Below are 57671 nucleotides of genomic sequence, written 5' to 3' on the forward strand. Positions count from 1 at the left end.
TGCGTAAAAAAATAGATGAATTAAACCTAAAGCATGGTATGCCATCCAATGGGAGTACAAGCAGGGTTCTCCCTACAGTCGGGGCTTACCCGCTGTTCGCAGCTTACTAATAAACGCCGTTTCCTCGAAATAAGTTGATCCCGGACAACGACGAAAGCGACCAAACGTTTAACCAATATACTATCGATACAACCATGAAAAAATCCCTGCTTTTCGCAGCACTCGCGCTACTCCCTGCTCTGACATTTGCCCAGGGCGGTTTCCAGATCGGTATCAAGGGGGGCGTCAACCTCTCCCGCCTTTCACTAGGCTCCTTCGTTTCAACCAGTACCAATGCCAATGGATCACCATCGCTTAGCGTCGACGGCCAGACCTTCCGCAACAACCTGAGCGAGAGTTTCGCCAGCAGAACCGGTACGTCTTTCGGTATCTACACCCGCCTTGGTGGGAATCTGTTCATCCAGCCAGAACTGCTCTACTCGACCCGGGCAGGTTCGTTCGAAATCCTTCGGAACGGCGTATCGGAAAGCGTGACGATTAAAACTACGAGCTTCGATGTGCCGGTTTTGCTGGGAATAAAAGGGGGCCCGATTCGGGTAATGGCAGGTCCTGTCTTCTCGTTCCGTATCGATGACAATCAACGGCTGGGGCAGGCCTTAAGCCAGTATACGAACGGGTCGCTGAACGATGCCTGGTCGAAAGCGTATTATGGCTATCAGGTTGGCGGTGGCCTTGACCTGGGCTCACTTGGACTGGACGTACGTTATGAAGGTAACCTGAGCGATATCGCCAATGTCAATAATGACGGAGGTCAGTTTGGGCAGCGCTTCAAATCGTGGCAGATTACGCTGGCTTATAAACTGTTCTAATCTGGCCAGGATTAGCCGCTGATTAAATCAAACGACGTCAAAAAAGGCAAATCGATTCAGGATAACCCTGAATCGATTTGCCTTTTTTGGCATAAAACAAGCCGTTGCTGTCCGCTCCTTTTCAGGAAGTTGCAACAACGGCTGTCCGTCCAAATTAACCCACTAAATGGCAGTATTTAAAATGAAGTATAATCCTGTTTCGCAGCGCTGGAAAAATAGCGGACGAGGGTGGATCAATTGAACACCCGCTGCCAGTACTGAGCCAGTTGCTGCGTAATATCTTTCATCCGACGGCGAGAGATAGCCACTTCACGACCGTCTGCAAGCCGAACCTGACGCTCTTTAGTAAACGCCCCTCGCTGTACATACGCTAGGTTGACAATATAGGATTTATGAATGCGAAGAAAGATGGACCCGTCGAGCGTTTTTTCGAACTCTTTAAGTGTCTTCGACACCAGATACCGTTTCCGATCCCGGGTGTGCAGAAATGTATAATTACCTTCCCCCTGCAAGCACAGTACGTCGTCGGCAGAAATAAAAATGGTGCGGTTTAAATAAGGCAGCGTAATACGATGCACGCCACGCTGATAACTGGCTGGAAATTGGGGAGAGACAGCAAGTGGCTGGATAGGGGAATAGGCAATAGCTTCCATGATTCAGAGGTTTATGTTTTGGTTCGTGATTGATGAAACAAAACTACCCGGCTATGCCTGCTTCAAAAAGAACAGCTTGATCGACAAGGATCAACTATTTAAGTTAACCAGTTGTCAATCAAGCCGTTGTTCAACTATTCATTAAAATCTTCGAGTGAATGTACTCCATTCATTACGTATAACTACGTACTCAAATCAAAAGGTAACGTACGGAGCCATTCCCGTATAGTAGCCGCTATAATAAAGCGAATTAGCTAATAGCAACTGGTTGGAAATCACGGATGCGGTCCATAAACATCTGAGCCCGGCGACGCGAAATTTTAACCTGCTGGCCGTCGGTCAATTCGAGTTCACCTTCTTTCTTAACAAAGAATTTACGAACAAAACCTAGGTTGACGATACACGACTTATGAACACGCACAAATGCCTGGCCATCCAGCAACGTTTCGTACTCTTTCAACGTGCGGGAAACGAGCATCTTTGTTCCGTCCTTCAGAAAAAAGTTAGTGTAATTGCCAGAACCTTCCAAACGAACAATCTCGTCTACAGAAACCGTACGTTTACGATCGTAGAATGGGATTAGCAGTTTCTGAAGACAGGTGGAATCGGCAACTTTTTCCACACTTTTGTGGAAAGGAATGGACATTGGATCGAAGATGGAGTCGTTGGCAAATGCTTTCATAATCGTTTTGGGAGATGTTTAGTAAACAATGATTTAAGGCTGATGGTCAGTTAGTTGATACGTCTGAACGTTTAGGAAAACTGTCCCATCTGGTAGGTCCCGTACTGATAGTGTTACAACAATCAGACCTACTTCTATAGATTATTACTCATCCGTATACTTAGTTCTACAACTCCTTACTTATCAGTATTATTTTACCGTTTAATCAACAATTCAACAAAAAAGCAGTCGACTAACCAGAATAGACCCGGCTCGCTGCCCTGCCTTACCAGCGCCACAAAGAAGCGCGCTGCAAGCAGAATCGGCAGTGCTATCCGCGCTTTTGCGTACCTTTGTGGCTACCCCAAAGACCACCTATTAACGCAGTCTATGCTGGATAAAGTAAAGGCCATCTCTCAGGAAATTGAACAACAAACCGTTGCGTCTAAAGAACAATTAGAACAGTTTCGACTACGGTACATCAGTCGAAAAGGTGTAGTAACGGAATTATTCGAAGGGCTGAAAACAGTACCGTCCGTTGAGCGCCGGGCTGTTGGACAAGCGCTGAATGGATTAAAAAACCTGGCTCAGGAACGGTTCGATTCGTTCAGCCAGTCGATCGAAGCCCAGCAGGATGCAGTTGGCAGCGCCCCCCCTACCGATCTTACCTTACCAACGGTGCCCAACCTGAGCGGAACGCAACATCCGCTTAGCCTGGTGCGGCAGCGGATCATTCAGATATTCGAACGAATCGGTTTCGATGTTGCCGACGGGCCTGAGATCGAATCGGACTGGTATAACTTTGGGGCGCTCAATTTCCCCGACAATCACCCGGCCCGTGATATGCAGGACACATTTTTTGTGGAGAAAGCAACAGCAGGCAGCGAAGGCTCGGGCGACATGCTACTCCGTACCCATACCTCGAACGTTCAAATCCGGCTCATGGAGCGCCAACGGGCCGCGACAGCATCCGGCGAAACGACCTTCCGGCCCATCCGGTCGATCATGCCCGGCCGGGTTTACCGGAACGAAACCATTTCGGCACGGGCACACTGCATGTTCCATCAGGTAGAAGGCATCTATATCGACCGTAACGTTGGGTTCAAAGACCTGAAAGACACACTCTATCATTTTGTAAAAGAGATGTTTGAGCCAGGTACGCAAATCCGTTTCCGTCCCTCCTACTTTCCCTTTACCGAACCCAGCGCCGAGATCGATATTTCGTGTCAGATCTGTGGCGGCAAGGGATGCAACATATGCAAACATAGTGGCTGGGTCGAAATTGCCGGGTCGGGTATGATCGATCCGCAGGTGATTGCCAACTGCGGCATCGACCCTGAAGAATATACGGGATTTGCTTTCGGAATGGGTATCGAACGCATCACCCAGTTGAAATTTGTTGTCAATGACTTACGGCTGTACACAGAAAACGACGTACGGTTCCTGCGCCAGTTTGAAGGAGTGTGAAATAAAGGAGGAGGGGGAGTAATGGAGGAGGGAGAAAAGGACCGGATGAAACGAACAATCGTCAATTCCCTTCCCTTCCTCCTCCATTACTCTCCCTCCTCCCTTTCCTCCTTCCTCCGTTACTCCCTCTCCTATGAATCCAATCCGCCTTTCCGATCTAGCGTTTACCATCGAAGCTGTCATTGATGAAGCATTCGGACAGCGGGCGCTCTGGGTCGTGGCCGAAACAAGTGATATCAAAAATTACCCCGACCGGGGATACTGCTTCCTGACACTGATAGAACGGGAAGCTGGCCGGGAGACACTGGCTAAACTCGACGCCTGCATCTGGCGGAAACATCATCACACGATCCGCGATTTCGAGAGCGAGACGGGTGTGGCTTTTGCCCGTAACATTCAGTTATTGCTACTGGTCTCCGTAGGGTTTAGCCCCGTATACGGTCTACGGGTTGAGATCCTGAAGATCGACCCCTCCTATACCCTCGGCAACCTGGAACGAGAGCGCCAGGCGGTTCTCGATAAGCTCGTTCAGGACCATCCCGACCGCGTATGGCTGGAAGCAGGCCAGTACATAACGGCCAATCAACTCCTGCCCCGTCCGACGGTCATCCAGCGGCTGGCCCTGATTTCGGCACCCGGCTCCGATGGCTGGCGCGACTTCCGGCACGAGCTGACTCAAAATGCATACGGCTACGCGTTTCAGGTCGACGAATACCTGACCCAAGTGCAGGGAACCGGAGCCGAACGCGCCATTTGCGGCCAGCTGGAGCGAATTCAGCAGAGTGAGATACCCTACGATGCCGTGGTCATTGTTCGGGGGGGCGGCTCTCAACTGGACTTTGGCTCATTCGATACGTTCCTGATGGGGTATACCGTTGCTGGTTTTACTATTCCCATTCTCGCTGGTATCGGTCACGAGCGTAATGTCAGTCTGACCGATATGTTGTGCCATGAAAGTGTAAAAACCCCCACGAAAGCCGCTGCATTCCTGATCGACCATAACCGGCAGTTCGAGGAGAGTTGCCTGCAACTGCGTGACCGAATCGGCATGGCCACCCGGGATGCGATGCAAACGGCCCGGGAAAAACTGGACAGCGAAACCGAGCGCCTGCGCTTTGTTATGCATAACTATTTTCGGGACCGCCACACCGACCTGACCGAAAAAGCGGTGACGCTGCGCCACCTCGATCCGGCTAACGTGCTCCGGCGCGGATATGCGCTATTACTTCAGGAAGGGCGAATTCTGACCAGCGTGGCCGCAGTCAAGCCAGACAAGACACTTCAGGTACAACTGCGCGACGGAACCATTACTGTGATCAGTCAGGGCGTTGGTGAGTCAGTAGCCAGCGCCTGAGCCATTATGCGTTGATCCCGGCGGTGGAGCCGCACCAACCAACAGACTGACGAATTAACCGAACGACAACATGACTTATCAGGACGCTTACGACCAGCTTACGACCCTGGTTGACGAAATAGAAAATGAGCAGGTCCCGCTCGATGAACTCCCCGGCAAGATACAGCTGGCTACAGAACTCATTACCTTCTGTCAGGAGCGGCTTCGGAATGTAGAAACCGATTACCAGAAAGCCATTGAACGACTGCCGAAGCGATAAAAGGGCTAATTAATACCGGTACACTATACGACCTTTGCCAAACCTTGCCTAATTTTATCCCGAAGTGGATTTTTGGAAGTAAAGAACTTCAGGAATTTCAATCCGGGGGTGTTCTCTTCAGAAGTGTCCACTCAACAAGTCTAATCATAGGGGCCTTTGTGTTGATTACCAGTCGTGTAGTGTGTAATAACGGCCCCTTTCTGCGCTGATCGAGCTATTTACTATATGAATTTGTTTACCACATTTAATGACGTTCTCAGCCCGGATGTCCTATCGCGCATTGCTGCGTATGTAGACGAGCCAACGGAGAAAGCCCGCAAAGCCGTTGACGGCCTCGTCTATACCATCATTGGTGGGCTCATGAAGCGTACTACTACCGAAATTGGCGTTAATCAGCTCTTTAATCATATTCAAAAAGGTCGGTACGATGGTAAACTGACAGATAATCTGATTACGGTACTTCGCGATCCGTCCCAGACCAACACGCTGATTGCGCAGGGCAATGACGTGATCAGCCATCTTCTGCCCGCCATGAAAAGCTCGATTGGCAGCATGATTTCGGGTTATGCCGGCATTCGTAACTCATCGGCGATTTCACTGCTCGGATTGACGACTACCGTGGTACTTCATGTACTGGGTAAACGCGTTATCGACCAGAAACTGGATGCCGACGGACTGGCGGCTTCCCTGTTCTCCGAGCGGGAAGCCTTTGTCAATGCGGTACCGGACGAATTTATGCCCCGGCTCATCGAGAAAGTTGGCCTTCAGCATATTGTGGGGGGTATGGCAATGCCTGCCCGCAGAAACACAGTCGACCCCCCCACCCGTCAGTCTGCACCCCAGCCCAGCCCGGCAGCCAGAACGGTATCAACCGCAACACGCCCGGCTATAAGTTATGAGCCAGATGATTCGAGCGACGAAAATAGTTCGCTGGTAAAATGGGGAATGGGAGCCCTGCTGGTATTGGCTTTGGGAGCAGTGGCCTTTTACGTATACCAAAACACCCAGAATCACTCCAACGACCAGTCACTGACCGATGTACTGCCCATTACCAGCGATACCGTCAAATCAGATACCGTTTCCCGATCCCTGGCTGTTCCCAGCGAGGTAGCGCCGAAACCAGTGCCTAAGTCCCCCACCGCATTGACCACAGCCTCACCAGCTACGCCAACCGCTGTAACTGCTACTGCTACTGCTCTTACCCAGCAACTGGCTCCGTATGTAGGCAATGTAGGCTTGCCCAAAGGGCGTATATTTCCGCTGACGGGCATCACGTTTCAGCCGGGTTCACTATCGATGACGCCGGCTTCTGTGCCTGTCATCAACGAACTGGCGACGCTGATGAAAACCTACCCTCGTTTGCAGGTTCAGCTTATTGGCTATGCCAACGACGCACAGGGGCGTGGCTTAACAAACAAGAGCCTGTCGTTTAAGCGCGTAAACCAGATCAAGCAACAGCTAACAGCCGCCGGGATCGATTTCATACGTATAGATGCCATCGGTCGGGGGACGGGCGTAAGTCGGCTCGATACCAGTAGAGTGGCCAGACCCGCCCTGCGTAAGATCGATTTAAAGGTAGTAGTGAAGTAACCCATTCCCCGAACAACTTTGCCGACGTCGCGTTGACTAGTAGTTAACTCTACTATTTTACTCAACTAATATGACAACAGACGTTGGAAAAACGGCCCTCATAACGGGGGCGTCGAGCGGGATTGGCCGGGAGCTGGCAACCCTGTTTGCTAAAGATGGTTATAATCTGGTACTGGTAGCGCGTAGCCAGGATAAATTGCAGGATATGGCCGAGAAGTTCAAACATCAGTTTGGAACAGCATCGGTTACGGTCATTGAAAAGGACCTGTCGAGACCAGAGGCCCCTCAGGAGATCTACGACGAGGTAGCACGGCAACAGATAACCATCAACACGCTGGTCAATAACGCAGGCTTCGGTGAATATGGCAAGTTTGCTACCGAAACCAGTTTGCAGAAAGAACTGGACGTCATTCAGGTCAACTTAACCGCCCTCGTCCACCTGACCAAGTTGTTCCTGAAAGACATGGTACAGCGCAATGAGGGTAAAATCCTGATGTTAGGCTCTATTGCGTCGATTATGCCTAACCCATTGATGGCAGTATACGGAGCGACCAAGTCGTTTATTTATTCTTTTTCCGAAGCCTTGCGGAATGAAGTGAAGGAAACCGACATATCGATTACAGTGCTTATGCCGCCCGCCACAGATACCGACTTCTTCAATAAAGCCGGTGCGATGAATACGGTAGCCCAGGAGCAGGCACGCTCGATGGACCCTGCCGACGTAGCCAAAGAGGGCTATATGGCGCTGATGAAAGGAAAAGACAAAGTCATTGCCGGATTCTCCACTAAAATACAAGCTGCGGCCTTCCGGGTCCTGCCCGACTCCGTTGTTAGCCAGACAGCGCGCGCCCAGATGAAGAGTCAGGCCGAAGCCGACAAGGATAAATCATCCTTTGCACTGGCAGTAGGCATTGGAGTGGCTACTATTGCCCTAGCGGGGCTTGTCGTTGTGGCTACCTATAAAAACAGTAGTGCGTTGAACCGGGCCCGGTACCGTTATAAGGCCGGACGAGCTTATGGTTCTGCCAAACAAGCCGTTAAGTCGGTGGCCGACTCAGTGAAAGCAACGGCCTCTCATGCCGAAGCAGACGTTGAAGACGCTCTTGCCTGATAAGCATGAGCCACACAAAAAAAGCTCTCCCAATCATAGGAGAGCTTTTTTTGTGTGGCTCACATCACTCCTTGTTTACTTATTTAACGTTTTAGCCCAGGATGATCCCGAATTCACGTTATCCTACTTATGGGCCGCACTGCCTCACTTGAGCAACTGGTAACTAAACCTATGCGGTAAACAGCCGTTTTCAATGGCTGATGGCATCGGCTGTTCCGGGCTGCCACCATAAGTTAGTCAACGATAACAAAGGATATTATCATGATGCAAACGTATTTGAAAGCTTTTGGTCTGGGCCTCTCCATCGGGATGCGGACGTTGGTCAGTCCTGCTTTTCTAAGCCGCAAACTGGCCGGCACCCCCCCGGCTCAACAACCCAACACCCCGCTTCACTTTGTGACCCAGCCAACTATGGTCAGGTCGCTGGAGGTGCTGGCGGGTATTGAAGTAATCACTGACAAGTTTCCCGGCATCCCCGACCGTACCGTTCCCTTCCAGTTTGGAGGCCGTATGGTATCGGGAGCCGCCTGCGGAGGTTTTCTGAGCCAGGTTGAAGAGGCTAGCATTCCGATAGGAGCGGCTGCCGGTGTGCTGGGCGCTGTAGCCAGTACGCTTGCTTTTTTTCACCTTCGCCAATGGCTGACCCACAGCCAGGGTGTATCCGATCCGGTCGTGGCGCTGGTTGAAGATGCTCTGTGTATTGGTGGGGCCTGGGCTATTGCTAACACTGTAGACCTCACGCGGCCCACCGACGCTACGCTGTGAAGGCCCTACGGGCCAAATCTAAACCCGAATTCAGGTTATTTACGGTTGCCGGGAAACTTGTCGGACACTTTCGCAACGGCTTCCCCAATCTGGACCGGTGTCACACCGCGCCGGTTCAATACGCTCGATACGGCGACATCCCACAAAAGCGCCGTTCGCTGAGCATCCACGATATGCAGACTAACGGTACCTTCATTGTAGGTACTGACCGGTATCTCCTGGCTTCGCCACGAATACCGTCGTTGCCCGATATACAGGGGTGCTTCGGTAATGTTGGTCTGGCGGGTTTGCGTTTTCTCCCTGACTACTGCGCCCAGATTCACCAGCAGGTCCGGGTTATCGCGGGTTGGCTGGTAGCCCCGCTTCACCAGTTCGGCGGCTACAGCCTGCTTCACCTGCTCTACCGCAACCTGATAGGCATCGCGGGGTGTGGGATCGATTCGGTTGGTATCGACAAAAGCAAACGTACGATAAGCGGACCAGGTTGCGGCTTTATCCGACTCGTTACGAACCAACCGATAAGGGGAACAGCCAGCCAGCAGCGATGCCAATAAACTGACTGTCAATAACAGCGTTTTCATACAAGGTTTCCGTTTTTGTTATAGTAACCAATCAGCACCCATTTTGTCTTAGTTACCTGTAACGACTTAGGCTACGCAAGCGCTGCCTGAACTCGCTTTGTCGAACAACTTCAGCTGGTGGTAGTTCAGTAAGCAGTTAACTATTCATTAATCACTGAACTATTATGAATTCAGGAACAGGAAAAACAGCCTTAATTACCGGCGCATCGAGCGGTATCGGTCAGGAATTAGCCAAGTTATTTGCCCAGGATGGTTATGATCTCGTGCTGGTTGGCCGGAGAGAAGATACCCTCGACCGCCTGGCCGATGTATTTAAGAGCAACTACGGCATTCAGAATATTACTGTCATCAAGAAAGACCTGTCGGAAGAGGACGCGGCACAGGACGTATACAATCAGGTACTGGAAAAAGGCATCACGGTCAATATTCTGGTCAACGATGCGGGTGGTAGTACCTACGGCAACTTTGCTACCGAAACCGATTGGGAGCGGGAGAAAAAGATCGTTCACCTGAACGTGCTGGCGACCACTCAGATGACCAAGTTGTTTTTGAAGGACATGGTCGCCCGCAATGAGGGTCGTATTTTACAACTGGCCTCGCTGGTTGCCATTACTCCCTTCCCGTTAATGGCCGTCTATGCCGCCACGAAAGCCTACATCTGGAACCTGACGCAGTCACTTATCAACGAGATAAAGGACACGAACGTGACCATGACGGCCCTGATGCCTAACGCCACAGCCACGAACTTCTTCCGGGAAGCGGGTGCTCCGAAACTGAACGTCGAGGATATGCTGGACGATCCGGCGATGGTGGCCAAAGACGCTTATAAGGCATTGCTGAAAGGCGAAGCCAAAGTGATACCGGGTGGTGTTGGCAACAAGGCTCAGGAACTGATGGCTTATGTGTCTCCGCAGGAAACGCTGGCTGCTGGCATGCGTAAGATGCTAACCCCCCAAACAGAGAAAGTAAGTAAGAAAGACAGCACTTCGGGAATTGTCTGGGGAATTGGCTTTGGTGTAGCGGTGCTGGCAGGCTTTGCGCTGGTAACAGCTTACAACAGCAGCAGCCCGATCGATAAGGCCCGCTATCGGTACCAGGCTGGCAAATTGAAAGATCAGGCCATGGACCTCTTTGACGATGCCGACGAATCGCTTAGCTCAGCAAAAGATTCAGCGGTGGATAAGTGGGCAGGTATTAAGAAGATAGCCAGTCAGGTCTTGTCCAACACCTTTGCCTGAGAAATCCTTAACGAGTAATTCATTCGTGCCACAGCTTTTCTGAGTTGTGGCACGAATTCGTTTTACGCATTCAGAACGCTTAAACGGACGTACCATGAAAAATTCCTCAATCTGGCGCATTGCTACCGCAGTCTTTGCGGTTGGCAGCATTCTGTACACGACAACGTCGAGCAGTCGCTCCCGAAAACAAAGCCGGGAACGCCAACCCGATTCGTCGGCACCCGAATATGACGTACCCGTCGAATACCAGGAAGTATTCGACAAAAATCTGATCGTACCGGCGGGCTGGTCCTTTGGTGTCGTTTGGTCGACCGTATATACGGGTCTGGGTGCCCTGCTTGTTCATCAGGCGTTGCCCAGCCAATCCATGAATCCGCGCTATCAGAAAGCCTTGCCCTGGTGGCTGGCCAGCTGGACGCTCAACGCCATCTTTGGGCGCTACTTCTCCCAAAACGACCCCCGCAGCGTGGTTATTTCCGACTTGACTACCAAACTCAATTTACCGGCGGCCCTGGCCCTGCACCATAGTCTGGAAATTGGCCGAACCGACGTTCCCGCTCCGGAAAAGTACCTCCGAATTCCAGTGAGCTTATACGCGGGCTGGCTCACGGCTGCTACCGTTGTTGGTACTCCCAATACGCTGTTGACCCTTGGTCTTTGGGAAAACAAGGAAGAGCGCGATGCGCCACTGGCCGCCGGTATTCTGGGCGCAACGGCTCTGGCGGGTTATGGTATTGCCCGGCACCTGAACGACCCCTGGTACATGCTTCCTTTTGTGGCAGGCTTTGGCGGTATTGCCAGCCGCCAATGGATAAAACAGCCCCTTGTTGGGCAGACAGCGGCTACTCTGGCCCTGGCTTATACCGGCTTGTTGGTCTACTGGTTACCCAAAGGTAAATTTTACCCCTACGAGCACACGGCCGATGCTATCGACGCCGAGCTACTAGCCGGACCCATCGAAACGGCGGAGCCGCATCAGGCTGCCATTGCCCGCGAGCGGACAGTAGAACTGGACTAACGCGCCCTGTTTTCCGCGAAAGCCGCCCTCAACACCGAGGGCGGCTTTTTCTTTTTTGCCTACCAGAATCCATTTCTGGCGAGCCGATAAGGCTGGTATACTGAAACGTTCGGCTTTGAAACACTGTTACCACTCTGAACTCGTCCGGCTGAAGCCTCAGTACCTTATCAGCCTGTACGGTCGGGACACACCCCAATTGTTGCTTTCCTGTGAACGAAGAACAAAAAAGCGGTCGAATATTCGACGTAGCTATCCTACGGCGGCTTTACGCGTTTGTGAAGCCGTATCAAATGCGTTTTTATTCCCTGATCGGCATCATTATGCTGGCGGCCTGTCTGGCCCCACTGACGCCCCTGCTCATACGCTACACCATAGATACGGTCATTGCTTCCGGCGATTATCCACAGCTAACCCTGATGCTTATGCTGATGATTGGGGTGCTGGTTGTGCAGGCGGTTGTGCAATTTTCCAATACCTATCTGTCGGGTTGGCTGGGGCAGTACATCATTCGTGATATCAGGGTGCAACTGTATCGTAAAATCATTCAGCTACGGCTCAAATTCTTTGATAACACGCCAATTGGCCGCCTGGTTACCCGCTCTATCTCCGACGTTGAAACCCTGGCCGATGTATTTACAGAAGGTATGGCAGCTATTGCAGGCGATCTGCTGCAACTGGTGCTCATCATTGGCGTAATGTTTTACACCGACTGGCGGCTGGCGGCCATTAGTCTGTCGACAATTCCGCTGATGTTGTTCAGTACGTATGTGTTCAAAGAAAAAATTAAAACCTCCTTCAATGAAGTTCGAACAGCGGTGGCTAATTTGAATTCGTTCGTACAGGAGCACATTACCGGAATGAACATTGTCCAGATTTTTGGTAGTGAGCAGATCGAGTCCGAAAAATTCCGCGTGATCAACGACCAGCACCGGAAAGCCAACATCCGGTCGATCTGGTATTACTCCGTGTATTACCCGGTAGCTGATATCATTGCTGCCGTTGCCGTTGGGCTGGTGGTTTGGTATGGTGCCCGACAGGTGATCAGTTCCGATGTTACGTTCGGTACGATCACGGCGTTTGTTATGTTCATCAACCTGTTCTTCCGCCCCATCCGGATGCTGGCCGATCGTTTCAATACGCTCCAGATGGGGATTGTCAGTACCGACCGGATTCTGAAGTTGCTGGATAGCGAGGAGTTTACGGCCAACGACGGGAAGCACACACCCGCCACCATTCGGGGTGAGGTCACCTTCGACCATGTCTGGTTTGCGTATAACAATGAAGATTACGTTCTGCGCGATATCTCCTTTAAAGTAAGCGAAGGAGAAACGGTGGCGTTCGTAGGCGCTACGGGTGCGGGTAAGTCCTCGATCATCAATCTGTTGAGCCGGTTTTACGACATTAACAAAGGCACCATCGAGGTCGATGGCGTCGATGTTCACGAGTACGAACTGGGCTATCTGCGCCGGAATATTGGCGTCGTTCTACAAGATGTTTTCCTGTTCTCCGATACCATCGAAAATAATATTACACTCGGTGATAAGCGAATAAGCCGCGAAAAAATGGTGGAAGCCGCCAAACTGGTGGGTGTCCACGACTTCATTGAGCGGTTGCCGGGTGGTTACGACTATAACGTAATGGAGCGTGGATCGACGCTTTCGGTTGGTCAGCGGCAGTTGATTTCGTTTGTGCGGGCCATGGTTCAGGACCCTCGAATCATCGTGCTCGATGAAGCCACTTCCTCGGTCGATACCGAAACAGAGGAAATGATCCAGCAGGCTATCAGTAAGCTGATGAAAGGCCGTACGGCCATTGTGATTGCTCACCGTCTGTCAACGATCCAGAAAGCCAATAACATCATCGTTGTAGACAAAGGCCGGATTGTTGAACAGGGTAACCATGAGGAACTGCTGCAACGTGAGGGTGCCTATGCCAACCTGTATCGCATGCAGTATAAAGAAGTCGTGTAATACCAAAGATCAGGGGTTGAACGGGGTTGATTGCAGGACGCAATCAACCCCGTTCAACCCCTGATCTTTGTACCGCTAATTGCGTTTCGTTAATCGCGTAGGGCTGCTTCTTCATCATCGGGCCCTGCGCCCGTTATTCCTTCCGTAATTACTTTATGACCGGAAACATTCGGTTTGTCATTGGTTGGGCCGGGGCCGCTTCCATCCAGCGCGTAGGCAATTGAATCTGCCAGGTCATCCGGGGCAATTTTTGGCCCATTGGCTGGCCGGGGATATTGATCCTGTGATGAGGGATCGCCCGTCGTTTGATCAATAATTTCTTCGTCGGCGTTAGGATCGTTCTCCATGTTCGACGGGACACGGCTGCTGGAGTTTCCGCCGGTCAGGTCACTGGTATCGGGCATGAAATAGCGCATGGTCGTCGTTGTTTTTGGTTTACTACCTAACCCATCAGACGGCCCGGCTGTTCAAACAAGTTCACTCTTCGTCCAGTTTGCTCACCAAAATTTTATCAATCCGGCTTTTGTCCATGTCTACAATTTCGAAGCGATAGGCCTGCCAGATGAATGTCTCACCCGTTTGTGGAATATCTTTCAGAATGTGCAGGGCGAAGCCACCAAGCGTATCGAAACCCGTAAGGTCACGCCGGGTCTGGGCGCTGACCGTGATACTGAAATAGGATAAAAAGTCTTCGAACGGTATCTGAGCATCAATTAGATACGTACCGTCTTCGCGCGCACGGATCTCATAGTCGGAATCGGTATCGTCGTTGATGTCACCTACCAGCACATCCAGAATATCGTTCAGGGTTACCATACCCAACACCCCCCCGTACTCGTCGACGATGATACCGACATACTGCTTCCGTTCCCTGAACCGCTCCAGTACCTGATAAGCGCGGTTGTTCTCCGGCACAAACAGAGCATCCCGTTTCACATCCCGCAGACGCAGCAACTCGGTGTCGAGGTCTTTACCGAGTAAATCCTTGGTGTAGATCAGGCCAACCACGTCATCTACCCCACCATTGCAGAGCGGAAAAACAGAATGTCGGTAGTTCAGGATTTTTTCCCGGTTTTCGGCCGGTTCGTCTTCCAGATCGAGGTACACGATTTCCTGCCGGTTGGTCATCAACGATGTAATTTTACGATCACCCAGCTGAAAAACATTCTGTACGATCTCCTGTTCGATTTCTTCGATGGCTCCACCGGAGGTACCCTCCTGAATCAAACTTTTGATTTCTTCTTCTGTTACGGCACTTTCGTTGGGACGTATCCGAAGTAGTTTAAGGAGCAGATCGCTCGACAGGGTAAGCAACGCAATGAAAGGCGACGTTAGCCGCGAGAGCAGAATCATGGGGGCCGCCACCGCTTTGGCAATGCCTTCGGGATTGGACATGCCAATGCGCTTGGGCACCAGCTCGCCAAACACCAGCGATACATACGTCAAAAATAACAATACCAGCACGACTGCTACCGAATGCGCATAAGGACGCACAATTTCAACCTGAGCAACCAGATTCTGTACGTCGGTCGTGAGTTTATCGCCCGAAAATATACCCAGTAAGATACCAATCAGTGTGATACCAATCTGCACCGTCGACAGAAATCGATTGGGCGAATTAAATAGATCCAGCGCCACCTGTGCCTGTCGGTCGCCATTTTTGGCAGCGGTTTCCAGTTTGGATCGTCGGGAAGAAACGAGCGCAATTTCTGACATGGAAAACACGCCATTCAGAATTGTCAACAATAAAATGAGGAGGATTTCCACAAAGGGAGCGAATTGGACTGGTGCAAAAATAAAGAAATGGAAATCGTTTCCAATCAGTTCAACTAGGACAGAGACCCTGGGTTTTGTTACTTTTACACTTTGAACCGCTTTTGCCCTGATGATTGTTTTCATTCACGACCGCCCTATACGGCTCGTTGGCCCCAAGGCCGCTTCCCAGTTGATTAGTTCGGCCCCTATAGATCCGTCAAATCAGCAAGTCTTTACCGACTATGACCATATTCTCGACGCCCGGCTTGATGCGCTGAAAGGCAACTTTCTGCACGGTCACTTGCTGGTCCTGAATGCAACACCGGCTACGGTAGAAAAGCTGCTGTCGCTTTTTCAGAAGACCGATACCAGCCAGCTCTTATCCGTTACGTTGGGCTGTCTGATCAAAGCTGACTGTGAAGCAGCGATGAAGAAACCGTTCAAGATCATCAAAGCGGCCGGGGGCGTGGTGAGCAAAGGCAACCGATTGCTGCTTATGTTCCGTCGGGGTGTCTGGGATCTGCCCAAAGGGAAGTTAGACGATGGCGAATCGTCGAGGCAGGGCGCTGCGCGGGAGGTAGAAGAAGAAACGGGCGTTAAGGTATCGGTGGGTGATCGCATCTGCACCACCTGGCACACTTATTCGCTGAACGGCAACCCCATTCTGAAACGCACGAAATGGTACCAGATGGAGGTTCTGGACGATACGGGTATGGCCCCTCAGGAAGACGAAGACATCGAGAAACTTGCCTGGCTCAATCGCCGGGAAACGCAGCTGGTTCTTACCAACTCCTTTAGTTCGATCCGATATGTAATCGATGAAATGAGTAAGTCAGTCAACGGGGTAGAAGGCGGAAAGCGATAAGGGGGTGTGAGGGCTCCCGCCTACTCAGCCAGTTTATAAGGAAGGAACTCATCGACACGCTGGCCGTAGCGGTGCAGATCGCGGATAATACTCGAACTGATGGGAGCCAGTAACGGGGACGTAATTAAAAACACGGTTTCTACTTCCTGATATACATAGCGGTTGACCTGCGAAATACCGTTTTCATATTCAAAATCGGTGGTGTTGCGCAGGCCACGCAGCAGAAAACGGGCTCCTTCGTTGCGCGCTACATTGGCGGTTAGGTCGTCATAGCTAATAACGCGTACGGCCGGGTATTGCCGAAAAGCTTCTTCTATGAGCCGTATCATCTGCTCCAGTGGAAAGTAGCGTTCCTTGCGGGCATTCCGTCCGATGCCGATAACGACCTCATCGAACAATTTCAACCCGCGCAGAACGATATCCTCGTGACCTTTGGTAAACGGGTCGAAAGAACCCGGAAAGAGAGCAGTACGTTTCATAATAACATTAGTTGGCCACACAGATCAATCGCTCAACAAAGCAAGCCCATACAAGCTCAGGTAGCGATGTTCGGGTAAGTCATCAAATTCACTGTCAACACTAAGTCCGGGAGGAATCTGGCCAAACGACAAATTGGGAAGAAACTGACTCAAGGACGTATAGGAGTCAGCGAACGGCGTTATCTCTCCGTACAAAACAACAGCAGCTGTTTCAGGCAGCAAATTCTGCTCGTCCAGCGCATAAAGAATATAGTAAGAAAGGTCCTGCGGGTTTTTGTAGCCAAACCGGTTGCAGTAACGTAACTGATTCGACTCCCGGCAGATAACGGTAACAAATTCGTCGTCGAAATACAACCACACCGTATTGGCGGCAAGCGATCGCCGGGCCAGATCGGCGGTCGCCTGAATCAGGGAACCCGCCTGGTGAATAAACCGGAGCGGCTGCAGTGGATAGGCCCCTGAGAAATAATCGTATAGCGGATGCTCCAGATTGAAAACCGACAGAAACCCCTCGGTCTCATGGGCATAGGCATGCGCAAACTCATGAGCAGGCAATGTACTGCCTCGCATCAGGGCCAGGTAGCTGTTTGCGTATTCTTTCCGAAACAATGGCTGTGGTATCAGCGTAAACGAGGGCGAGTTAACACCTACCCGAATTTCCTGCCATGTACCCACCGACAGCACCGGGTGATCGCGAAACACATCGGGCAGGATGTTTGTCAGCGTATGATCTGTCAACAAGGAAGGAAACGTGTAGTCTTCCAGATAGCATCCCCGTCTGCGCTCATCCTGGACCATAATCCGCAGTCGGTCACGTCCAACTTCAATACACAGCACCGACTTATCGGTGCTTATGGAGTCGAACGCAGCGGAACGAATCGTTACAGTAGGTGTGAGGGTTACAACGGTCGACACAAGTTCAGCGTAACTAACGGTTAGGAATAAGTGAGGGGAATAAACATACTCAAAATTCGGCGGCTTGTCTCATTGACCATCAGAAAACAAGCTACCGGCTTAAGGCTGTAAATAACCCCGCAACCGGAAAACATCATCGAGCGAGTCACAGTATTGGAACAAGGCATGTACCTCCTCGGGCGGGTATTGCTTGATTTCGGCAAAGCTCATCAGCTTTACCTCCTGAATGATCTGCTCATCGATACCCATTTCGGGGTCGGTACCCTGATGAAGCGTTCCACCCGTTGCCTGAACCTCGAAGAATAACTCCATAGCGTGCAGCGGAGGCTGCATGAACTCGTTAACGAAGAGCATCGGACCGACATGGACATCTAAACCCGTTTCCTCCGAAAATTCGCGGATCAGCGCGTCGGGCGCTGCCTCGCCAAACTGGGCGCCACCACCGGGCGGGCACCAGAATGTGTCGGTTGGACCAATACCCCGATGGCGAACCATCAACAAACGATCACCGTCACGGTAGAGACCGCATACGCGCAGTCGTAACCGGTTTCCATACAACTTCAGCACTTCTTGCCGGGGAGAATCAACAACGGACTTATCTACTACCTGCGTCACAGTCAACTAGCTACTTTGGGACGCAAAGGTAACAAAGTGTTGGTCACTTTTCGTCGCTATTCCTTAATAGGGGCTTCCGGATATGTAGCTTTCGAGCGAATCGATGCGGGTTTTCTGATCGCGAATGATAGCCGTAACAACGTCGTTGATGGATATGATACCCAACAGCTCACCACTTCTTACTACGGGCAGGTGGCGAATGTGTTTATCCGACATAATGACCATACACGCTTCAATACGCTGATCTGGCTCGATGGTTATAACCTGAGAGGTCATGACCTCACCGATACGGGTATCGCCCGAACTGCGGTCTTTTAAAATAACCTTGCGGGCATAATCGCGCTCAGAAAAGATGCCCGTCAGCTGACCCTCATCGACGACCAGTACCGCCCCAATGTTTTTCTCAGCCATGAGCTTAAGGGCGTCCAGCACGGTTTGGTCTGAGGTAACCGTGTAAAGCGCATTGATAGCTTTTCCCTGGAGGATCTGACTTATTTTCATGATTGATAGGGGTTTAGTGGTCGGTGAAAGTACTAAAAAAAACAGAAATAAGGAAAGCATACCGGGGAAAGACGAAAAAAAAGAAATGGGTTTCATTAGGTAGACATTCTGTCTTTTGCCGCCGGCGATGGCTTTCCTCTTTGCTCGTTTTTTCGTAAATTAGACGCATGAACGAAACTCAAACGGCTGCCCAGTTACTGGCCAAACGTTTCCCTTATAAGCCAACCTCTGGTCAGCTGCAATTCTTCGATCAGATTGGTCACTTCATCGCCCAGGAGGAATTTGAACGCTATCGTGACTGCTTCCTGCTACGGGGGTATGCCGGTACAGGTAAGACCACACTGGTTGGTACTCTTATAAAAGTACTGCCCCGCTTTGGCTATAAATCCATTCTGCTGGCACCTACGGGGCGGGCAGCGAAAGTGATGGCCAACTACGCCAAGAAACCAGCCCAGACCATTCACCGCAAAATATACCGGCAGGTAGCCGACCCTGGCTCCGGAACGCTGGCCTTCGACCGGCAGAAAAATTACCACGAAGACACGCTCTTTATCGTCGATGAGGCCTCGATGATTTCCGATGAGGCCGACTTCGGAGGGAAGGGGCTACTGACAGATTTGATCGATTATGTATTTGAGAACAAAGGCAACAAGCTATTGCTTGTGGGCGACACCGCTCAGTTACCCCCCGTTGGCCGCGAGCTGAGCCCCGCCCTGGACCGGGGTTTTCTGGCCAGTTCGTTCGACATGACTGTCTTCGAGCAGGAGCTTACCGAAGTCATGCGTCAGGACGAAGAGTCCGGCATTCTTTATAATGCTACCGGGCTCCGGATGCTGCTCGACGGCACAGAGACCGCTACGCCCAAAGCCGTCGGGTTCGACGCGCTGCTGAACGATGGTAGTCAGGCTACAGACGCAAGCCTTCCCGATATTCGGCTCAATGTGAAATCCTTCCGGGACATTTTCAAAATGCCGATGACCAAACTGGAAGACGGTATTCAGTATGCCTACAATAAGTACGGGCGGGAGAACACCGTGATTCTGTGCCGCTCCAACAAAACGGCAGTGCAATACAACCAGTTTGTCCGGCGTATGATCGACCAGTGCGAAGAAGAACTCGACGCGGGCGACATGCTGATGATTGCCCGCAACAACTACACGGTGCTGGAAGAAGATTCTCCGGCTGGCTTTCTGGCCAATGGTGAGTTTGCGGAAGTGCTCAAGATCCGACAGAAGGAAGAACTTCACGGCTTCCGGTTCGCCACCGTAACCCTGCGGCTGGTCGACTATGAGGAGCAACCCGATTTCGATGCAAAAATCATGCTCGACACGCTGCATACACCCGTGCCGTCGCTCTCGTCGGAGCAGTACAAAACTCTGTACGAGAACGTAGCGAAAGATTATTTCTACATCAAGAGCAAGAAAGAACGGTCGGAAGCCATCCGGCGCGACCCTTATCTGAATGCGTTACAGGTGAAGTTTGCGTATGCGCTGACGTGTCATAAAGCGCAGGGGGGGCAGTGGAACGCCGTGTTCATCGATCAGGGGTTCCTGCCTGATGGTCAGGTGAACAATGAGTTTGTACGCTGGCTCTACACAGCCATGACGCGGGCAACCGATGAAGCGTTTCTAATGAATTTCAACCCACAGTTTTTTTCGTAAACGACTGGATCCGTTCGTGGACTGACAGCCAGGCAGGATAGAACATTGTGACCGATAATCGTTTATCAACTGAAAGTAATCGGTACTAATTACGAATCGTATGTCTATCGAATGGATTAGCAGCGCCTGTATCGGCCTGGGCCTGGCTGCCTGTTGTGGCTTCCGGGTGTTCATACCGCTGCTCATTGCCAGTGCAGCCACGAAGTTGGGGATTGTTGGCACCATGGACGGGTTTGAGTGGCTCAGCGGATGGCCTGCGCTGGCAGGACTGTCGGTAGCCACAGCCTTTGAACTAGGTGCCTACTATATACCCTGGCTCGACAATGCACTCGACACGCTCGCCACACCGGCGTCCATCATTGCCGGAACGTTGCTTAGTACCTCTTTTCTCCAGATAGACGACCCGATCATTCACTGGGGGCTGGGGCTTATGCTGGGGGGCGGTTCGGCAGGAATTGTACAGGCAGGAACGAGTTTGCTACGGCTTGGCTCTACCGCAACAACGGGTGGTTTGGGGAATCCGGTAGTGGCCACAGGCGAAAATATAGCTTCACTCGTTTTGTCTGTTCTGACCATTTTATTGCCGTTGGTAGCCATAATCATTGTGGCTGTCGTGGTAATATTTGTGATTAACCGACTGATGGCGAAGCGAAAAGTATGGTTTACCAAACGTGTTTGACGAGGCTACTTGTCAAACTGGATTACATACTCAGACAGGTATACACTTTTCTCGGGGAGGATATCTTTGACAAACAAACGGGCTTCCCGCCCTAACTTCAAACAAGTGCGTTTCTGAGCCATATCATCGGGCGTATTGAGCGGCTGTAAGGATGGGTACCACAAAAAATGACCGGGGCGGCTCAGGAGCAGTTGCGGTTTACTCCATTGCTGCGCGTTAGTCCCTTTACTCAGGTCGGCATTGGTGTTAAAGGAAATAAACACGTCACTGCCAGCCCACGATGGGCCTACCACTTTGCCCATCAGCATTACCCAGGCCTGTAGGTAAGTGTTCCAGCTTACAGACGGTCCCCAGTGGAAGCCGCCCGTAGGTGATGAGGCAGGCCCGCCCCCCGTCGGCTTCGGAATCTGTAAGGACATTATAGGCGCTCCGATCCCGTCAGGCAAGGCATTGAAGCCCCGGCCATCCCACCGACGGGCTTTTCCAACCGGATTATCCAGATCGTCCAGTCGAATACGGGCTACACTGATGCATTGCCCGCTGTATTCTTTGTCGGCAGCGTACGTTGTTGGATTGTACGTGCCAGGGTATCCGTACTCGCCATAAAACAGGTACAAATAATCGCCACTGGCTACAGCCGACGGGTCGCCCACACCTCCGGCAAACGTAAGCGATGTATTTTGAGGTTTCAGGATCATACGGGGCTGTTTGTCTTCAATAAAAATTCCCCGATTATCCCAGCTACGCCCGCCATCGGTTGATTTCATGATGCCAATTCGGCACACGGCTGCCGGCGATGTTGGCCCCTTCAGCCCCTGGGGCCAGTCTTTATCAATATATCCCTCACCTGTGCCGGCGTCGTATGGCAGTGTTTCCGGGTAATTTTCGTTGTGATAAACGCCGTATAAAGTACGGCCAGATCGATCGTGGGTGTCCTGATAAACGGTTTCGAACCAGACTGCTCCATGCAACCCAGCCTGGTTCGGTGGTACATTTTTCGGCAGAGCAGGTGTTTTGAAATCATCCGCTCCCCGGCTGAACGCTTCATCGGCGTTGCGCCCATCGGCAAATTTCAGTTCATTGGAATAACCCCATACGGGGTCTTCGCCATGCTTACCGGGAAAAATACGAAAGGTGTCGCCAACCCAGGCTTCGGCCATATTACAATCCACGAATGAGTTGAAATAAAATTTCTTGCCGGGAATCAGTTTGAACTTGGGCGTAGATACCGGCTTTACCGCCTGTTGGGTGCCTCCTGACAGGAAACCCAGGCCAAGTACCACCACTAGCTCGATAGCCAACCAAACAAATCCTTTTTTAGTCATCATACTAAAAAAAGAAAGTTACAGCCCTATTTTACTGTTTATCAGTACACTACAGCAGTAAAAGCCAATTGTGACAGTCACTAAACAGCAAAAGCCGGACGTATGCCCGGCTTTTGATCGACTTAGCGTCTATTTTTACAACGCGTCTACCGTTCTACGAACGAAGGCGGTTAATTCTGCACCGGTCAGCATATTCTGCGAAAGCAGGGCAAGGTCATATACCTGCTTCGTTAACGCAGTCTGTACATCACTGTTGGTTTCTGCCAGTAATTTTCCAATCAAGGGGTGGTTGGCATTCACAACAACATTGTAGCTGACAGGCAGGCTGCCATAGAACGACTGCTCACCCGACAAAGCCGCCATATCTTTCATCCGGCGCATAAACTCCGGCATGGTGATCGTTACGGGTAGCTCATCGATTGGTTGGGCTTCGACACTTACGTTCAGCGATTTGTTGTCCAGTACCTGATCAAACAGATCCTTCAGTTTGGTCCGGTCGTCTTCAGACAGTACGCTCTCGTTGTTAAGCCCTTTGTCAATCAGCTTATCGAGTGTATCGGCGTCAACCCGCTGGAAATGTACTTTTTCCAGTTTCTGCTCAAGAGCGTTGATAAAGTGAGAATCGATGACGTTGTCCAGGAGCAACACATCGTAACCGCGCCGAACAGCCGATGCGATATAAGCATCCTGCTGCTTCCGGTCGGAGGTATACAGCATCACCAGCGTTTCGTTCTTATCGAGTTGGTTCGCCTGGATCTTCTCCCGGTATTCGTCCAGGGTAGCATACTGGCCTTCGGTGTTCTTGAGTAATACGAAGCTTTTTGCTTTTTCCCAGAACTTCTCATCACTCAATATGCCGTACTTGATGAACAGGCCGATATCGTCGAACTTTTCTTCAAAACCTTTACGGTCGGTGTTGAACAGATCGTTGAGTTTATCGGCTACTTTGCGGGTGATATACCCGTTGATTTTCTTGACACTGCTGTCGGCCTGAAGGAAGCTTCTCGACACGTTCAGTGGAATATCCGGCGAGTCGATAACGCCGTGGAGCATCATCAGGAAGTCGGGCACAACATCCTTAACTTCGTCGGTGATAAATACCTGGCGGCTATACAGCTGGATTTTTTCGCGCTGGAACCGTAGTTCGTTTTTGATGCGCGGGAAATACAGAATACCCGTCAGGTTGAATGGATAATCGACGTTGAGGTGAATCCAGAACAAGGGTTCCTCGCCCATTGGATACAGCTCACGGTAAAATGATTTGTAGTCCTCGTCGGTCAGGTCGGCAGGCGACTTGGTCCAGATCGGCGTGGTATTGTTCACGGTCTGGCCATCGAACTCAACCGGGGTAGGCAGGAAACGGGCGTACTTGTCGAGAATAGTCCGCAGCCGGGCCTTGTCCAGAAACTCTTCCGAATCGGGCGCAATGTGCAGGATAATATCCGTACCGCGTTCCGTCTTTTCGGCAGGCGTCAGCTCAAATTCTGTCGAGCCATCACATACCCACCGCGCGCTTTCAGCACCGTCCCGGTACGATTTAGTGATGATTTCAACCTGCTCGGCTACCATAAAGGCAGAGTAGAAGCCAAGTCCGAAATGGCCGATAATGGCCCCTTTGTCGTCTGTCTTGTCCTTATACTTCTCTAAAAAATCCGACGCGCCTGAGAAGGCGATCTGGTTGATATACTTTTTGATCTCTTCAGCGGTCATACCAATACCGTTGTCGCTGACAGTAATCGTTTTGGCTTCTTCATCGAGCGTGACCGTTACCTTCAGGCCGCCCAATTCGCCACCGAATTCGCCAAATGACGACAGCTGGCGTAGTTTCTGGGTAGCGTCGACTGCATTCGAGACCAATTCGCGCAGGAAAATCTCGTGATCGGAATACAGGAATTTTTTAATGATCGGGAAGATATTCTCGGTATGGATCGAGATCTGGCCCCGCGTGGATTCGCCTTTTTCGTTCTGTACGGTTTCCATCGTATATAGTAAAGATGAGGTTACTGGTAACTGGCGGGCGTCAAATCCTGTTCCAATACCGTGGCGGCTGACAGATTGACAGAGTCAGTGCCACTTATCGGCTCTTTTTCAGAAAATACTTACCTTAGTTACGCTCCACAGGACTAACCTCCATTTATGCATACCTACACAGACATTACCCTAACCGAACTTGAAAGCCTGCGCCAACAACCTGATACGCTCATTGTCGATGTTCGGGACGAGTGGGAATTTGACGAATTCAACATCGGTGGCCTGAACATACCCCTCCCCGACCTACGAGCCCGAAAAACCGAGTTACTGCCGTTCACTACGCTGATTGCGGTCTGTACCAATGGCGCGCGCAGCCGGGTGGCCGCTAAAGACTTCCTCCGGCAACCGGAGCTTGAACACAAGACTATTTACCACCTCCATGGCGGCATTACCGAGGCCGTAGATTGATCAGGTAACAATGGTGAAGCCTGGCTTGGCCGCTTCTTTCTCTACATGCGGCAGGTAGATCTGCAAAATATCGTGTGTGTTGACGCGAATCAACTGCGACAGCTGGTTGAGCGGCAGGTCATTGCGTTCCAGGCCGAATGGGTCTTCAATTTCCTCTCCAATCAACTCCAGGCCTACCAGGACATAAGACGTAAGCATAACTGCCGGAATGGTCAGGTACCCATATACTTCAACTACGGTAAAGGGCAGCACCCCCACATAGAGCAGAATAAACAGTTTAATAAAAAGATTATAGGAAAACGGGATGGGGGTGTTTTTAATCCGCTCGCAAATGCCGCAGACATCCATCAGCGAGCTTAGGTAGCGATTCAAGTTGATATGCTGTGAATCGGATATACGTCCCTGCCGATACAGCGATTCCGTTTTCACCCACAGCTGGTTCGATACACCCGACGGAACGTGATCAAAATTACTCAGGTCCCGCCGTTCGCCTTCTTCTGTCTCGTCCAGTTCGTCGAGGCCCGGCGAGTCACGCAGGTGATTCTTGAGGGCGAAAGGGAAATTAGAAATCGTTTTGGCGAAGAAAAGCCGGTCCGACACATTATCCTGATCCAGCACGGCATTGAAAAATATAGCCATATTCCGGCAATTATTGATCAACGTGCCCCAGGCAATCCGACCTTCATAGAAACGGTCGTAGGCGCTGTTGGTCCGAAAAATAAGCAGCAGGCTGAGGAGAATACCCATCGCCTGTAAAAACGAACTAGGCGTATCCTTTATCCGCAAATCGCTGAAATTAAGCTCGGCGACCGTGACAATTGTTACATAAACTCCCACCAGAGCCACGCGTTTGATCAGCGCTTTAGCGGTTGGTCCTGTATGAAAATGCCAGACGGCCGCTATCCATCCTTTTCCTTTATAAATAATCATACGCTGAGTCAGTTACCCTTGTATACAACACGCCAGCGGAACAACAACACTAGCGTGTTATGGTACCTGTAAATACGCGTTGAGCCGGGCCCGTCAAATAGATACTACCGAACTGGCTATCGCTGCCATTCATCGGTTTAAAAGACACCCGCAGGTTGCCGCCAATAGTTTGAATAAAGACGGGATCAGGCATAGCCAGCTGCCGATAAGCAATTAGTGCTACCGCCGTTACGCCTGTCCCACAGGAATACGTTTCATCTTCAACACCCCGTTCATAGGTTCTTACCCGAACCGTATGGTCATCGATTACCTGCCCAAAGTTGACGTTCGTTCCGCCCGAAAACGCAGCATCATTCCGGATAGCGCGTCCCTGTGCTACCACATCGAGCGACGCCAGATCCTCGGTAAACTGCACCACATGGGGCGAGCCCGTATTGAGAAATGTCAGCCCGTTCCGACTCTCGACACCGGACACATCGCCCATTTTCAGCGAGATATCGCTATCGGTCACCACGGCCGTATGTTCACCATCAACGGCCAGAAAACGGGTTTCTTTATCGAACAGGCCCAAATCGTGCGCAAAACGGACGATACACCGCCCGCCGTTACCGCACATACTTCCTTCGGCCCCATCGGCATTGAAGTACACCATACGAAAATCGTAATCAGGATCGGTCTGGAGCAGAATCAGCCCATCGGCACCAATACCGAACCGGCGATCACATAATCGTTCGATCACCGCCTGGTCGGTGCGGGGGAACGTCCCTGCCCGATCGTCGATCATCACAAAATCATTGCCGGTGCCCTGATATTTAAAAAAATCCATGTGTATCCGTAAGCTGCAGTTTCCGGTCACTGCCTGTAAAGTAACTCGCAACAGCCGGAGACTGTTGGGCCTATCAACGAGAAAAGCTGCCCCTGAAGGCAGCTTTTCGAGAAATAACTATCCGTGGCGAATAATTACGCTGCGGCAACGACTTTTGGCTTACGCTCTTTAACACGAGCGGCTTTGCCCTGACGACCACGCAGGTAGAACAACCGGGCCCGGCGAACTTTACCCATGCGGACGATTTCGATCTTGTCGACGTTTGGCGATAGAACTGGAAAAATCCGTTCTACACCAACTCCGTTCGATATTTTGCGGACGGTGAACGTTTCACCACCGCTACTCGGATTACGGCGCTGGATGACCGTACCCGTGAAAATCTGAATGCGTTCTTTGTTTCCTTCGCGGATTTTGACGTGTACATTTACCGTATCGCCCGACCGGAAAGAAGGCAAGTCGGCGCGACGCTGCGCGTTGTCTGCCTCTACTAATTTGATTAACTCGCTCATGACCGTATATAAATCGCCAGATAACTATTTGCGAAATGAACCGCAAAGATAGCAATCTTCTCGGTGCTAGAAAATACTTTTGTAAAATTACCCAGCGTAAGCCATCCAGGACTTTATGAAAATACTGAGTGTTGACCAGATTCATGATCTCGACCAATCAACCATAAAAAGTGAACCTATTGCGCCAATTAACCTCATGGAACGGGCTGCGCTCGCCTTTGTCAACTGGTTCGCCGACCGGTTTCCCGATACAACTCCTACCAAAATTTTTTGTGGATTAGGCAACAACGGGGGCGATGGCCTGGCTATTGCCCGCTTGCTGCTTGAGCGTGAGTACCCCGTTGAGGTACATGTTGTTCGGTATGCACCCCGCGAATCCGACGATTTCATGCATAATCACCGACGGCTCAAACTGGTGATCGAGACGATAAACTACATCGAATCGGAGAAGGATTTACCCGCCATTCGTCATAACGAAGTCGTTATCGATGCCATTCTTGGATCAGGCCTGACGCGGCCAACCGAGGGTATTGTCAAAACCACCGTTGACGCTATCAATCGGGCTCCGGCCACCGTTGTTGCGGTCGATATTGCCAGTGGTCTGTATGCTGATCAGCCCAACGCAACGACCGATGTGATTATCGAACCAGATTATACGGTTTCGTTTCAATTACCAAAACTGGCGTTTATGCTACCCAGGAATGGCCCCTACGTAGGTGACTGGCACCTGGTCGATATCCGTCTGCACAAACGGTTTATCGATCAGGCACCGACAAATTTCTTTTTTACGCAGCCGCATGAAGCCCGGTTACTGCTTCACAAGCGTGACCGTTATGCCAACAAAGGCACCTTTGGCCATGCGCTGCTGCTGGCAGGTAGTTACGGTAAGATTGGGGCAGCCGTTCTGGCTTCCAGAGCCTGCCTGCGTTCTGGAGTGGGGTTGCTCACGGTACAGATACCGCGTTGTGGGTATGCTATCCTTCAGACCGCAGTGCCCGAAGCCATGTGTCGGCCAGACAGCCACCAAAACATCCTGACCGGCTTGCTGGATCACGAAGTCAGTGAACAGGGTAGCCCGGCCCCGGCTGACTATTCTGTCGTGGGTATCGGTCCCGGGCTGGGTAAGGCTCCCGAAACGCTGACTATGCTCCGGCAGCTCTTGCCAACGCTCAGTAAACCAATGGTCATTGACGCTGACGCCCTGAACCTACTGGCCGAAAACCGCGATCTGCTCTCCCTCCTTCCCCCTAACAGCATTCTGACACCCCATCCCAAAGAGTTTGAACGGCTTACGAGCCAGTGGACCCATGACTACCAAAAGTTAACCTTACTGCGTGATTTCGCTCAACAATATCAGGTTGTGGTTGTCCTGAAAGGGGCTCATTCGGCTGTTGCCACGCCCCAGGGTGATGTTCATTTTAACGCAACAGGTAACCCGGGATTGAGCACGGGTGGTACAGGCGACGTGCTGACGGGCGTACTAACGGCTTTGCTGGCGCAGGGATACGATCCAGTTGAAGCCGCTGTACTGGGCGTTTATGCCCATGGGCTGGCGGGCGACACCGTCGCTGAAGAGCGTGGGCCTATCGGTATGATCGCTTCTGACTTAGTAGATGCCCTCCGGTGGCGCTAATCTGTGGAGATTAGGTGACAACGCTGGGTACAGTTTTCTACACTATTAAGAATATAGAATAACTTAAACTATCAAACAGCCTACCGCTTACGAAATATACGGCAACCTGCCTCAGAACGTGTATCGGGTATTATTACGTATGATACGAATCAGGGTTTCTGCGCTGTTACTACTGCTACGACGGACTCAAATTTGCAGAGTGGTTTATAATCATACCTGCACATACCATGAAGCATACAGTACAGCGAGATTGGCGGGTAACTCGCCCCTCGCGCAAGAGCCGGTTCAACTTCGATCAGACGACAGCCCTGGGCGGTTTGACGGTAGCGTTATTTACTTACATCATTTATCATTTCATCTACCCGCTAATTTCGAAAGGCTTACTTTGGTAGTGATTTGATTTCCAATCATAAACAAACACCCCGTCAGACCAGCGCTGACGGGGTGTTTTCATGGCTAGACAGGTTTGCTGATCTACTTCATTAATTGATAGGTAGCAAATGCGCTCACATAAGCCAGTATCATCATATACGCGAGTTGTACGGCGGGCCACTTCCAGCTTTTCGTTTCACGCTGGGTGGCCGCCAGGGTACTCATACACATCATAGCGAACACGTAGAACACCAATAACGACCAGGCCAGAGCAGGCGTGTACATGGGCTGGCCTGTGTCGGGGTTTCGTTCTTCCCGGAGCCGCTGCCGTATGGTTGTGTTTTCCCCGTCGTCGTCCCCGGACCCTATGCTATAGATGGTAGACATCGTTCCAACGAAGACTTCGCGGGCCGCGAACGAACTGAGTAGCGCGATACCAATTTTCCAGTCGTAACCGAGTGGCCGAATAGCGGGCTCAATAAAATGGCCGAAATGACCAGCGTAGGAAGCTTCGAGCCGTTCTGACGCAATGCGGTTCTGGAGGTCATCGTTTGCCAGCGTTGCATTCTCCTTACGGACACGGGTTTCGGCTTGCTCGATGGCATTGCCCGGACCGTAGCTTGCCAGTACCCACAACACAATGGAGATTGCCAGAATAACACGCCCTGCTTCCCATACGAATGACCGAACACTATCATATACTGTCATGCCGACATGGTTCCAGCGGGGTAATTTGAAGGTTGGCAGCTCCATAATAAAAAAACCGCGTTCTTTCGTCTTTAAGAGCAACTTGAGCACATAAGCGGACAATAAAGCACTCACCAGGCCCAGCAGGTACAAACCCATCAGCGCGAGGCCCTGTAAGTTGAACAGGCCAATTACACGCTGGCTCGGCACAACCAGCGCAATAAGGATCGTATAAATGGGTAAACGAGCCGAACAGCTCATCAGGGGGGTAACAAGGATAGTAATCAGCCGGTCGCGTCGGGTACCAATACTACGCGTAGCCATGATGGCGGGTACAGCACAGGCCACACCCGAAATCAGGGGCACTACACTCCGGCCATTCAGTCCAAACTTGCGCATGATCCGGTCCATGATGACCATGACCCGCGACATATAGCCCGATTCCTCCAGCAGCGCGACCAGCAGAAACAGAAACGCTATTTGAGGAATGAACACCAGTATACCGCCAATTCCTGCCAGAATGCCATCGGTAAGTAGGTCAGTAAGGGGGCCGGCTGGTAAACTCGCTTTCAGTTGGCCATTGAGCCAGGCTACCCCCGTGTCAATAGCATCCATGAATGGCTGCGCCCAGGCGAAAATTGCCTGGAAGATCAGTAGTAACACCATCCCGAAGATTGCGTAGCCCCAAACCGGGTGTAACAGAATACGATCGAACTTCTGGCTCCAGGTAGGCTGACCAATAGGTCGCTGGTCAGTTACCGCTTCACTAACGACCGTAGCGATACGTTTGTAGCGTGTAATGGTTTCGTTTGCCTGAAACGTGGGCTCACTGAAGTTGTGTTTCTTGATGATCTCGTCAAGTCCAACCTGTTGAGAGCGGTTCAGGAACGAAAATCCATCGTGCTGAATAATGTATTGAAGGGCGAGGTAATTGTTGGTTAGCTGATAGTGTTCTTTCGTATCAGTAATCAGATCGGGTTCTCCATCAGCGGGGTCGAAAAAGAGCTGGCCGGGTAAGGTCGGGTGCTCAAGTTGGCCCATCACTGCTTTTTTGAGCGAGTCGATTCCTTCTCCGGTCCGGGCATTGATGCGTACAACGGGTACCCCCAGCCGCATGGCCAACCGTACCGAATTCACCTGCTTGCTCTGTTTCATGGCTACATCGAGCATGTTCAGAGCCAGAACCGTTGGCACACCCAGGTCGGCTACCTGCGTAAAGAGAAGCAGGTTACGGTGCAGATTCGACGCATCGACGACCACTACAGCCACATCCGGATAATCCGGGTGCGCTGGATTGGCCAGGATATCAGTGACAAGCTGTTCGTCTAAGGATTTGGGATAAATGGAATAAACGCCCGGCAGGTCAACGACGGTAGCCGTAAGTTGTGCATCGACCGTCCAGGTGCCGGATTTCTTATCGACCGTTACACCGGGGAAGTTACCGGTCTTCTGGCGCATGCCCGTCAGTTGATTGAACAGCGACGACTTACCGGCATTCGGGTTGCCAATAAGGGCAAGTATGGGGGAGGTACTCAAGGACGCGGTGAGTTTGTGTTTTGCGTGTCTGCGTATTTGTCGGTTCAGCGCCGGTCGACCGGGCATAAACACGAAAACCCCGAACCCACAAACACCCGCAACAGTTAATTTTCGATCAATATCGTAGCCGCTTCAGACCGACGCATCGACAGGCAGTACCCGGACACATTCAGGCAAATAGGGTCGCCTAAGGGAGCTTTGCAATGCAAACACACTTCAGCACCAGGCAGACACCCCATTTCGAGCAATTTCAGCGACATCAACTGATCGTTGAACGACTCAATAGTGGCTCGTTCTCCTGGTTTAAGGTCCGCTACACTGCGCTTACTCATGGCCTTGGGTGCCGGTGCGAATCGGCTATCTTTATTTAGATTCAGTTTAATTAACACAAGATTACGGCGGAAAGTTTGTTGATGCAAGAGGGATGAGCAGAAATTATAACTCACTGCATCAAATCCCAGGCAAACCGTAAAATGGTGGCGGCAATCACCAGCAGGAAGAATATCCGGATGAACTGGTTCCCTTTTAAAATGGCCAGTCGGGCACCCAGAAAAGCCCCTGACAGGTTGGCCACAGCCATTGGTAAGGCAACTACATATAATAAGCCACCCTTATTGATAAAAAACAGCGTACTAGCCAGGTTTGTGGCTGCATTGACCAGCTTTGCATGGGCACTGGCTTTCAGAAAATCGAACCCGATGAGCGTAATGAATCCCAATACCAGAAAGCTACCCGTTCCCGGCCCGAAAAAACCGTCATAGAAACCCAGCCCTACGCCCATTATCCACATCCGTATCCGCTGCTGTTGAGTCGACACAGTCCGATGCGGCAACTGCCCGAAATCTTTTTTAACCAGTGTATACGTGAATACAACGACCAGCATCAACAGAACGAACGGCTTCATATAGGTATTAGGCACGCGGGTCAGGGTCCACGAACCCAGCCAGGATGCGCTGAAGGCAATGGCCATCACGGGGGCAATAAATCGGCCAGCGACCGCCACCCGACGACTGTATTGAAAAGCGCCCATCAGGCTACCGGCCAGCGACGGAATTTTTGTCGTGCCGATCAGTGTCGGAACCGGGTACTGAGGCAGGGTGAATAACAGGGCGGGCGTTTGAATCAGGCCACCCCCACCAATGATCGCATCGACAAAGCCAGCTAAAAAAGCGAAGGTACAAAGCGTAAGAATTGTAGTTAACTCCATAGAACCCGCAAATAGCAGACTTTTCTTTTTCCCATCACCGTTCCGCCGTAAATTTGCCCGATCTTAAGAGGAAGTATGGCAGAATCGGTACGACAAATCGGGGCATTGATGCGGAAAGAGTTTCTGCTGGAATGGCGGCAACGCTATGCCCTGAATGGTATGCTGCTCTACATTGTCGGGGCCGTGTTCGTTTGTTACCTTAGTTTCAATGCCCGCCGTGGGCAGCTGACGCCCATAGTCTGGAACACGCTGTTTTGGATTATTCTGTTGTTTACGGCCATCAATGCCATTGCAAAAAGCTTCGTACAGGAGCGCTCAGGAAGGCAGTTGTACTATTACACCCTGGTTAGTCCGCAGCAGATAATCCTGTCGAAGATTGGCTACAATACGGTGCTGATGCTGATGCTGTCCCTGCTGGGTTTCGGCACGTATGCGTTCGTTTTGGGAAATCAGGCGCAGGATGTACCTCTTTATCTGCTGACGCTGGTACTGGGGGCCATAGGATTTGCGGCCTCGCTGACGTTGGTGTCGGGCATTGCGAGCAAAGCGGAAAACCCGGCTACCCTGATGGCGGTACTGAGTTTCCCAATCATCCTGCCGTTGTTGCTGATGCTGCTGAAGATATCGAAGAATGCCCTGGATGGTCTCGACCGAAGCGTCAGCACCGATGAGATCTGGATCGTCCTGGCTATCGATGCCATCGTTCTGACGCTATCCTGGTTACTGTTCCCGTTCTTATGGCGGAGCTGATGTAAAGCGGCCGGGCGGAGGTCTCCGCAGCTGGTTCGTTAATTGATAAAAACAGGGGTTTCAAGCCCTCATACATTGTTTAGTTAAATGAAACGGACAGAATGTCTGTCTTACCAATATGAAAAACACCTGGTGGAAGGCCCTCGCGGTTCTGATATTAGTTTACGTCATTCTACAGGGTTTGCTGGGTATCGTACCGCGTCAGCCCATCCTCAACGAAAGCATCAGGAATGTGTATTTCCATGTTCCCCTCTGGTTCGGCATGATCGTCCTGTTACTAACCTCAGCGATCTATTCGATCCGCTATTTACGCAGCGGCCGGTTTGATGATGATCTGGTGGCGGTTGAGTTTGCTAACTCAGCTATTTTGTTTGGCCTGCTTGGTTGCGCTACCGGATCCCTCTGGGCCAACTTCACCTGGGGCGAACCCTGGCCCAACGACCCTAAACTGAACAGTGTCGCCGTAGGGATGCTGATGTATCTGGCATATTTGATTCTCCGTGGTTCATTCGACGACGAGCAACGCCGGGCCCGCATTTCGGCGGTTTACAACATATTCGCTTTTGCTGTTTTTGTCCCGCTCATTTTCATCGTGCCGCGCCTGACCGATTCGCTTCACCCCGGTAATGGTGGTAACCCGGCCTTTGGTAAATATGACATGGATAGCCAGATGCGGATGGTGTTCTACCCGGCTGTTATCGGGTTCACGTTACTGGGTGTCTGGATTACTGAACTACACGTTCGGATGCGTCGGGTCAAAGCGGCTTTAGATGATTAAATCCTTAGGCTTTAAACCGAATGATTCCGCTTCTTTTTGCGTTAATTTCATAGTTATTCCCCGTATACCAATGCGACTGCCCCTTTTGATGAAAGCGCCCCTGGCGGCCCTGCTTCTGCTCAGCCAAACCCTTATGGCTCAACAGCCTGTTTCAGATGGCGTAGAGATGGCGGATCGCCTTCGGGCCGATGGTAAAATATGGGTTGTGGTAGCCGTTATCGCGGCTGTTTTTACGGGTATCATCGTATACCTCATCCGGCTTGACCGGCAGATTGGCAAACTCGAAAAAGAAGTGAAAGAGAAAAAAACGAACTATAGCTTGTAAGCCTACCTATGAAACTCTCTCATATTTTTGGAATCGTTGTTATTGCGCTGGCTATCGGCATCATTGTTTCCACCGCTGGTGACGCCAGTTCTTACGTTACATTCAGGCAGGCTAGCGAACTCGCTAAAGATGGCGACGAGAAGATGATCCATGTCGTTGGCAAAGTGCAGAAAGATGCACAGGGCCGGATTACCGACATGTTGTATGACCCCGCCATTGACCCCAACCACTTCGAGTTTACGCTTGTCGATAACAACCAGCAGGCACAGAAGGTAGTCTTCAACAGTCCTAAACCACAGGATTTCGACCGTTCGGAGCAAATTGTGATCATTGGTGCCATGCAGGGCGATCATTTTCAATGTAACAAGATTCTGCTGAAGTGTCCCTCCAAGTACCAGAACGACAAACTGGAAACGACCGAACACGAAGCAAAAACAGCTCAATTGTAAAAAGCTACCTGGTAAAGTAGCTCTTTGTGAGCTGTTCAACTTCACTTTTGTAGTCTTCAGCTCCTTTACTCTTTCTATCAATGATTCATACCACAGTCGGGCAACTTGGCCACTTTCTTGTCATCCTGTCGTTTGTAACGGCACTGCTGGCAACGGTAGCTTATTTCATTTCAGCCCTCGGACGCCAGGGCAGTACCCGGAAGTCGCTCGTTGAAGAGCCACAGCTGGCCTACGCGGGCGAATCGAGCTTTGGCGGAAAAACGACAAAGCGGAAAGCAAGTCCGCCAGCCGGAGCCGCTAACGCCGGCGCTGACAAAGATGACTGGCGTACACTGGCACGCTGGGCGTTTTATATTCACGGGTTAGCCGTAATCGGCGTAGGGGTGAGCCTTTACTGGATCATCTATAACCATTACTTCGAGTACCACTACGCCTGGAGTCACTCGTCGCTGGCTTTGCCTGTGCAGTACATGATTTCCTGCTTCTGGGAAGGACAGGAAGGATCGTTCCTGCTCTGGCTTTTCTGGAATGCGGTGCTGGGTGCCGTCCTGATTCAGAAGAGCGGTTCAAAATGGGAAGCTCCTATGATGACCGTCTTCGCGCTGGTGCAGGCTTTTCTGGCTTCAATGATTCTGGGCATCGTCTTTGGCGATACGTTCAAGATCGGTTCGTCGCCATTTCTATTGCTGACCGAAGCGATGCCCGATGCGCCCATCTTCACGGCCGATCCAACGTTTGTCCCTAAGGATGGTAATGGCCTGAACCCGTTACTTCAGAACTACTGGATGGTTATCCACCCCCCAACGCTTTTCCTTGGCTTTGCGCTGACGCTGGTGCCCTTCGCCTATTGCATTGCCGGTCTATGGCGGAATCAGCCCCTCGAATGGATTCGGCCTGCCCTTCCCTGGACGCTTTTTGGTGCTATGGTCCTGGGCGTTGGTATCATGATGGGTGGTTACTGGGCTTACGAAACGCTGAACTTCGGGGGGTACTGGAACTGGGACCCCGTCGAAAATGCCGTCTACGTTCCCTGGCTGGTTATGGTAGCTTCGCTCCATACGATGCTCATAGCGAAGCGCTCATCGACAGGCTTGAAAACAGCTGTCATACTGACTATCGCTACGTTCCTGCTGATTCTGTACTCGACCTTCCTGACGCGGAGTGGTATTCTGGGAAATGCATCGGTTCACTCGTTTACTGATCTGGGCTTGTCGGGACAGTTGCTGGTTTATCTGCTGGCCTTTGTTGTGATGGCTATTGTGCTGGCAACCGTTAAGTGGAAACACATTCCCAGCGATGCGGACGAAACATCGGTGTACAGCAAAGAATTCTGGGTGTTCATTGGCGCTACGGTCCTGTGTCTGGCCGCTTTTCAGGTTATTGCAACTACTTCGATTCCTGTTTATAACAAAGTACTGGAGCTATTTGGCAAAGTATCTAACCTGGCCCTGCCCGCCGATCAAATTGCCCACTACAACAAATTTCAGGTTTGGTTCTTTGTCATAATCGCCCTGATAACGGGTGTAGGCCAATACATGTGGTGGCGCAAACTGGACAACAAAAAGTGGGATGCGCTCATCACCCCCGGCATTTTGACGCTGCTGCTAAGCGCGGCTCTGATTGCCATTGGTGAGGTCAAAAACCCGGTTTATATGGCGTTGCTGGTAGCGTCTATATTTGCGCTGATGACGAACGGTACTATTCTGCTGGGCATTATCCGGGGTAATTACCGGCTGTCGGGTGGCGCTATCTCGCACATCGGTATGGCGCTTATGCTGATCGGTATTTTGTACTCCGCTGGTTTTACCAAAGTTATTTCGATCAATAACACGGGTATGCTTATCTCGAAGCAGGACGTGTTTACGAAAGACAATAACAAGGAAAATAAAGAAAACACCCTGCTTTGGCTGAATCAGTCGGAACGGATGGGGACCTATCAGCTGACCTATCGCGGCAGGCGTATTCAGGCGCGTGACGTACCAGGGTACATTCCAACGAAAGACATTTCTGTGATCGAAGGCGATTTCCACGGTGTTGCTCAGCGCGACATCGAGCAGAACGGAAAGCTGTATCACAAAAAAGGCGATACGCTGGCTCTTTATCCGGAGAACACTTATTATGAGGTAGAGTACCGTGAGCCGAACGGCAAAATCTTCACGCTCTATCCACGCGCGCAGGTAAATGAACGGATGGGCCTGCTGGCTTCGCCCGATATTCGTCACCAGGCGGGACGCGATACGTATACGTTCGTATCATCCGTGCCCGATCCAAGTGCCGAAAACACCTGGGAGAAAACAGAAACCTACTCGGTAGCGGTTAAAGACACCTTCTTCCTGAACGACTACGTCGCTATACTGGACGATGTATCCCGGACAACCGAGGTGGAAGGCATGGAAATTGGCCCGAACGATGCCGCTGTGAAAGCACGGGTACGGGTACTGGACAAAAACGGGGAGCACATCCTCAACCCTACGTTTATTATCAAAGACCGGCTGGTAGGCCGACGGGCCGAAACGAGCGATGAACTCGGTATTCGGATCCAGCTTAATGAAATCAACCCCCAAACAGGCAAATTTACGTTTGCGGTGAATCGCACACAGCGCGATTATATTGTGATGAAAGCGCTGGAGAAGCCGCTCATCAACCTGCTTTGGATCGGCACGCTCATTGTTGTGCTCGGCTTCCTGATCGCTACCATCCGTCGCTACCGGGAGTTCACCAAAATGAGCAGTAAAACAGTTGATTAGTCGATCAGTCAATGAGTTGGCCAGTCAGTCAGTGGTGAGTTGAAAAGCGACAGCCACTGACTAACTGGCCAACTCATTGACTGGCCAACTCCCTATCTGCCCATGAAACTACCCGAAATCCTCCTCCTGGCTGCGGCTGCCGGCTTCCTGACCATCTGGATTGCTGAATTTCAGCGTACAACTTTTGCCGAGAGTTATTGGTTATTGATGTTGTGTCTGGCCTTTCTGCTGGCATTTCAGTTTGTCAGAAACAAACGACTCGAACGGGAAAAGACCATTTCTCCAACGATCAAACAGATGGTGAACGATCGGAAGAAAGCAACAGAACCGTCTAAAAAGCCAGCCAGAAAGAAGTAGCCGCCCGGGATTGTCTCTCCGAGATGCTTAATCTGTTAGCTTTGTATTACACAGGATAGATCAATTACTCTTGGATTCGTACGTTTTGCTTTTCGGTGCCCTCCTCGCCCTTGTGCTGGCCGGTTTTTTTTCGGCGGTCGAGATGGCTTATGTGTCGGTGAACCGGCTGTATTTCGAACTGCATAGCAAGCAGGGACCACTGGGCGAAAAGCTCGTGTCAGGCTTTCTCAAGAATCCGATTCTTTTTGTTGGCACCACGCTGACCGGCAACACGCTTTTTCTGGTCCTTTATGTTGTGCTGAGCGTAACGGCGCTGAATCCATTGTTGATAAGGATTCTACCCGATGCCTACGACAGTCCTTTCCTGCTGGTTGTACTGGAAACGCTTCTGCTGACCATCGTTTTTCTGCCCTTAGCCGACTATCTACCCAAAAGTCTTGCCCTTATTCATCCCGACCGTTTTCTGGAATGGCTGGCCATACCGTTATGGGTCATCTATCAGGCTATAGCGCCTGTAGTGCGCGTGCTGGTAGGCATAGCCCGTTTCTTTATTCGCTTCGTGCTGGGCAAACGAAATCCGGAAATTCGACCCGTTTTTGGCCTGACAGACCTTAACCACTACCTCCAGCAACTAAATCAGAAAGACAGCGCTCAGGAAGACGTAGAAGTTGACACGCGAATTTTCAATAAAGCCATCGAATTTCGTGATGTACGGGTACGCGATTGCCTGATACCCCGCACTGAAATTGCCGCCATAGCGGTCGATGATACGGTTGAGGAACTGAGGCAGGCATTTCAGGATAGCGGTCACTCCAAAATCGTGATCTACCGCGATACGATAGACGATGTGATTGGATACTGCCATGCGCTGGCGATATTTCAAAAGCCTGCCACCGTTGAAGAGATCATTACCCCCATTATTACCGTTCCCGAAACCATGCCCGCGCAGGATTTGCTGCTTCGATTTTTATCCGAACGCAAAAGTTTGGCCCTGGTAGTCGATGAATTTGGCGGTACAGCCGGCATCGTCAGTGTAGAAGATATGGTTGAGCAGATCTTTGGTGAAATTCAGGATGAATACGACACCAACGAAGACTGGGTAGAACGAAAACTTGACGATCACAACTGGCTGCTGAGCGCCCGCCATGAGATCAATGATTTGAACGAGAAGTATGGCTGGAACATTCCTGAAGGTGATCGGACATCGACATCGGGCCGATATGACACGCTTGGCGGCCTGATTCTGGCTACCAACGAAGACATTCCGAAAGTGGGTGAGATCGTGCAGTTTGCGCCTTTTACGTTCACGATCATGTCGATGGACGGTACCCGAATCGACACGGTTAAAGTCAGGCTGAATAAGGAATAAAAAAGTCGTAATGGTCGTAAGTCGTAGGAGTCGTAAGTGGCTGACGCATGTTTTGCTAACGCGTCAGCCACTTACGACTTCTACGACTTACGACCATTACGACTTCTACGACTTACGACTTCTAAAACTACTTACTTCGGCAAATACACCCGGAAGGTAGCACCCTGACCGGGCAAACTGGTAGCCATGATGGCTCCCCGGTGGTTTTCGACTACCCGTTTACAAATAGCCAGCCCCATACCGGTACCGTTATACTGCTGGCGGCTATGCAGCCGCTGAAACACCTGAAAGATAAGCTCCGTGTATTTACTGTCGAATCCTATACCATTATCGGTCAGACTGATTTCATAATAATCCCGGTCAGTCTCCAACTCAGGCGGACCATCATTTCCCGTTACAGTCTGGCACGTCACCTCTATAAGCGCCGGTTGTTGACCAGGCTGAAACTTTAGCGCATTCGTCAACAGATTTATAAACAAGTGATACAATTGATTCCGGTCGCCCTGAACAATCGGAAGTTCACTGACGTCGATTTTGCTACCGGTTTCCTGAACGTTGCTTTTCAGTTCGTAACATACATTGGCCAGTAATTGATTCAGGGCCACCAGTTGAAAAGGCTCCCGATACGTACTGATACGCGAATAGGCCAGCACATCTCTGATAAGCGTCGACATGCGCTCTGTTGCCGACCGCATCCGGTTTATGATGTCTTTCCCATGATCGCCGAGCAGAGGACTGAACTGATCCTGTAATATATCGCTGAACGCAGTGATCTTGCGCAACGGCTCCTGCAAATCATGGCTGGCCACATGAGCGAACTGCCGCAGATTTTCATTGGCATTCAGCAACTCGCGGTTTACCTGCTCCAGTTGCTGCTGGCGGTCTCTACTATCGGTAATACTGACCAGCGTCAGCACGATACCGTCCCCCCATTTCGACACCGTCATCTCCGACCAGCCCGTCAGTTTATCATAGTTATATTCCTGTTCGAACCGTTCTGACTGACCTGTTTCAATCACCCGCACGTACCGATCGAACAAGCCGGTTTCAATAACATGGGGAAAGTATTCGAGCATTGTATGGCCAATCACTTCTTCATCGGTCCGATCTACATCGCGACGACTGGCTTCGTTCTGGGCTTCATACCGAAAATCGACGATCTGGCCCGTCGTCTTATCCCGGATTGCGCTAAAGGCAATGATGGGATTCAGGGAGTTGTCCAGCACCGACCTGAGCAATTCGGCCTGGTGCTGGTTAGCAAATTCCGCCTGTTTCAGGGCGGTAACATCCACAAATGTGGCAATGACGCCATCGCCAAACGGGCGAATCCGGATGTTGTACCACCCATCATATTCGCCAACCGGCAGATTGACGCCGTTTATTTTCAGAGGGGTGCGCGTCTGGACGACGCGCAGATGCCAGTCGAGAACGCCATTCTGCCTGGCTTCAGGCCAGGCATTCGAGTATAGCTCGCCGATAAGGGCCTCTTTTTTTTGCTGCGTGATCCACTCGGCAGCCGGGTTGATGTGCGTAAACCGAAAGTCTGTAACGGTTCCTTCGCCATTCCGTACCGACTCCATAACCGCAATACCACTCTCTGTATTATCCAGTATGGCCTGGAGCAGTTCTGCCTAGTGGACCTTTTCCTGCTCAGCTCGTTTCTGTGACGTAATATCTATCCATGAAGCCAGTACATCGTCATCACCGGAACGAGCCAGTGACTGAGTCATCCATACGCCAGCTTCTGCGTAGTAATGTTCGATGTGCATGGGCAGGCCCGTTTCAGCTACCTGACAATACGTAACGAATATGCCACTGTTTATACCCTCCGGATCTACGGTAAGCATAGTCTCGGTAAGCATTCGCTCGCGCGGAACACGGACGATTTCGGTGGCCCGTTCGTTGCATCGGATAACCTGAAAGTCAATAATATGCCCCGCCGGATCGCGCAGGGCACGGCACACCACAATCCCGTGATGCGATGTTCGAAAGACACTGTCGAGCAACAGGTCAGCTGAACTGGTGGATGTATTCATGAGCGGTAATTTCTAGCTGAGGAAGGTGATGTGTAACCAGCCGCTAAATAAACTAATTAGTCGCTCTTTAACCAGTTATGTAGCAAAGTCAGCATCCCGGCACTTTTTTATCAGTCGTTTAACCCAAGGCCAATCAAAGAACATTAAACAGGTTTACTTACTTTTGACCCCATTACTTTTTCGTTACGCTGTGGATAAATTAACTATACAACAAACCGTTGCCCGGCATCTACTGTCGGTTCAGGCTGTCCGGCTCCAGCCAACGACGCCTTTCACCTGGAGTTCGGGCTGGAAATCCCCCATTTATTGCGACAATCGCGTTACGCTCGCCTACCCCGACGTACGAACCTATATCAAAAACGCCCTGGCCGACGCCATACAACAGCAGTTCCCCTCGGTTGAGGTGATTGCCGGAGTGGCAACAGCCGGAATCCCCCAGGGTGCCCTGGTGGCCGACGTACTGGGCCTCCCCTACTGCTATGTCCGCCCGGAACCTAAAGCCCACGGCATGGGCAAACAAATTGAAGGCTATCTGGCGGCCGGCCAACGGGTAGTGGTTATTGAAGACCTTATTTCTACGGGCGGCAGTTCGCTCAAAGTAGTCGACGCGCTCCGGGCTGCCGGGGCCGACGTGCTGGGTATGGCAGCTATCTTTACGTATGGCTTTCCGCTGGCCGACCAGAACTTCCGGGAGCGAAACGTACCGCTTGTCTGTCTCAGCCACTATGATGCGCTGCTGACAGAAGCCCAGGCGCTGGACTACATCTCGGCCGATGCCATGGCATCGCTTTCGGCCTGGCGGCAGAACCCGGCGGATTGGGGTAACTAAGAAAACAACATGGCCAGAATAACCGCCCGGATTGAACGAACATCGTATGAAACGCATCTTTCTTCCGGATCACAGGTCGTGGTGGTAGACGAACCTCCCGATGTAGGCGGACAGGATAAAGGGATGAGGCCGGGAGAACTGCTGGCAGGATCGCTGGCGGCCTGCACCGTCATCACGTTGCGGATGTATGCCGACCGCAAAGGCTGGCCCCTCGACTCGGTGGTGGCCCATGTCGATTATGCCAATGATCCGAAAACAAAACGCTCCCTGTTTACGACGCAATTAATTCTGAACGGCGACCTCAACGACGATCAACGCGCCCGGCTTCTCGAAATGGCCGACCGCTGCCCGATTCACAAAGCACTGGAAAACCCAGCCGATTTCACGACAACCCTGGTCGACTTTCCGGGAAACGAATAGTTAGTGAAGCCGACCAGTTGACGGCTCTTCATCAGCGTCCGTTTTGGAGACCGCTACTTACAGCTCCTCCCTGCCATCGCCGGGAGGACGTAAACGAATGGAGAGCCGTTGTCCGGAAGCCCGCGTCTACGCTACCGTTTGCCGGATACCGTTGGGGCAAACATGGCGTCCTGCACCGGGTCACCTGTCATTACTGGCTTTCAGCCACGATTAAGCGGGTAGCATGTAGTTGATATCGGATGAATGCGTTGGATAGGCAAACAGCACATCGCGAATGGCGCTGGCCGATAGGTTATGCTTCATCGCCAAAGCAAAAAGGTTGATTACTTCATCGCTGCCGGAACCCAGCAGGTGTGCCCCCACAATCTGGCCCGTATGACGATCGACCAGGGTTTTGAACCCTGAAACCGGCTCGTTAATTCGTTTGGCGCTGTACCATTCACTGGTTTCCTGGCAGGTTACAATCACGTCCCTTCCCTCTTCTGCCGCCTGCTCTTCCGTAAGCCCGATAGAGGCCAGCGGTGGCACGGTGAAAACCGTAGTCGGAACCGGCGAACCGTCGAACAACCGGTTGTTGCCATTCAGGATATTCTCAATAACGATATTGCCTTCATAACCAGCCAGTGGCGTTAGAGGCAATCCTTTGTCGGCGACATCTCCGCAGGCATACACCGCCGGGTTCGACACACTTTGCAGGTATTTATTAACGGTGATTCCCTTCTTGCCTGCTTCGATGTCCGCTTTGTCCAACGCCAGTTCGGCTACGTCGGCCACGCGACCAGCGGCATGAACGACCAGATTAGCGGATACAGTCTGGATACTATCTGCCTGCTTATACGTAACCGTAGCCTTTTCGTCATTACCGGATATGGCTGTTACAGTTGCGTTCAGCAGGATGCGAATACCAATGCCTTCCATAGCCTTGACGAGAAACGAGACCACATCGGCATCGAAGCCTTCCAGCGGACGCTTGCCACTATGGATAATAGTCACCGCAGCACCGGCGCGGGCAGCAATATGGGCAAACTCAAAGGCGATATACCCGCCACCCACCAGTATTATTTCGGCGGGCAAGGCCGGTAAATCCAGAAAACCAGTACTATCGACCAGCAACTCTTCGCCGGGAATGTCTAATGGACGCGGTCGGGCACCGGTGGCAATAACGATGTGGCCGGCCCGTAGTTCGTCGTCGCCCACCCGGATGGTGGTTTTATCGGCAAACGTGGCAGCACCGTGAAATGAAACGATGCCTTCGCCCGCAAACTTCTGCTCGGTATTTTCCGGAATTGGGTCAGTGAACGTTCGTTTAAAAGCCATCAGATCGGCCCAGTCAATAGATGGTTCAGCCGTAATCCCTTTACCTGCCAGTTGTGCGGCACGACCAATTACCTCAGCGGCTCCGACCAGCACTTTCTTCGGATCGCAGCCACGTTGGGAGCAGGTGCCGCCAAAGGGTTGTTTATCAATGATGGCAACGGTTTTACCAGCCTCACGAGCGGCTTCAGCCACTGTCTTTCCAGCTGAGCCGGTACCAATAACAACTAAATCAAATGATTGAACAGACATATAATAGGCAGCAACGGTCCATCTCTATAACTGACAAATCGAAGGAGCGGCTAAAAAAAAGCGGCTGATTCAGGTTGAATCAGCCGCTCCACTGGTATATCGCCTGGTGAATCAGTACCCTTAGGCTACTGCTTCGTAGAGTCCTTCCCGCTGCGACTTCACGCGATCGTCGGACAGGTACTCGTCGTAAGTCATCAGTTTGTCGAGGATACCGGCTGGTGTGATCTCGATAATGCGGGTAGCTACCGTCTGCACGAACTGGTGGTCATGGGAGGTAAACAACACCGGCGCTTTCACATCGATCAGGCCGTTATTTAGTGATTCGATCGATTCCAGGTCGAGGTGGTTGGTTGGCTCGTCGAGCAACAGGCAGTTCGCACCTGAGAGCATCATCTTCGACAGCATACAACGCACTTTCTCGCCCCCGCTCAGTACCGTTGCTTTCTTGAGCGACTCTTCGCCCGAGAACAGCATCCGACCCAGGAAGCCCCGGATGAAGCTTTCGTCTTTTTCAACCGAATACTGACGCAGCCAGTCGACCAGGCTCAGATCGGCCTGGAAGAATTTGTCTTTCTCGGTGTCGTTCGGGAAGTATGACATCGTGATCGTGATACCCCACCGGAACGTGCCGGAATCAGCTTTGCGCTCGCCCGCCAGAATATCCAGCAAGGCCGAAACCGCCAGACCGTCGCGGCTAAACAGGAAGATCTTGTCCTGTTTGTTCACGGTGAACGACAGATTTTCGAACAGCTTCGTGCCGTCTTCCGCCGTATAAGTCAGGTTTTCGACCGTCAGAATCTGGTCGCCGGGCTCGCGTTCAGGCTTGAAGTTAACGTATGGGTATTTCCGGGATGACGGCTGAATATCGTCCAGAGTCAATTTCTCAAGCAGCTTAGCCCGGCTGGTTGCCTGTTTGGATTTAGACGCGTTGGCCGAGAACCGCCGAATGAACTCCTCCAGTTCTTTGCGCTTATCTTCCGTCTTCTTGTTCTGATCCTGCCGCTGACGCAAAGCCAGCTGGCTCGACTCATACCAGAACGAGTAGTTACCGGCGAAGAGCTTCACCTTGCTGAAATCGACGTCGACGATCTGCGTACAGACCTGATCCAGGAAGTGGCGATCGTGAGATACAACGATGACCGTGTTGTTGAAGTTGGCCAGGAAGTTCTCCAGCCAGCTTACCGACTCCACGTCGAGGTTGTTGGTTGGCTCGTCAAGCAGCAACACGTCGGGGCTACCGAACAGGGCCTGAGCCAGCAGGATACGCACTTTCTCCGAGCCGTTGATGTCAGACATCAAGGAATAGTGCAAATCTTCCTTAATACCCAGACCGCTTAGCAGACTGGCGGCATCTGACTCAGCATCCCAGCCGTTCATTTCCGCAAACTCTGATTCCAACTCGGCGGCTTTTTCACCGTCGGCATCCGTGAAATCGGTTTTTGCGTAGAGGACATCTTTTTCCTGCATGATGTCATACAGGCGTTTATTACCCATAATGACGGTTTGCAGAACCGGATATTCATCGAAGGCGAACTGATTCTGGCTCAGCACCGACATCCGCTCACCGGGCGTCATGATTACGCTACCCGTTTGTGGTTCGATTTCGCCCGACAGGATTTTCAGGAATGTAGACTTACCGGCTCCGTTGGCACCAATGACGCCATAGCAGTTGCCGGAGTTAAATTTTATGGTGACGTCGTCGAACAGCACCCGCTTTCCATAGCGAAGAGAGACGTTTTGTACCGATATCATGGCGTATTTATTGCTTCAGGTTATAAGAACAAAGGTACGAAATTTTGGCGGGATAGGCCAGTGTCAACAACGGATGTCATCCCAGGACACTGGCACTCAGCTACAGGGACGGGTCCCAGCCATTCAAGCCCATCGGGATAGCAGGGCATTCTGTCCGGAGTCGGGGTCACTTTCCAGGGAAGCCAGTTGACTCTGTGAGACCGTCTGTTGGTCAATTTGCTTAAATTTGCTTCTTCAGCTGCCCTTCTCTCTATGCTCCAGCCCAGTACGCTCACCTTTCTGTCCGACCTGAAAGCCAATAATAATAAGCCCTGGTTCGATGCCAACCGGTTGGTCTACGAAGCGGCCCGAAACAACTTCATTGACCTGGTGGCCCGGCTGCTCGAAGGGATCAATACCATTGACCCGGCCATTAGCGAAACGGCTTTACAGGCAAAAAGCTGCATTTTTCGGATCAATCGCGATGTCCGGTTCTCGACAGATAAGTCGCCCTACAAATCTTATTTCGGAGCCTGGTTCAACGCGGGCGGCAAACAATCGCCCACGGCAGGCTACTATCTGGATCTGCGCCCTGGCGGCAGCTTTGTGGCGGGTGGCCTGTACATGCCCGATGCGGCCATACTGGCGACGATCCGACAGGAGATCGATTATAACCTGGCCAACTTCGAACAGATTCTGACCCAGCCCGCGTTTGTCAAACAGCTTGGCGAGCTAAACCGCGACGAAGTACTTCAGCGTCCACCCAAGGGCTATGACGCCAGCAACCCGGCCATCGAATACCTGAAATTGAAGAGTTTTACGGCTTCCCGCCAGTTGCCCGATTCTGCCCTCACCAAGCCGGATCTGGTCAAACAGATACTGACTACGTTCAGCAGCCTGCAACCCCTGATCACGTATCTGAATACAGCCGTGGTGCCGTAACAACACCATTCACTCATTCTCCTATAGCGCCAGGTGCATTGACTGAATCGGCTCGCCGTAGAACACGGTAGCCTGCCGGTCGAAATCGGCGGGAGAATCGGTTGTCAGGAAAGCACGCTGACCGTGCTTGCTGCATTCAACCTCCAGTTCCGGGTGACGTAGTAGGTAGTCGGCCAGACTATCGGCCACGATACGGCCCTGGCTGAGAATAGTGGTTCCAATCGGTGTGTATTGCCGAATTTTACCGAGCAACAGCGGGTAATGGGTGCAGGCCAGTAAAATGGTATCGATACCGGGCGATTTCCCAAGCAGGCGGTCGATGTGCTGGCGAACGAAATAGTCGGCTCCGGGGTTGTCATACTCCCCGTTCTCGACCAGCGGCACCCACATCGGGCAGGCTTCCTGAAACACCCGCAACTCCGGGAAGAACTTTTCGATCTCGACCACGTACGACTCTGACGTGACGGTACCCCGCGTACCCAGCACCCCCACCTGACCCGTTCTGGAATACGTACCGATGACTTCCGTCGTGGGTCTGATTACGCCCAGTACCCGCCGGTTTGGCCCGTCCATTTTAGGCAGATCAAGCTGCTGGATATTCCGTAGCGCTTTAGCCGACGCCGTGTTGCAGGCCAGAATCACCAGGCGGCACCCCCGGTCGAACAGGTGCTGAACACATTCGAGGGTGTATTGGTACACCGTCTCGAAGGAGCGGGTACCGTAGGGCGTCCGGGCGTTGTCGCCGAGGTAAACGTAATCGTACTGCGGTAGCTTTCCAACTAGTTCGCGCAGGATGGTTAACCCACCGTAGCCCGAATCAAATACGCCAATAGGTTGTAAGGGTGTGGGCATTTTAGAAGATTAATTAAAAGTTGTTACACAGAGAAAAACGGAGATACGCAGAGAGATTCACAAAAAAAATCTCTTCGTATCTCCGTTCTTCTCTGTGAATCTCTGTGTAACAACTTTAGCAGTTACCCCAATAACGCTTTTCCCTGCGCCAGGGCGGCATCAAGCCCGCTCGATTCGGAACCACCCGCAGTGGCAAAGAAGGGCTGACCGCCCCCGCCCCCTTTGATATTCTTGGCCAGTTCTTTCACGACTTGTCCGGCATTCATGTGCTTGTCCTGAATCAGCGAGTCGGGCAGCATCACCGCGAGTTGGGGTTTGCCGTTGATATCGGCCCCCAGTACCAGCGCCAGATTATCGACTTTGGCTTTGAGGTCATAGGCCAGTTGCTTGAGTGCTTCGGCATTGGGCACATCGACCCGCTCCACCAGCACCATATGCCCGTTGACGGGTTGTATCTTGGTCAACAGTTCATTTTTCAACTGCTGCACCTTCTCATTCTGCATGGCGTCGACCTGCTTTTGCAGCGCAATCCGCTCATCGATCAGGCTCTGAACCGCCTTCACAATGTCTTTGGGCGCTTTCAACAGCTCTTTCAGCTCGGAGATAACGGCCATCTGCTCGTTTACCAGCGCTTCAGCACCCACCGACGTTTTGGCTTCGATCCGGCGGATACCCGTCGATACCGATCCTTCGCCGGTGAATTTGAACAGACCGATATGGCCCGTTGCCGGAACGTGCGTACCCCCACAAAGCTCGACCGAATAGGCCGGGTCGAAGGTAATCACCCGAACAAAATCACCGTACTTCTCACCAAACAGGGCTGTAGCCCCCAACTCTTTGGCCTGCACAATGGGTACATTTCGTTTCTCGTCTAATGGAATATCCTGACGGATCTTCTCATTCACGATGCGCTCGACCTGGGCGAGTTGTTCATCAGTTACCTTGCTGAAATGCGAAAAGTCGAATCGTAAGGCATCGGGCCCTACGTAAGAACCTTTCTGGGCCACATGGGTACCCAGTACATCGCGCAGGGCCGCATGCAGCAGGTGCGTAGCCGAGTGGTTACTCGACGTAAGCATCCGGCGGTCGGCATCGACAACGGCGTGAGCCGACGTAGCCGATTCCAGTAAATCATCAAGATCTTTATCGGCTGCGATCAGGATCGACAGATCATTCTCCTTCTTCGTGTCCACAATCCGGATCATCCGAACCTGTTCGCCGGTAGTTAGTACGAGTACGCCCGTGTCGCCAATCTGCCCGCCTGACTCTGCATAGAATGGTGTTTCGGCCAGCACGATCTGGTACTGAGTGCCCTGCTTATTCTGCACCTTCCGGTATTTGACAATGAACGTGTCGGCCTCGGTCTGGTCGTAGCCGACGAAGCGCGTGCCGTCTACCTCGTTAACGTCGATCCAGTCACCCGCCGAGGACGAGGCATCTTTGCGCGAACGGGCTTTCTGCTCCTGTAGCGCTTTCTGAAAGCCAGCATCGTCGATGCTGAGGCCTTTCTCCCGCGCAATCAGCGCGGTTAGATCGGCCGGGAAGCCGAAGGTGTCATTCAATTCAAAAACGGTTTCGCCCGGGATAACAGACTCCTGCCTGCCCGACAGATCGGCAATGATCTGATCCAGTCGGCCAAGACCGGTGCCCAGCGTACGCAGGAACGAAATTTCCTCTTCCCGAATTACCGTCGCAACAAAATCACGCTGAGCATTCAGTTCAGGGAAAACATCGGCAAACTGCGCGGCCAGTGTCGGAACGAGTTTGGTCATGAACGGCTCGGTCAGGTTCAGGTACGAATAGCCATACCGGATGGCCCGGCGCAGAATCCGACGGATCACATAACCTGCCTTCGCATTCGATGGCACCAGCCCATCGCCAATGGCGAAGGATACCGCCCGGATGTGGTCGGCAATGACGCGCATCGTGACGTCAGCCTTGTCCATCGTTCCGCCATACGTCATGCCTGATACTTCTTCGATCACGCCGATCGTCCCGGTGAATACGTCGGTATCGTAATTTGATTTTTTGCCCTGAATAGCCATGCACAAGCGCTCGAAACCCATACCCGTATCGACATGGCGGGCGGGCAGCGGCTCAAGCGACCCATCGGCCTTGCGGTTGAACTGCATGAATACCAGGTTCCATATCTCTACCACCTGCGGATGGTCGGCATTAACGAGGTCTTTGCCGGGCGTTTGGGCTACCTCTTCGGGCGAGCGCAGATCGACGTGGATTTCGGAGCAGGGACCACAGGGCCCCGTGTCGCCCATCTCCCAGAAGTTATCTTTTTTATTGCCGTAAATAATACGGTCTTTCCCAACGATTGGCTCCCAGAGGTCGAACGCTTCCTGATCGAAGGGGACGTTATCTTTCTGGTCACCTTCAAACACCGATACATACAGCCGGTCTTTAGGCAGCTTGTATACTTCCGTCAGCAACTCCCACGCCCAGGTAATGGCTTCCTTCTTAAAGTAGTCACCAAACGACCAGTTACCGAGCATTTCGAACATGGTGTGGTGGTACGTATCGAATCCAACGTCTTCGAGGTCATTGTGCTTTCCCGATACGCGCAGGCATTTCTGCGTGTCGGCCACACGCCGGGATGGTGGGTTACCGTTTCCCAGGAAGAAGTCCTTAAATTGAGCCATTCCCGAGTTATTGAACATCAGCGTCGGGTCGTTTTTGGCGACAAGCGGAGCCGAAGCAACAATCAGGTGTTGTTTTGATTGAAAAAAATCTAGAAAATGACGACGTATTTCGTGGGATGTCATAGCAACCGAATCGTTGGTCAAGTAGGGCCTGGTGGTTTTCCAATCCCTCTTTCGACCGTTAAATAAACAGAAGTAGTAGGGGGCAAAATTACGCCAAAACTTGCATGTTTACTGTCGTCTCACCAAGTTTGTCAAATGGAGGGTTCAGGTAAGCTTTATTACGGGATTCAGGAGGTAGCAGCAATGTTCAGTATCAATGCGTCTAAGCTGCGCTATTACGAGAAAGAATTCCCTACGTTCCAGCCAAAAAAAAATCGATCCGGCGACCGGATTTATACTCAGGCGGACATTGATCATCTAACCGAAATCCTCGATCTGATCAATCAGCGCAAGTTCACCCTGCCCGGCGCTCGCGAATACCTGAAAAACCGCGATGCAAACCGCCGTGGAAATGCCCGCATCATGGCAAAATTGATGGAGCTGAAAGCGTTTTTGCAGCAGATGCGTAACAGTCTGGACTAAACAGCGCTCAAAGAGCTTCCATAAAAGCCACCAGTGCCTTTTTCTCCAACGCGGTCAGGTTCAGTTTATCGAACGGCAATGTTTGATTATCAAGTCCGAAGCCAAGTCCGTTCCCTCCCCCTCTGTCATAAAACTCCACCACCTGATCGAGTGTCCGGTACACGCCATTGTGCATGTAGGGCGCGGTCTTTGTCACATGGCGTACCGTTGGTGTCTTGAATGCGTAACGGTGAGGCTCCCGGCCGGTCAAAACAAATTTTCCTACGTCCGGGTCAACGGTCTTGCCAGCGGCTGTAGCGGGCGTGCCCAGGACTTCGCTTTCACTTTCCTGATAAGCCGGTGGCACGGTTCCGTTGAACAGCGGGAAGAAATGGCAGGTAGCACACTTACCTTTCCCCATGAACAGGTTGAATCCCCGCTTTTCGTCGGCGGTCAATAAGGCACTGGCTTCGTCAGGGTTGCTGGTACGCAAGTAGCGGTCAACCCGTGAGTCGAGGCTTGTCAGCGATCGGACGTAGCTGGCCACTGCATTGGTGAGCGTTTGCTCGGTTATGCCTTCTTTGTATGATCGGGTAAAGAGCGCCCGGTAGTCGGGATTTTTTGCTAATGCCTTGACGGCTTCAGGCAGCGACCCGTGCATCTCCTGGCTATTCTGGATCACATCGCTGACCTGATCTTCCAGGAAAACAACCCGTGAGTCATAGAACTGAACAGCTTGTAAGGAGGCATTCAGCAAGGTGGGTGCGTTGCGCTCAACACGTTTGCCCCCCACGCCTATAGCCAGGCTTTTAGGTTCCCCGTCCGTAAAAGCCTTGTCAGGTTGATGGCAGGTGGCACAGGTCCGGGCCGTCGACCCGCCACTATGGGTTGACAGGATCGGATCGAAAAATAACCGTTTCCCGAGTAAGACCCGATCGGGTGTGGATCGTTGCTCGTTGAAATTGGTAAAGTAATCAGGATTGAAGACGCCGGAATCGGTCAGGGTACGAGCCTGGGGCGACAGCAGCCGGTTTTCGGCAAAAACGGGAATATTCAGCGTCCTCTGCGCATCCATCAACAAACCACTCAATACATTAGCCTGTTGCCCGATAAAGGTCAGCCGGTCGAAATCATCGAAACGGCGGGACGACCGTAACCCGGTAATGGCCTGGCCGAACACCTGGTCGAGACGGTTCGATAAAGCGTTATCCCGGTCAGCGAGATTATAGTGCTTAAGTTGATGCTGCAAACTTTCCAGCGCACTGGCCGCTTCGGGCATTGAGTAGAACGCTACCGGCGAGTCGAAGCCGGTGATCCCAAGTGTAACAACCCGAAATACTTCCAGGCGCATTGCATCGAACACATGGCTGTCGGTCAGTTCGTTACTTTCCGAAATTTTGCGCAATCGGTTCACATTAGACCGGATAACAGCCGCTGTCTGTAGAGCCTCTGCCTGATCGTTGACAGAAAACAGGGGAAACAGCTTTTCTTCCAGCACCTGAAACCCTTCGGGCGCATTGACCCGTAAGTCGTCGTCTACCTCCGGTATGTTGGGGCCGTTGAGCGCACGGGTTGTTTCGGGACTGTAATAAGCTGATATAAATTCGACACGCTTGTAGGCTAATCGCGCCTGTTGAAAAGCGGCCTGTATACCGGAGTTTGATCTGTGCTGTACAAGGGCTCGCTGAAGATAGCTGACTGTACTATCCAACTCAGTCAGATCCTGCATGAACTGCGCTTTTACCAACTGGGCAGGTGTTGGTCTGGAGCGCATCCAGATAAACAGGCTCGTGGCTATGAGCAAACTGATCAGTATATAGACAACCGGCCGACCGAACGATCGGCGACGGGGTAGCACGTCGGAAGTCTCTGGAATCATAACGGCGAAAAACGGAAACAGAACCTGTATAGGAAGTGTATGGACGAGCGGGGCGGGTGCCTGTTGAGAACTGCCACTCGGATATAAAAAGCCTGATCGGAGACCGTTCCGATCAGGCGAGTGTACTATGGACGTCGTTACCTAGCGCGGCAGGCCTTCAATCAGGATAAGTTGACTGGCCTGGTTCTCGCTTTTACGCACAGAACCACCATCAACACCCTTGTACTGATCGCCCCGCCAAGTGTGCGGCTGAATACCGAGCAGAAACGTGTTTGGCCGACCCGTCACATCCGATACGTCGATCATACCGCTGCTTTCCCAGTCACCCAGTTTAGATAAACCACCAACATTGTATTTAGCGGCATCCGGAGCTGTCCGGCGGTGGTCCAGTTCCAGAATTGGGGTTAGCTGCTTCGTTATCAGACTGTATTGATAAACATATCCATCGTGTTTCTCATCACCGTATCCGTTAGGATCTTCCATGATATAGATGTAATCCTTGGTTACACACACGTTATCGGGGTCCTGGAAAGTTTTGGCCGGACCATTCCGATCATCGCCATCCAGCAGCACCTCAAGTTTACCTTTGGTTGGGTCGCTGGCGTCCATGGTCAGTTTGTAGATACGACCGTATTTAGACCGTGAATAATCGGCGTTGGTACCCGAATTGGCTTGTCCCGTTACGGCAAATATTACCTCCCGTCCGTTGGCAGCGCTGCCTTTGCGGTAGTCAACATCTTCCACGCGGCCAAACTTCATTGCCTTCAGTTCGTTGACTTTGGCATTGATCTGAGCGCCGGTGAGGGCTTTGTGGTTATCAATTTTGGCGAACTCTACCGCATAGCTTGTGCCTACCTGCATGTCCCGCTCCCGCTGATTTCCATCGGGAAGTTTCAACATGTATAAGGATCCATTGTCGAGGTCACCAACTGTGTTGGACAGATAAAGAGCCAGTTGACCGCCGTTGACGCCGGAGTCATCGTCGCCAATCAAAATGGCAGTCTTGCCTGGATAGGCGGTTTTTGGCAGCGGAACCGCATTTTCTGCACTCCAGCGCCCCAGCCCGGCTACTTCACGGGAGATCGCGGCCTGTTGTGGATCGGCATCGACTTTCAACGCGTGTGTTCGTGATTCCTCGCCACTTTCTCCGCTCGTCAGAAATACCGGACCGAACCCATGTTCGAGCGGTGTTGCCAGCGTTGCCGAACACAACCGCCACGTGCCTCCATCCGAGTTCAGGATATATTCACCTTTAACGGGCTTGAACGACTTGTCGAGCGTGATCCGGGCAACAGAAAAATTATCTTCGTTGTTTACCAGAATCGAGTAATTGCCGTCTGGGTTCTGGAAAATACCGGTCCCATCGGCCGATCCGCCAAAGACAAAGTTTGGCGATTGCTCCAGCTTATCATCACTGCTCAGCAACGAGTATAGTTTGATCGACTCAGCCCCAAGGCGGCCGCCCGTTGCACCGGGCAGCAGTTTGGCCAGTACGGGCGTTACCGATCGATTTACGAGTGTGACAGCCGGGCTATCGGGAGCCCGATGATCATCGCAGCTAACCGCCAGAAAGAGCGTTAAAAGCGCCGTAGAAGACAGTAAAAGTTTGTTTGCAGGCATTGGAAAACAGGTTGTGTAGGATGTATTGTAAGGACACCACAAAACTACCCTCCGCCTTTTACCTGAATGTGTCCCTCCCGTTACTACTCTACTACCTCTGCCTGATTTATGATAACGAAATCTTCATACACTACACTTGCCTGTCATACGGGTTCTGTTTCCTGGTGGATTTCCTTTACCGGGATACATGAACTGCAGGCACAAATACGCAGGCTACAAGTAGCTTTATAGATAAAAATGTAGATTTGCGATCATTCCGTATTTGCGTACTTACCGTGACCGACAACCAATATCAAATCGCTTTAACGCTCGTTCCGGGCGTGGGGAGCATTCTTATCCGGCAACTGATCAGCTATTGTGGTTCGGCCGAAAACGTCTTCCGTTCACCCATGGCCCGGCTACTGAAAGTACCCGGCATCGGCGAAGTAACAGCTCGTGCTATTCTCAAACCTGACATACTCACCGAAGCGGAGCGGGTAAGCCACCGGCTTGAGAAACTGGGGGCTCAGGCACTTTTTTATACCGATAAACGCTTTCCAACCCGCCTGAAGACCCTGTACGATGCGCCCGCTTTGCTTTACTTCCTGGGTTCGGGCAACCTCAATGCGCCCCGTACGATTGGTCTGGTTGGTACACGGCAGGCTACCGACTACGGCCGTCGCATCACTACCGAGATCATCGAAGCACTGGTCCCTTTTGGCGTTCATATCATCAGCGGGCTTGCTTATGGAATCGACATTGCTGCACACCGGACCAGCCTGGCCAACAATTTACCTACCGTTGGCGTGATGGCGAGCGGGTTAGATGTTATTTATCCAACTATGCACCAGCGAACAGCCAGCGAGATGCTCGTACTCGGCGGCTTACTTACCGAAAGTCAGCCCGGCACCAAGCCCGATGCCCACCTGTTTCCGGCCCGTAACCGTATTATTGCCGGCCTGAGCGATGCCGTTGTGGTGGTCGAAGCGGCTGCCAAAGGGGGGGCGCTGATAACGGCTGAATATGCCAATAACTACCATCGCGACGTGTTTGCCGTACCAGGACAACTCAATCAGGCCTTCTCGGCGGGCTGTAATAAACTTATCCGGGAAAATAAAGCCCAGATCTATACCAGCCCCAAAGACCTGATCGAAGCCCTCAACTGGGATACGTCTGGGGAGCAGGTATCCCGCAGGAACCAACCCCCACCTCTGCCTATCGACGTAACAGAGGACGAAAGCCAGGTACTGGCGCTGCTCCGCCGGTCAACCGATATGCACATTGACGAACTAAGCTGGCAGTCACAGTTGCCTATGGGGCGGCTGGCTTCGCTGCTGCTCAGTCTGGAGTTTCGGGGCTTTGTACGGTCACTACCGGGGAAGAAGTATGCGGTAACGTATACGTAGGCATGTCATCTTTGAGCAGGACGCCCGATAATTGCCGCCGTTTCATTTCAGTCAGCAAATAGGTTATCTTCTGGATAGCAAACGCATGAGACAGCCCGTTGGGACGGATGTTGGATACACAGTTGCGCGACTCATCTGTCAGGCCGGGGCGGGGGCGATAAGTGAGATAAGCACCCATGCTGTCGGGCGACGACAAACCGGGCCGCTCCCCGATCAACACCACCACCAAATCGGCTTTCAGGCTGTGAGCGATCTCGTCGCCAATAGCTACGCGGCCCTGCTCGACCAGACATAGGGGCGCTACCGACCAGTTCAAGGTTGTAGCCTGCTCAACAAGGCCTGTTACAACGGGTAAAGCATACCGATTAATAGCCAGTGCCGATAGCCCATCGGCCACCACGATGCATAGATCAAACCTACTGTGGTAAGCCAGCTGCTGGAGGGTGGTATGAGAAGCTTCACTCAGTTTTCGACCCAGATCAGGCCGTTTAAGATACAGTTGACGATCGACTGCTTCACTATTTATAGGTACAGGCGACGGATGAACCTCATTCAGCTGGTTCAATAGCAGGGCGGTATCGAGCGTCGAATGAACAGCATCCCGGGCTCGGGCATGATCGAGCTGGAACGAAAGTAGAGCCGATGTAGGCAGGCTACGACCCGTGCGCCCTTGCGCAATGCGGGCAGGGGTATGCGTTTTCAAAAAAGCCCAGGGATCGTCATCGTGCATGATTCGGTATGATTAGTCGCTCCCTCCCCACATCAACAGACCGGTATTTCCGTAAATTTAATGCATCAACCGATACATTATGCCACTTACCCTGCAAGTGCTTACCGAAGCCGACCTTGATTACATCACTCAGTCCGAAAACCACCCCGACAATCGGCGTTTCGTTGGCCAGTGGACTCACGAGCAGTATCGGCAGGCCTTAACCAACGCTGACTATCGATGCTTTCTGTTCAGCGTGGATGGCTTGCCGGTAGGTCATTGTATTCTGGCTAATCTACAGGACCCCGATGACGCCATTCAGCTCAAGCGTATTGTTGTTACTACGAAAGGGAAAGGGTATGGACGAGCGTCGTTAACGGAAATTATACGCTATGTCTTCGAAACCCTGGCAGCAAACCGGCTTTGGCTTGATGTCCGTTCCTTCAACAGCCGGGCCGAAACGTTGTATCGATCAGTGGGTTTTGTTTATGAGGGTACTCAACGAAAGGCATCAAAAATAGACGATGTCTATTATGATCTGAATCTGTACGGTATGCTGCGGAGCGAGACGATGCCGGAACACCAGGAGGAGAACCTGGAAATGTGAACAGTTGAAAAACAAAAAAGCCAAGCGAGACACTCTCTTGGCTTTCTGATTTACTCAACGTTATGAAAAACTTTTCTTTTCGATACAATGATATAACAAAAAACTGAAAATTTGATTCTTTAGCCTAAAAAAAATTCATTGACCTACCTAACCCACTGGCATACAACAAACAAGAAAAATTCGAGGACAAATTTCTGCAAAAAAACATAAGTAAATTTACTTAACGATTACTCCATCCCGAATGGTTACTGTTCTATCGGCTAAGGCGGCTAATGCTTCATTATGTGTGACGATAATAAAGGTCTGCCCTAGCTCATCGCGAAGTCGAAAAAAGAGCTGATGGAGTTCTTCGGCATTATGCGAATCAAGATTTCCGCTGGGTTCGTCAGCAAATACAATAGCGGGGTCATTGATAAGCGCCCGTGCTACGGCCGTCCGTTGCTGCTCGCCCCCCGACAGTTGGGATGGCAGGTTGTTCAGCCGATCGGCCAGACCAAGCGTGGTCAATAGCGACTCAGCACGCTCCCGAACAGCCCGCTCGTCTTTACCGGCAATGAACCCCGGCAGACAGACATTCTCCAGCGCGCTGAATTCAGGCAGCAGATTATTAAACTGAAATACAAATCCAATTTTCT

The 57671-nt window shown here is 51.7% G+C and carries 57 protein-coding genes (1 of these 57 only partly in view); 30 read left to right on the plus strand and 27 right to left on the minus strand.

What is annotated here, in order from left to right; translation table 11 throughout:
- Nucleotides 1–194: 194 nt before the first annotated feature.
- Entirely contained in the window at nucleotides 195–869 is a 675-nt protein-coding gene (locus FH603_RS05160) for an outer membrane beta-barrel protein (RefSeq protein ID WP_186736398.1), read from the plus strand.
- Between the two features lie 233 nt (nucleotides 870–1102).
- Here the strand turns inward: FH603_RS05160 and FH603_RS05165 are convergent, their stop codons facing one another.
- Nucleotides 1103–1522, minus strand: a complete 420-nt coding sequence (locus FH603_RS05165; protein ID WP_186736399.1) for a LytR/AlgR family response regulator transcription factor — start codon at nucleotides 1520–1522, stop codon at nucleotides 1103–1105.
- A gap of 250 nt (nucleotides 1523–1772) precedes the next feature.
- On the minus strand, nucleotides 1773–2204 hold the full coding sequence (locus FH603_RS05170; RefSeq protein WP_186736400.1) for a LytR/AlgR family response regulator transcription factor: 432 nt from the start codon (nucleotides 2202–2204) through the stop codon (nucleotides 1773–1775).
- 369 nt (nucleotides 2205–2573) lie between these two features.
- Between FH603_RS05170 and pheS the strand changes: the two genes are divergently transcribed.
- From pheS to FH603_RS05200, 6 genes are all read left to right on the plus strand, one after another.
- On the plus strand, nucleotides 2574–3650 hold the full coding sequence (pheS, locus tag FH603_RS05175) for a phenylalanine--tRNA ligase subunit alpha (RefSeq protein ID WP_186736401.1): 1077 nt from the start codon (nucleotides 2574–2576) through the stop codon (nucleotides 3648–3650).
- 133 nt (nucleotides 3651–3783) lie between these two features.
- Entirely contained in the window at nucleotides 3784–5004 is a 1221-nt protein-coding gene (locus FH603_RS05180; RefSeq protein WP_186736402.1) for an exodeoxyribonuclease VII large subunit, read from the plus strand.
- Nucleotides 5005–5074: 70 nt separating this feature from the next.
- Nucleotides 5075–5263: an exodeoxyribonuclease VII small subunit gene (xseB, locus tag FH603_RS05185; RefSeq protein WP_186736403.1), complete on the plus strand. Its 189-nt coding sequence runs from the start codon at nucleotides 5075–5077 to the stop codon at nucleotides 5261–5263.
- 225 nt (nucleotides 5264–5488) lie between these two features.
- Entirely contained in the window at nucleotides 5489–6853 is a 1365-nt protein-coding gene (locus tag FH603_RS05190; RefSeq protein WP_186736404.1) for an OmpA family protein, read from the plus strand.
- A 70-nt stretch (nucleotides 6854–6923) separates the two neighbouring features.
- Nucleotides 6924–7964 (plus strand): SDR family NAD(P)-dependent oxidoreductase, encoded by a 1041-nt coding sequence (locus FH603_RS05195; protein ID WP_186736405.1) that lies wholly within the window; start codon nucleotides 6924–6926, stop codon nucleotides 7962–7964.
- A 261-nt stretch (nucleotides 7965–8225) separates the two neighbouring features.
- The gene (locus tag FH603_RS05200; protein WP_186736406.1) at nucleotides 8226–8729 is read left to right on the plus strand and encodes a DUF4126 family protein; all 504 of its coding nucleotides are present in this window, start codon (nucleotides 8226–8228) and stop codon (nucleotides 8727–8729) included.
- A 35-nt stretch (nucleotides 8730–8764) separates the two neighbouring features.
- Here the strand turns inward: FH603_RS05200 and FH603_RS05205 are convergent, their stop codons facing one another.
- Nucleotides 8765–9310, minus strand: coding sequence for a DUF4136 domain-containing protein (locus FH603_RS05205; protein ID WP_186736407.1), 546 nt, complete (start codon nucleotides 9308–9310; stop codon nucleotides 8765–8767).
- A 164-nt stretch (nucleotides 9311–9474) separates the two neighbouring features.
- Between FH603_RS05205 and FH603_RS05210 the strand changes: the two genes are divergently transcribed.
- The 3 genes from FH603_RS05210 (at nucleotide 9475) to FH603_RS05220 (ending at nucleotide 13536) form a co-directional block, all read left to right on the plus strand.
- Nucleotides 9475–10548, plus strand: a complete 1074-nt coding sequence (locus FH603_RS05210) for an SDR family NAD(P)-dependent oxidoreductase (protein ID WP_186736408.1) — start codon at nucleotides 9475–9477, stop codon at nucleotides 10546–10548.
- Between the two features lie 94 nt (nucleotides 10549–10642).
- The gene (locus tag FH603_RS05215) at nucleotides 10643–11566 is read left to right on the plus strand and encodes a tryptophan-rich sensory protein (protein ID WP_186736409.1); all 924 of its coding nucleotides are present in this window, start codon (nucleotides 10643–10645) and stop codon (nucleotides 11564–11566) included.
- Nucleotides 11567–11775: 209 nt separating this feature from the next.
- Complete coding sequence (locus tag FH603_RS05220) at nucleotides 11776–13536, plus strand: ABC transporter ATP-binding protein (protein WP_186736410.1); 1761 nt, start codon at nucleotides 11776–11778, stop codon at nucleotides 13534–13536.
- A gap of 89 nt (nucleotides 13537–13625) precedes the next feature.
- On the opposite strand, the gene FH603_RS05225 is transcribed toward FH603_RS05220, so the two are convergent.
- Both FH603_RS05225 and FH603_RS05230 read right to left on the minus strand, forming a co-directional pair.
- Complete coding sequence (locus FH603_RS05225; protein ID WP_186736411.1) at nucleotides 13626–13952, minus strand: hypothetical protein; 327 nt, start codon at nucleotides 13950–13952, stop codon at nucleotides 13626–13628.
- 61 nt (nucleotides 13953–14013) lie between these two features.
- On the minus strand, nucleotides 14014–15303 hold the full coding sequence (locus tag FH603_RS05230; RefSeq protein ID WP_186736412.1) for a hemolysin family protein: 1290 nt from the start codon (nucleotides 15301–15303) through the stop codon (nucleotides 14014–14016).
- Between the two features lie 118 nt (nucleotides 15304–15421).
- Between FH603_RS05230 and FH603_RS05235 the strand changes: the two genes are divergently transcribed.
- Nucleotides 15422–16156 (plus strand): NUDIX hydrolase, encoded by a 735-nt coding sequence (locus FH603_RS05235; protein ID WP_186736413.1) that lies wholly within the window; start codon nucleotides 15422–15424, stop codon nucleotides 16154–16156.
- 20 nt (nucleotides 16157–16176) lie between these two features.
- Here the strand turns inward: FH603_RS05235 and coaD are convergent, their stop codons facing one another.
- The 4 genes from coaD to FH603_RS05255 all read right to left on the minus strand — a co-directional run bounded on the left by coaD (nucleotide 16177) and on the right by FH603_RS05255 (nucleotide 18666).
- The gene (coaD, locus tag FH603_RS05240; protein WP_186736414.1) at nucleotides 16177–16635 is read right to left on the minus strand and encodes a pantetheine-phosphate adenylyltransferase; all 459 of its coding nucleotides are present in this window, start codon (nucleotides 16633–16635) and stop codon (nucleotides 16177–16179) included.
- Between the two features lie 24 nt (nucleotides 16636–16659).
- Nucleotides 16660–17550, minus strand: coding sequence for a DUF3822 family protein (locus tag FH603_RS05245; RefSeq protein WP_186736415.1), 891 nt, complete (start codon nucleotides 17548–17550; stop codon nucleotides 16660–16662).
- Between the two features lie 99 nt (nucleotides 17551–17649).
- Nucleotides 17650–18165: an NUDIX domain-containing protein gene (locus FH603_RS05250; RefSeq protein WP_186736416.1), complete on the minus strand. Its 516-nt coding sequence runs from the start codon at nucleotides 18163–18165 to the stop codon at nucleotides 17650–17652.
- A gap of 63 nt (nucleotides 18166–18228) precedes the next feature.
- Nucleotides 18229–18666: a CBS domain-containing protein gene (locus tag FH603_RS05255; protein ID WP_186736417.1), complete on the minus strand. Its 438-nt coding sequence runs from the start codon at nucleotides 18664–18666 to the stop codon at nucleotides 18229–18231.
- A gap of 167 nt (nucleotides 18667–18833) precedes the next feature.
- Between FH603_RS05255 and FH603_RS05260 the strand changes: the two genes are divergently transcribed.
- Both FH603_RS05260 and FH603_RS05265 read left to right on the plus strand, forming a co-directional pair.
- Nucleotides 18834–20327 (plus strand): ATP-dependent DNA helicase, encoded by a 1494-nt coding sequence (locus FH603_RS05260; RefSeq protein WP_186736418.1) that lies wholly within the window; start codon nucleotides 18834–18836, stop codon nucleotides 20325–20327.
- Nucleotides 20328–20427: 100 nt separating this feature from the next.
- Complete coding sequence (locus tag FH603_RS05265; RefSeq protein ID WP_186736419.1) at nucleotides 20428–21006, plus strand: DUF4126 domain-containing protein; 579 nt, start codon at nucleotides 20428–20430, stop codon at nucleotides 21004–21006.
- 5 nt (nucleotides 21007–21011) lie between these two features.
- Here the strand turns inward: FH603_RS05265 and FH603_RS05270 are convergent, their stop codons facing one another.
- The gene (locus FH603_RS05270) at nucleotides 21012–22334 is read right to left on the minus strand and encodes a DUF4185 domain-containing protein (protein WP_235985345.1); all 1323 of its coding nucleotides are present in this window, start codon (nucleotides 22332–22334) and stop codon (nucleotides 21012–21014) included.
- Nucleotides 22335–22466: 132 nt separating this feature from the next.
- Nucleotides 22467–24311 (minus strand): molecular chaperone HtpG, encoded by a 1845-nt coding sequence (gene htpG, locus FH603_RS05275; protein WP_186736420.1) that lies wholly within the window; start codon nucleotides 24309–24311, stop codon nucleotides 22467–22469.
- Nucleotides 24312–24467: 156 nt separating this feature from the next.
- Between htpG and FH603_RS05280 the strand changes: the two genes are divergently transcribed.
- Entirely contained in the window at nucleotides 24468–24770 is a 303-nt protein-coding gene (locus FH603_RS05280; RefSeq protein ID WP_186736421.1) for a rhodanese-like domain-containing protein, read from the plus strand.
- Here FH603_RS05280 and FH603_RS05285 read toward each other — a convergent pair whose 3' ends face one another.
- The 3 genes from FH603_RS05285 to rplS all read right to left on the minus strand — a co-directional run bounded on the left by FH603_RS05285 (nucleotide 24771) and on the right by rplS (nucleotide 27035).
- Nucleotides 24771–25700, minus strand: coding sequence for a bestrophin family protein (locus tag FH603_RS05285; protein WP_186736422.1), 930 nt, complete (start codon nucleotides 25698–25700; stop codon nucleotides 24771–24773).
- Between the two features lie 49 nt (nucleotides 25701–25749).
- On the minus strand, nucleotides 25750–26526 hold the full coding sequence (dapF, locus tag FH603_RS05290) for a diaminopimelate epimerase (protein WP_186736423.1): 777 nt from the start codon (nucleotides 26524–26526) through the stop codon (nucleotides 25750–25752).
- 134 nt (nucleotides 26527–26660) lie between these two features.
- Nucleotides 26661–27035, minus strand: a complete 375-nt coding sequence (rplS, locus tag FH603_RS05295) for a 50S ribosomal protein L19 (protein WP_186736424.1) — start codon at nucleotides 27033–27035, stop codon at nucleotides 26661–26663.
- 115 nt (nucleotides 27036–27150) lie between these two features.
- On the opposite strand from rplS, the gene FH603_RS05300 reads away from it, so the two are divergent.
- Together FH603_RS05300 and FH603_RS05305 are read left to right on the plus strand one after the other, a co-directional pair.
- The gene (locus FH603_RS05300) at nucleotides 27151–28668 is read left to right on the plus strand and encodes an NAD(P)H-hydrate dehydratase (RefSeq protein ID WP_186736425.1); all 1518 of its coding nucleotides are present in this window, start codon (nucleotides 27151–27153) and stop codon (nucleotides 28666–28668) included.
- 227 nt (nucleotides 28669–28895) lie between these two features.
- Nucleotides 28896–29060, plus strand: a complete 165-nt coding sequence (locus FH603_RS05305) for a hypothetical protein (protein WP_186736426.1) — start codon at nucleotides 28896–28898, stop codon at nucleotides 29058–29060.
- An 82-nt stretch (nucleotides 29061–29142) separates the two neighbouring features.
- Here the strand turns inward: FH603_RS05305 and feoB are convergent, their stop codons facing one another.
- The 3 genes from feoB to FH603_RS05320 form a co-directional block, all read right to left on the minus strand.
- Nucleotides 29143–31263, minus strand: coding sequence for a ferrous iron transport protein B (feoB, locus tag FH603_RS05310; RefSeq protein ID WP_235985344.1), 2121 nt, complete (start codon nucleotides 31261–31263; stop codon nucleotides 29143–29145).
- Nucleotides 31264–31367: 104 nt separating this feature from the next.
- Nucleotides 31368–31595, minus strand: a complete 228-nt coding sequence (locus FH603_RS05315) for a FeoA family protein (RefSeq protein WP_186736428.1) — start codon at nucleotides 31593–31595, stop codon at nucleotides 31368–31370.
- A gap of 110 nt (nucleotides 31596–31705) precedes the next feature.
- On the minus strand, nucleotides 31706–32470 hold the full coding sequence (locus tag FH603_RS05320) for a sulfite exporter TauE/SafE family protein (RefSeq protein ID WP_186736429.1): 765 nt from the start codon (nucleotides 32468–32470) through the stop codon (nucleotides 31706–31708).
- 75 nt (nucleotides 32471–32545) lie between these two features.
- Here FH603_RS05320 and FH603_RS05325 point away from each other — a divergent pair, with 75 nt between their 5' ends.
- The 7 genes from FH603_RS05325 (at nucleotide 32546) to FH603_RS05355 (ending at nucleotide 39245) form a co-directional block, all read left to right on the plus strand.
- Nucleotides 32546–33220: a heme exporter protein CcmB gene (locus FH603_RS05325; protein ID WP_186736430.1), complete on the plus strand. Its 675-nt coding sequence runs from the start codon at nucleotides 32546–32548 to the stop codon at nucleotides 33218–33220.
- Between the two features lie 118 nt (nucleotides 33221–33338).
- Nucleotides 33339–33998 carry a cytochrome c biogenesis protein CcsA gene (ccsA, locus tag FH603_RS05330; protein WP_186736431.1) on the plus strand — a complete coding sequence of 220 codons (660 nt, stop codon included), beginning with the start codon at nucleotides 33339–33341 and terminating at the stop codon, nucleotides 33996–33998.
- 70 nt (nucleotides 33999–34068) lie between these two features.
- Entirely contained in the window at nucleotides 34069–34323 is a 255-nt protein-coding gene (locus FH603_RS05335; protein ID WP_186736432.1) for a CcmD family protein, read from the plus strand.
- A gap of 8 nt (nucleotides 34324–34331) precedes the next feature.
- Entirely contained in the window at nucleotides 34332–34772 is a 441-nt protein-coding gene (locus FH603_RS05340) for a cytochrome c maturation protein CcmE domain-containing protein (RefSeq protein ID WP_186736433.1), read from the plus strand.
- Nucleotides 34773–34852: 80 nt separating this feature from the next.
- Nucleotides 34853–37519: a cytochrome c biogenesis protein CcsA gene (ccsA, locus tag FH603_RS05345; protein WP_186736434.1), complete on the plus strand. Its 2667-nt coding sequence runs from the start codon at nucleotides 34853–34855 to the stop codon at nucleotides 37517–37519.
- A gap of 102 nt (nucleotides 37520–37621) precedes the next feature.
- The gene (locus tag FH603_RS05350; protein ID WP_186736435.1) at nucleotides 37622–37876 is read left to right on the plus strand and encodes a hypothetical protein; all 255 of its coding nucleotides are present in this window, start codon (nucleotides 37622–37624) and stop codon (nucleotides 37874–37876) included.
- Between the two features lie 70 nt (nucleotides 37877–37946).
- Nucleotides 37947–39245: a hemolysin family protein gene (locus FH603_RS05355; RefSeq protein WP_186736436.1), complete on the plus strand. Its 1299-nt coding sequence runs from the start codon at nucleotides 37947–37949 to the stop codon at nucleotides 39243–39245.
- 131 nt (nucleotides 39246–39376) lie between these two features.
- On the opposite strand, the gene FH603_RS05360 is transcribed toward FH603_RS05355, so the two are convergent.
- Nucleotides 39377–40825: a sensor histidine kinase gene (locus tag FH603_RS05360; protein ID WP_186736437.1), complete on the minus strand. Its 1449-nt coding sequence runs from the start codon at nucleotides 40823–40825 to the stop codon at nucleotides 39377–39379.
- A 51-nt stretch (nucleotides 40826–40876) separates the two neighbouring features.
- A complete protein-coding gene (locus FH603_RS05365) occupies nucleotides 40877–41281 on the minus strand; it encodes a PAS domain-containing protein (protein ID WP_186736438.1) in 405 nt (134 codons plus the stop codon).
- 190 nt (nucleotides 41282–41471) lie between these two features.
- Here FH603_RS05365 and pyrE point away from each other — a divergent pair, with 190 nt between their 5' ends.
- Genes pyrE through FH603_RS05380 form a run of 3 tightly spaced genes read left to right on the plus strand, consistent with a single transcriptional unit; the run spans nucleotide 41472 to nucleotide 42744 of the window.
- The gene (gene pyrE, locus FH603_RS05370; protein WP_317171217.1) at nucleotides 41472–42110 is read left to right on the plus strand and encodes an orotate phosphoribosyltransferase; all 639 of its coding nucleotides are present in this window, start codon (nucleotides 41472–41474) and stop codon (nucleotides 42108–42110) included.
- 9 nt (nucleotides 42111–42119) lie between these two features.
- On the plus strand, nucleotides 42120–42530 hold the full coding sequence (locus FH603_RS05375; protein WP_186736439.1) for an OsmC family protein: 411 nt from the start codon (nucleotides 42120–42122) through the stop codon (nucleotides 42528–42530).
- Nucleotides 42531–42573: 43 nt separating this feature from the next.
- A complete protein-coding gene (locus FH603_RS05380) occupies nucleotides 42574–42744 on the plus strand; it encodes a hypothetical protein (protein WP_186736440.1) in 171 nt (56 codons plus the stop codon).
- Here FH603_RS05380 and FH603_RS05385 read toward each other — a convergent pair.
- The gene (locus tag FH603_RS05385) at nucleotides 42741–44096 is read right to left on the minus strand and encodes a dihydrolipoyl dehydrogenase family protein (protein ID WP_186736441.1); all 1356 of its coding nucleotides are present in this window, start codon (nucleotides 44094–44096) and stop codon (nucleotides 42741–42743) included. The genes FH603_RS05380 and FH603_RS05385 overlap by 4 nt on opposite strands.
- Before the next feature lie 120 nt (nucleotides 44097–44216).
- Complete coding sequence (locus FH603_RS05390; protein ID WP_186736442.1) at nucleotides 44217–45848, minus strand: ABC-F family ATP-binding cassette domain-containing protein; 1632 nt, start codon at nucleotides 45846–45848, stop codon at nucleotides 44217–44219.
- Between the two features lie 252 nt (nucleotides 45849–46100).
- Between FH603_RS05390 and FH603_RS05395 the strand changes: the two genes are divergently transcribed.
- Nucleotides 46101–46769, plus strand: a complete 669-nt coding sequence (locus FH603_RS05395; protein WP_186736443.1) for a DUF2461 domain-containing protein — start codon at nucleotides 46101–46103, stop codon at nucleotides 46767–46769.
- A gap of 21 nt (nucleotides 46770–46790) precedes the next feature.
- Here the strand turns inward: FH603_RS05395 and murI are convergent, their stop codons facing one another.
- Nucleotides 46791–47621: a glutamate racemase gene (murI, locus tag FH603_RS05400; RefSeq protein WP_186736444.1), complete on the minus strand. Its 831-nt coding sequence runs from the start codon at nucleotides 47619–47621 to the stop codon at nucleotides 46791–46793.
- 122 nt (nucleotides 47622–47743) lie between these two features.
- A complete protein-coding gene (gene alaS, locus FH603_RS05405) occupies nucleotides 47744–50395 on the minus strand; it encodes an alanine--tRNA ligase (protein WP_186736445.1) in 2652 nt (883 codons plus the stop codon).
- 135 nt (nucleotides 50396–50530) lie between these two features.
- Here alaS and FH603_RS05410 point away from each other — a divergent pair, with 135 nt between their 5' ends.
- The gene (locus FH603_RS05410; RefSeq protein WP_186736446.1) at nucleotides 50531–50857 is read left to right on the plus strand and encodes a MerR family transcriptional regulator; all 327 of its coding nucleotides are present in this window, start codon (nucleotides 50531–50533) and stop codon (nucleotides 50855–50857) included.
- A 7-nt stretch (nucleotides 50858–50864) separates the two neighbouring features.
- Here the strand turns inward: FH603_RS05410 and FH603_RS05415 are convergent, their stop codons facing one another.
- Entirely contained in the window at nucleotides 50865–52715 is a 1851-nt protein-coding gene (locus FH603_RS05415; protein ID WP_186736447.1) for a cytochrome c peroxidase, read from the minus strand.
- Between the two features lie 141 nt (nucleotides 52716–52856).
- Nucleotides 52857–54335, minus strand: coding sequence for a hypothetical protein (locus FH603_RS05420; protein WP_186736448.1), 1479 nt, complete (start codon nucleotides 54333–54335; stop codon nucleotides 52857–52859).
- A gap of 275 nt (nucleotides 54336–54610) precedes the next feature.
- Between FH603_RS05420 and dprA the strand changes: the two genes are divergently transcribed.
- A complete protein-coding gene (gene dprA / locus FH603_RS05425; RefSeq protein WP_186736449.1) occupies nucleotides 54611–55720 on the plus strand; it encodes a DNA-processing protein DprA in 1110 nt (369 codons plus the stop codon).
- On the opposite strand, the gene eutC is transcribed toward dprA, so the two are convergent.
- On the minus strand, nucleotides 55653–56450 hold the full coding sequence (eutC, locus tag FH603_RS05430) for an ethanolamine ammonia-lyase subunit EutC (RefSeq protein WP_186736450.1): 798 nt from the start codon (nucleotides 56448–56450) through the stop codon (nucleotides 55653–55655). The two genes, dprA and eutC, sit on opposite strands and share 68 nt — an antisense overlap.
- A 79-nt stretch (nucleotides 56451–56529) precedes the next feature.
- Between eutC and FH603_RS05435 the strand changes: the two genes are divergently transcribed.
- Entirely contained in the window at nucleotides 56530–57036 is a 507-nt protein-coding gene (locus FH603_RS05435; protein WP_186736451.1) for a GNAT family N-acetyltransferase, read from the plus strand.
- Between the two features lie 216 nt (nucleotides 57037–57252).
- Here FH603_RS05435 and FH603_RS05440 read toward each other — a convergent pair whose 3' ends face one another.
- Nucleotides 57253–57671, minus strand: partial view of an ABC transporter ATP-binding protein gene (locus FH603_RS05440; RefSeq protein ID WP_186736452.1) — the 3' portion only. 241 nt of this gene lie beyond the right edge of the window; 419 of the gene's 660 nt are visible here — the last part of the coding sequence; its start codon lies beyond the right edge, outside the window — the gene reads right to left on this strand; its stop codon occupies nucleotides 57253–57255.

Source organism: Spirosoma utsteinense, from assembly GCF_014282275.1.
In the GTDB taxonomy this organism is placed as follows: Bacteria; Bacteroidota; Bacteroidia; order Cytophagales; family Spirosomataceae; genus Spirosoma; species Spirosoma utsteinense.

Coding starts and splice junctions, on each gene's coding strand:
- FH603_RS05160 (WP_186736398.1), top strand. CDS start 195: ATGAAAAAATCCCTGCTTTTCGCAGCACTCGCGCTACTCCCTGCTCTG.
- FH603_RS05165 (WP_186736399.1), bottom strand. CDS start 1,522: ATGGAAGCTATTGCCTATTCCCCTATCCAGCCACTTGCTGTCTCTCCC.
- FH603_RS05170 (WP_186736400.1), bottom strand. CDS start 2,204: ATGAAAGCATTTGCCAACGACTCCATCTTCGATCCAATGTCCATTCCT.
- pheS (WP_186736401.1), top strand. CDS start 2,574: ATGCTGGATAAAGTAAAGGCCATCTCTCAGGAAATTGAACAACAAACC.
- FH603_RS05180 (WP_186736402.1), top strand. CDS start 3,784: ATGAATCCAATCCGCCTTTCCGATCTAGCGTTTACCATCGAAGCTGTC.
- xseB (WP_186736403.1), top strand. CDS start 5,075: ATGACTTATCAGGACGCTTACGACCAGCTTACGACCCTGGTTGACGAA.
- FH603_RS05190 (WP_186736404.1), top strand. CDS start 5,489: ATGAATTTGTTTACCACATTTAATGACGTTCTCAGCCCGGATGTCCTA.
- FH603_RS05195 (WP_186736405.1), top strand. CDS start 6,924: ATGACAACAGACGTTGGAAAAACGGCCCTCATAACGGGGGCGTCGAGC.
- FH603_RS05200 (WP_186736406.1), top strand. CDS start 8,226: ATGATGCAAACGTATTTGAAAGCTTTTGGTCTGGGCCTCTCCATCGGG.
- FH603_RS05205 (WP_186736407.1), bottom strand. CDS start 9,310: ATGAAAACGCTGTTATTGACAGTCAGTTTATTGGCATCGCTGCTGGCT.
- FH603_RS05210 (WP_186736408.1), top strand. CDS start 9,475: ATGAATTCAGGAACAGGAAAAACAGCCTTAATTACCGGCGCATCGAGC.
- FH603_RS05215 (WP_186736409.1), top strand. CDS start 10,643: ATGAAAAATTCCTCAATCTGGCGCATTGCTACCGCAGTCTTTGCGGTT.
- FH603_RS05225 (WP_186736411.1), bottom strand. CDS start 13,952: ATGCGCTATTTCATGCCCGATACCAGTGACCTGACCGGCGGAAACTCC.
- FH603_RS05235 (WP_186736413.1), top strand. CDS start 15,422: ATGATTGTTTTCATTCACGACCGCCCTATACGGCTCGTTGGCCCCAAG.
- coaD (WP_186736414.1), bottom strand. CDS start 16,635: ATGAAACGTACTGCTCTCTTTCCGGGTTCTTTCGACCCGTTTACCAAA.
- FH603_RS05255 (WP_186736417.1), bottom strand. CDS start 18,666: ATGAAAATAAGTCAGATCCTCCAGGGAAAAGCTATCAATGCGCTTTAC.
- FH603_RS05260 (WP_186736418.1), top strand. CDS start 18,834: ATGAACGAAACTCAAACGGCTGCCCAGTTACTGGCCAAACGTTTCCCT.
- FH603_RS05265 (WP_186736419.1), top strand. CDS start 20,428: ATGTCTATCGAATGGATTAGCAGCGCCTGTATCGGCCTGGGCCTGGCT.
- FH603_RS05270 (WP_235985345.1), bottom strand. CDS start 22,334: ATGATGACTAAAAAAGGATTTGTTTGGTTGGCTATCGAGCTAGTGGTG.
- htpG (WP_186736420.1), bottom strand. CDS start 24,311: ATGGAAACCGTACAGAACGAAAAAGGCGAATCCACGCGGGGCCAGATC.
- FH603_RS05280 (WP_186736421.1), top strand. CDS start 24,468: ATGCATACCTACACAGACATTACCCTAACCGAACTTGAAAGCCTGCGC.
- FH603_RS05285 (WP_186736422.1), bottom strand. CDS start 25,700: ATGATTATTTATAAAGGAAAAGGATGGATAGCGGCCGTCTGGCATTTT.
- dapF (WP_186736423.1), bottom strand. CDS start 26,526: ATGGATTTTTTTAAATATCAGGGCACCGGCAATGATTTTGTGATGATC.
- rplS (WP_186736424.1), bottom strand. CDS start 27,035: ATGAGCGAGTTAATCAAATTAGTAGAGGCAGACAACGCGCAGCGTCGC.
- FH603_RS05300 (WP_186736425.1), top strand. CDS start 27,151: ATGAAAATACTGAGTGTTGACCAGATTCATGATCTCGACCAATCAACC.
- FH603_RS05305 (WP_186736426.1), top strand. CDS start 28,896: ATGAAGCATACAGTACAGCGAGATTGGCGGGTAACTCGCCCCTCGCGC.
- FH603_RS05315 (WP_186736428.1), bottom strand. CDS start 31,595: ATGAGTAAGCGCAGTGTAGCGGACCTTAAACCAGGAGAACGAGCCACT.
- FH603_RS05320 (WP_186736429.1), bottom strand. CDS start 32,470: ATGGAGTTAACTACAATTCTTACGCTTTGTACCTTCGCTTTTTTAGCT.
- FH603_RS05325 (WP_186736430.1), top strand. CDS start 32,546: ATGGCAGAATCGGTACGACAAATCGGGGCATTGATGCGGAAAGAGTTT.
- ccsA (WP_186736431.1), top strand. CDS start 33,339: ATGAAAAACACCTGGTGGAAGGCCCTCGCGGTTCTGATATTAGTTTAC.
- FH603_RS05335 (WP_186736432.1), top strand. CDS start 34,069: ATGCGACTGCCCCTTTTGATGAAAGCGCCCCTGGCGGCCCTGCTTCTG.
- FH603_RS05340 (WP_186736433.1), top strand. CDS start 34,332: ATGAAACTCTCTCATATTTTTGGAATCGTTGTTATTGCGCTGGCTATC.
- ccsA (WP_186736434.1), top strand. CDS start 34,853: ATGATTCATACCACAGTCGGGCAACTTGGCCACTTTCTTGTCATCCTG.
- FH603_RS05350 (WP_186736435.1), top strand. CDS start 37,622: ATGAAACTACCCGAAATCCTCCTCCTGGCTGCGGCTGCCGGCTTCCTG.
- FH603_RS05360 (WP_186736437.1), bottom strand. CDS start 40,825: ATGGAGTCGGTACGGAATGGCGAAGGAACCGTTACAGACTTTCGGTTT.
- FH603_RS05365 (WP_186736438.1), bottom strand. CDS start 41,281: ATGAATACATCCACCAGTTCAGCTGACCTGTTGCTCGACAGTGTCTTT.
- FH603_RS05375 (WP_186736439.1), top strand. CDS start 42,120: ATGGCCAGAATAACCGCCCGGATTGAACGAACATCGTATGAAACGCAT.
- FH603_RS05385 (WP_186736441.1), bottom strand. CDS start 44,096: ATGTCTGTTCAATCATTTGATTTAGTTGTTATTGGTACCGGCTCAGCT.
- FH603_RS05390 (WP_186736442.1), bottom strand. CDS start 45,848: ATGATATCGGTACAAAACGTCTCTCTTCGCTATGGAAAGCGGGTGCTG.
- FH603_RS05395 (WP_186736443.1), top strand. CDS start 46,101: ATGCTCCAGCCCAGTACGCTCACCTTTCTGTCCGACCTGAAAGCCAAT.
- murI (WP_186736444.1), bottom strand. CDS start 47,621: ATGCCCACACCCTTACAACCTATTGGCGTATTTGATTCGGGCTACGGT.
- alaS (WP_186736445.1), bottom strand. CDS start 50,395: ATGACATCCCACGAAATACGTCGTCATTTTCTAGATTTTTTTCAATCA.
- FH603_RS05410 (WP_186736446.1), top strand. CDS start 50,531: ATGGAGGGTTCAGGTAAGCTTTATTACGGGATTCAGGAGGTAGCAGCA.
- FH603_RS05415 (WP_186736447.1), bottom strand. CDS start 52,715: ATGATTCCAGAGACTTCCGACGTGCTACCCCGTCGCCGATCGTTCGGT.
- FH603_RS05420 (WP_186736448.1), bottom strand. CDS start 54,335: ATGCCTGCAAACAAACTTTTACTGTCTTCTACGGCGCTTTTAACGCTC.
- eutC (WP_186736450.1), bottom strand. CDS start 56,450: ATGCACGATGACGATCCCTGGGCTTTTTTGAAAACGCATACCCCTGCC.
- FH603_RS05435 (WP_186736451.1), top strand. CDS start 56,530: ATGCCACTTACCCTGCAAGTGCTTACCGAAGCCGACCTTGATTACATC.